Annotated in this window: 55 protein-coding genes and 1 riboswitch (1 of these 56 running past the window's edge); of the genes, 39 read left to right on the forward strand and 16 right to left on the reverse strand. The window is 72.7% G+C overall.

Annotated features, from left to right (window positions below; genetic code table 11):
• Positions 1 to 78: 78 nt before the first annotated feature.
• The 3 genes from AB0J42_RS00800 to AB0J42_RS00810 form a co-directional block, all read right to left on the reverse strand.
• Entirely contained in the window at positions 79 to 996 is a 918-nt protein-coding gene (locus AB0J42_RS00800; protein WP_364286792.1) for a CAP domain-containing protein, read from the reverse strand.
• Between the two features lie 373 nt (positions 997 to 1,369).
• Positions 1,370 to 2,332, reverse strand: a complete 963-nt coding sequence (locus tag AB0J42_RS00805; protein ID WP_364286795.1) for a peptidoglycan DD-metalloendopeptidase family protein — start codon at positions 2,330 to 2,332, stop codon at positions 1,370 to 1,372.
• Positions 2,333 to 2,447: 115 nt separating this feature from the next.
• Positions 2,448 to 2,798: a hypothetical protein gene (locus tag AB0J42_RS00810; protein WP_364286798.1), complete on the reverse strand. Its 351-nt coding sequence runs from the start codon at positions 2,796 to 2,798 to the stop codon at positions 2,448 to 2,450.
• A gap of 89 nt (positions 2,799 to 2,887) precedes the next feature.
• Between AB0J42_RS00810 and AB0J42_RS00815 the strand changes: the two genes are divergently transcribed.
• The gene (locus tag AB0J42_RS00815) at positions 2,888 to 4,228 is read left to right on the forward strand and encodes a hypothetical protein (RefSeq protein ID WP_364286801.1); all 1,341 of its coding nucleotides are present in this window, start codon (positions 2,888 to 2,890) and stop codon (positions 4,226 to 4,228) included.
• On the opposite strand, the gene AB0J42_RS00820 is transcribed toward AB0J42_RS00815, so the two are convergent.
• Positions 4,207 to 5,772: a hypothetical protein gene (locus tag AB0J42_RS00820; protein WP_364286804.1), complete on the reverse strand. Its 1,566-nt coding sequence runs from the start codon at positions 5,770 to 5,772 to the stop codon at positions 4,207 to 4,209. The genes AB0J42_RS00815 and AB0J42_RS00820 overlap by 22 nt on opposite strands.
• Before the next feature lie 114 nt (positions 5,773 to 5,886).
• Between AB0J42_RS00820 and AB0J42_RS00825 the strand changes: the two genes are divergently transcribed.
• The 7 genes from AB0J42_RS00825 (at position 5,887) to AB0J42_RS00855 (ending at position 15,770) form a co-directional block, all read left to right on the forward strand.
• A complete protein-coding gene (locus AB0J42_RS00825) occupies positions 5,887 to 8,322 on the forward strand; it encodes a PEP/pyruvate-binding domain-containing protein (RefSeq protein ID WP_364286807.1) in 2,436 nt (811 codons plus the stop codon).
• A 122-nt stretch (positions 8,323 to 8,444) separates the two neighbouring features.
• Complete coding sequence (locus AB0J42_RS00830) at positions 8,445 to 11,744, forward strand: DUF4132 domain-containing protein (protein WP_364286810.1); 3,300 nt, start codon at positions 8,445 to 8,447, stop codon at positions 11,742 to 11,744.
• The gene (locus AB0J42_RS00835) at positions 11,741 to 12,199 is read left to right on the forward strand and encodes a hypothetical protein (RefSeq protein WP_364286813.1); all 459 of its coding nucleotides are present in this window, start codon (positions 11,741 to 11,743) and stop codon (positions 12,197 to 12,199) included. The genes AB0J42_RS00830 and AB0J42_RS00835 overlap by 4 nt, the downstream gene beginning before the upstream one ends.
• Entirely contained in the window at positions 12,127 to 14,400 is a 2,274-nt protein-coding gene (locus AB0J42_RS00840) for a nitrate- and nitrite sensing domain-containing protein (RefSeq protein WP_364286816.1), read from the forward strand. The genes AB0J42_RS00835 and AB0J42_RS00840 overlap by 73 nt, the downstream gene beginning before the upstream one ends.
• Positions 14,400 to 14,804, forward strand: coding sequence for a roadblock/LC7 domain-containing protein (locus tag AB0J42_RS00845; protein ID WP_364288162.1), 405 nt, complete (start codon positions 14,400 to 14,402; stop codon positions 14,802 to 14,804). The genes AB0J42_RS00840 and AB0J42_RS00845 overlap by 1 nt, the downstream gene beginning before the upstream one ends.
• Positions 14,801 to 15,196 carry a DUF742 domain-containing protein gene (locus AB0J42_RS00850; protein WP_364286819.1) on the forward strand — a complete coding sequence of 132 codons (396 nt, stop codon included), beginning with the start codon at positions 14,801 to 14,803 and terminating at the stop codon, positions 15,194 to 15,196. The genes AB0J42_RS00845 and AB0J42_RS00850 overlap by 4 nt, the downstream gene beginning before the upstream one ends.
• Positions 15,177 to 15,770, forward strand: coding sequence for an ATP/GTP-binding protein (locus tag AB0J42_RS00855; protein WP_364286822.1), 594 nt, complete (start codon positions 15,177 to 15,179; stop codon positions 15,768 to 15,770). Before AB0J42_RS00850 ends, AB0J42_RS00855 begins: the two co-directional genes overlap by 20 nt.
• A 4-nt stretch (positions 15,771 to 15,774) precedes the next feature.
• Here AB0J42_RS00855 and AB0J42_RS00860 read toward each other — a convergent pair whose 3' ends face one another.
• Positions 15,775 to 16,746 (reverse strand): DUF1838 family protein, encoded by a 972-nt coding sequence (locus tag AB0J42_RS00860; protein ID WP_364286825.1) that lies wholly within the window; start codon positions 16,744 to 16,746, stop codon positions 15,775 to 15,777.
• A 113-nt stretch (positions 16,747 to 16,859) separates the two neighbouring features.
• Here AB0J42_RS00860 and AB0J42_RS00865 point away from each other — a divergent pair, with 113 nt between their 5' ends.
• Positions 16,860 to 17,750, forward strand: coding sequence for a family 16 glycosylhydrolase (locus tag AB0J42_RS00865; RefSeq protein ID WP_364286828.1), 891 nt, complete (start codon positions 16,860 to 16,862; stop codon positions 17,748 to 17,750).
• A gap of 26 nt (positions 17,751 to 17,776) precedes the next feature.
• On the opposite strand, the gene AB0J42_RS00870 is transcribed toward AB0J42_RS00865, so the two are convergent.
• Positions 17,777 to 18,361, reverse strand: a complete 585-nt coding sequence (locus AB0J42_RS00870; RefSeq protein WP_364286831.1) for a TetR/AcrR family transcriptional regulator — start codon at positions 18,359 to 18,361, stop codon at positions 17,777 to 17,779.
• 178 nt (positions 18,362 to 18,539) lie between these two features.
• On the opposite strand from AB0J42_RS00870, the gene AB0J42_RS00875 reads away from it, so the two are divergent.
• The 7 genes from AB0J42_RS00875 (at position 18,540) to AB0J42_RS00905 (ending at position 26,928) form a co-directional block, all read left to right on the forward strand.
• On the forward strand, positions 18,540 to 20,138 hold the full coding sequence (locus tag AB0J42_RS00875; RefSeq protein ID WP_364286834.1) for an MFS transporter: 1,599 nt from the start codon (positions 18,540 to 18,542) through the stop codon (positions 20,136 to 20,138).
• Positions 20,139 to 20,254: 116 nt separating this feature from the next.
• A complete protein-coding gene (locus AB0J42_RS00880; protein WP_364286837.1) occupies positions 20,255 to 21,232 on the forward strand; it encodes a phosphotriesterase in 978 nt (325 codons plus the stop codon).
• 24 nt (positions 21,233 to 21,256) lie between these two features.
• Complete coding sequence (locus AB0J42_RS00885; protein WP_364286840.1) at positions 21,257 to 22,210, forward strand: phosphotriesterase; 954 nt, start codon at positions 21,257 to 21,259, stop codon at positions 22,208 to 22,210.
• A gap of 14 nt (positions 22,211 to 22,224) precedes the next feature.
• Positions 22,225 to 23,343 carry an FAD-dependent monooxygenase gene (locus AB0J42_RS00890; RefSeq protein ID WP_364286843.1) on the forward strand — a complete coding sequence of 373 codons (1,119 nt, stop codon included), beginning with the start codon at positions 22,225 to 22,227 and terminating at the stop codon, positions 23,341 to 23,343.
• A gap of 18 nt (positions 23,344 to 23,361) precedes the next feature.
• A complete protein-coding gene (locus tag AB0J42_RS00895; RefSeq protein WP_364286846.1) occupies positions 23,362 to 24,276 on the forward strand; it encodes an alpha/beta hydrolase in 915 nt (304 codons plus the stop codon).
• Complete coding sequence (locus tag AB0J42_RS00900) at positions 24,273 to 25,220, forward strand: MBL fold metallo-hydrolase (protein ID WP_364286849.1); 948 nt, start codon at positions 24,273 to 24,275, stop codon at positions 25,218 to 25,220. Before AB0J42_RS00895 ends, AB0J42_RS00900 begins: the two co-directional genes overlap by 4 nt.
• On the forward strand, positions 25,213 to 26,928 hold the full coding sequence (locus AB0J42_RS00905) for a CocE/NonD family hydrolase (RefSeq protein WP_364286852.1): 1,716 nt from the start codon (positions 25,213 to 25,215) through the stop codon (positions 26,926 to 26,928). Before AB0J42_RS00900 ends, AB0J42_RS00905 begins: the two co-directional genes overlap by 8 nt.
• On the opposite strand, the gene AB0J42_RS00910 is transcribed toward AB0J42_RS00905, so the two are convergent.
• Entirely contained in the window at positions 26,925 to 27,695 is a 771-nt protein-coding gene (locus AB0J42_RS00910; protein ID WP_364286855.1) for an IclR family transcriptional regulator, read from the reverse strand. The two genes, AB0J42_RS00905 and AB0J42_RS00910, sit on opposite strands and share 4 nt — an antisense overlap.
• 68 nt (positions 27,696 to 27,763) lie before the next feature.
• Here AB0J42_RS00910 and AB0J42_RS00915 point away from each other — a divergent pair, with 68 nt between their 5' ends.
• The 4 genes from AB0J42_RS00915 to AB0J42_RS00930 all read left to right on the forward strand — a co-directional run bounded on the left by AB0J42_RS00915 (position 27,764) and on the right by AB0J42_RS00930 (position 31,873).
• Positions 27,764 to 28,915, forward strand: coding sequence for a cupin domain-containing protein (locus AB0J42_RS00915; RefSeq protein ID WP_364286858.1), 1,152 nt, complete (start codon positions 27,764 to 27,766; stop codon positions 28,913 to 28,915).
• A complete protein-coding gene (locus AB0J42_RS00920; protein ID WP_364286860.1) occupies positions 28,912 to 29,751 on the forward strand; it encodes a fumarylacetoacetate hydrolase family protein in 840 nt (279 codons plus the stop codon). The genes AB0J42_RS00915 and AB0J42_RS00920 overlap by 4 nt, the downstream gene beginning before the upstream one ends.
• Positions 29,751 to 30,455, forward strand: coding sequence for a maleylpyruvate isomerase family mycothiol-dependent enzyme (locus AB0J42_RS00925; RefSeq protein WP_364286863.1), 705 nt, complete (start codon positions 29,751 to 29,753; stop codon positions 30,453 to 30,455). Before AB0J42_RS00920 ends, AB0J42_RS00925 begins: the two co-directional genes overlap by 1 nt.
• 149 nt (positions 30,456 to 30,604) lie before the next feature.
• Positions 30,605 to 31,873 carry an FAD-dependent monooxygenase gene (locus AB0J42_RS00930; RefSeq protein ID WP_364286866.1) on the forward strand — a complete coding sequence of 423 codons (1,269 nt, stop codon included), beginning with the start codon at positions 30,605 to 30,607 and terminating at the stop codon, positions 31,871 to 31,873.
• Here AB0J42_RS00930 and AB0J42_RS00935 read toward each other — a convergent pair.
• The gene (locus tag AB0J42_RS00935; RefSeq protein WP_364286869.1) at positions 31,870 to 32,355 is read right to left on the reverse strand and encodes a carboxymuconolactone decarboxylase family protein; all 486 of its coding nucleotides are present in this window, start codon (positions 32,353 to 32,355) and stop codon (positions 31,870 to 31,872) included. The two genes, AB0J42_RS00930 and AB0J42_RS00935, sit on opposite strands and share 4 nt — an antisense overlap.
• A gap of 227 nt (positions 32,356 to 32,582) precedes the next feature.
• Positions 32,583 to 32,727, forward strand: a riboswitch (cyclic di-AMP (ydaO/yuaA leader).
• Positions 32,728 to 32,738: 11 nt separating this feature from the next.
• On the opposite strand from AB0J42_RS00935, the gene AB0J42_RS00940 reads away from it, so the two are divergent.
• Positions 32,739 to 33,632: a D-alanyl-D-alanine carboxypeptidase family protein gene (locus AB0J42_RS00940; protein ID WP_364286872.1), complete on the forward strand. Its 894-nt coding sequence runs from the start codon at positions 32,739 to 32,741 to the stop codon at positions 33,630 to 33,632.
• A 50-nt stretch (positions 33,633 to 33,682) separates the two neighbouring features.
• Here AB0J42_RS00940 and AB0J42_RS00945 read toward each other — a convergent pair whose 3' ends face one another.
• The gene (locus tag AB0J42_RS00945; protein ID WP_364286875.1) at positions 33,683 to 34,975 is read right to left on the reverse strand and encodes an MFS transporter; all 1,293 of its coding nucleotides are present in this window, start codon (positions 34,973 to 34,975) and stop codon (positions 33,683 to 33,685) included.
• Between the two features lie 35 nt (positions 34,976 to 35,010).
• On the opposite strand from AB0J42_RS00945, the gene AB0J42_RS00950 reads away from it, so the two are divergent.
• Complete coding sequence (locus tag AB0J42_RS00950) at positions 35,011 to 35,892, forward strand: LysR substrate-binding domain-containing protein (RefSeq protein ID WP_364286878.1); 882 nt, start codon at positions 35,011 to 35,013, stop codon at positions 35,890 to 35,892.
• 18 nt (positions 35,893 to 35,910) lie between these two features.
• Here the strand turns inward: AB0J42_RS00950 and AB0J42_RS00955 are convergent, their stop codons facing one another.
• Positions 35,911 to 36,477, reverse strand: coding sequence for a TetR family transcriptional regulator (locus AB0J42_RS00955; protein ID WP_364286881.1), 567 nt, complete (start codon positions 36,475 to 36,477; stop codon positions 35,911 to 35,913).
• 55 nt (positions 36,478 to 36,532) lie between these two features.
• Here AB0J42_RS00955 and AB0J42_RS00960 point away from each other — a divergent pair, with 55 nt between their 5' ends.
• The 4 genes from AB0J42_RS00960 (at position 36,533) to AB0J42_RS00975 (ending at position 40,203) form a co-directional block, all read left to right on the forward strand.
• Positions 36,533 to 37,678: an FAD-dependent monooxygenase gene (locus AB0J42_RS00960; protein WP_364286884.1), complete on the forward strand. Its 1,146-nt coding sequence runs from the start codon at positions 36,533 to 36,535 to the stop codon at positions 37,676 to 37,678.
• A 93-nt stretch (positions 37,679 to 37,771) separates the two neighbouring features.
• Positions 37,772 to 38,668, forward strand: coding sequence for a CHRD domain-containing protein (locus tag AB0J42_RS00965; RefSeq protein WP_364286887.1), 897 nt, complete (start codon positions 37,772 to 37,774; stop codon positions 38,666 to 38,668).
• A 197-nt stretch (positions 38,669 to 38,865) separates the two neighbouring features.
• Positions 38,866 to 39,996 (forward strand): DUF5685 family protein, encoded by a 1,131-nt coding sequence (locus AB0J42_RS00970; RefSeq protein WP_364286890.1) that lies wholly within the window; start codon positions 38,866 to 38,868, stop codon positions 39,994 to 39,996.
• A gap of 42 nt (positions 39,997 to 40,038) precedes the next feature.
• Entirely contained in the window at positions 40,039 to 40,203 is a 165-nt protein-coding gene (locus AB0J42_RS00975; RefSeq protein WP_364286893.1) for an NAD(P)H-binding protein, read from the forward strand.
• 193 nt (positions 40,204 to 40,396) lie between these two features.
• On the opposite strand, the gene AB0J42_RS00980 is transcribed toward AB0J42_RS00975, so the two are convergent.
• Positions 40,397 to 41,152, reverse strand: a complete 756-nt coding sequence (locus AB0J42_RS00980) for a hypothetical protein (protein WP_364286896.1) — start codon at positions 41,150 to 41,152, stop codon at positions 40,397 to 40,399.
• Between AB0J42_RS00980 and AB0J42_RS00985 the strand changes: the two genes are divergently transcribed.
• The 3 genes from AB0J42_RS00985 (at position 41,151) to AB0J42_RS00995 (ending at position 41,907) form a co-directional block, all read left to right on the forward strand.
• The gene (locus tag AB0J42_RS00985) at positions 41,151 to 41,387 is read left to right on the forward strand and encodes a hypothetical protein (RefSeq protein WP_364286899.1); all 237 of its coding nucleotides are present in this window, start codon (positions 41,151 to 41,153) and stop codon (positions 41,385 to 41,387) included. The genes AB0J42_RS00980 and AB0J42_RS00985 overlap by 2 nt on opposite strands.
• A gap of 138 nt (positions 41,388 to 41,525) precedes the next feature.
• Positions 41,526 to 41,717: a hypothetical protein gene (locus tag AB0J42_RS00990; protein ID WP_364286902.1), complete on the forward strand. Its 192-nt coding sequence runs from the start codon at positions 41,526 to 41,528 to the stop codon at positions 41,715 to 41,717.
• A gap of 13 nt (positions 41,718 to 41,730) precedes the next feature.
• Positions 41,731 to 41,907, forward strand: a complete 177-nt coding sequence (locus tag AB0J42_RS00995; protein ID WP_364286905.1) for a hypothetical protein — start codon at positions 41,731 to 41,733, stop codon at positions 41,905 to 41,907.
• A gap of 145 nt (positions 41,908 to 42,052) precedes the next feature.
• Here the strand turns inward: AB0J42_RS00995 and AB0J42_RS01000 are convergent, their stop codons facing one another.
• Complete coding sequence (locus AB0J42_RS01000; RefSeq protein ID WP_364286908.1) at positions 42,053 to 44,458, reverse strand: glycoside hydrolase family 3 N-terminal domain-containing protein; 2,406 nt, start codon at positions 44,456 to 44,458, stop codon at positions 42,053 to 42,055.
• Between the two features lie 196 nt (positions 44,459 to 44,654).
• Here AB0J42_RS01000 and AB0J42_RS01005 point away from each other — a divergent pair, with 196 nt between their 5' ends.
• From AB0J42_RS01005 to AB0J42_RS01015, 3 genes are all read left to right on the forward strand, one after another.
• Entirely contained in the window at positions 44,655 to 45,071 is a 417-nt protein-coding gene (locus AB0J42_RS01005; protein ID WP_364286911.1) for a peptidase inhibitor family I36 protein, read from the forward strand.
• Positions 45,072 to 45,329: 258 nt separating this feature from the next.
• A complete protein-coding gene (locus AB0J42_RS01010) occupies positions 45,330 to 45,989 on the forward strand; it encodes an HAD hydrolase-like protein (protein ID WP_364286914.1) in 660 nt (219 codons plus the stop codon).
• Positions 45,990 to 46,205: 216 nt separating this feature from the next.
• Entirely contained in the window at positions 46,206 to 48,317 is a 2,112-nt protein-coding gene (locus AB0J42_RS01015; RefSeq protein WP_364286917.1) for a hypothetical protein, read from the forward strand.
• A 52-nt stretch (positions 48,318 to 48,369) separates the two neighbouring features.
• Here the strand turns inward: AB0J42_RS01015 and AB0J42_RS01020 are convergent, their stop codons facing one another.
• Genes AB0J42_RS01020 through AB0J42_RS01030 form a run of 3 tightly spaced genes read right to left on the reverse strand, consistent with a single transcriptional unit; the run spans position 48,370 to position 50,441 of the window.
• Positions 48,370 to 48,918 (reverse strand): hypothetical protein, encoded by a 549-nt coding sequence (locus tag AB0J42_RS01020; protein ID WP_364286920.1) that lies wholly within the window; start codon positions 48,916 to 48,918, stop codon positions 48,370 to 48,372.
• 24 nt (positions 48,919 to 48,942) lie between these two features.
• Positions 48,943 to 49,737 (reverse strand): ABC transporter permease, encoded by a 795-nt coding sequence (locus AB0J42_RS01025; RefSeq protein ID WP_364286923.1) that lies wholly within the window; start codon positions 49,735 to 49,737, stop codon positions 48,943 to 48,945.
• Entirely contained in the window at positions 49,734 to 50,441 is a 708-nt protein-coding gene (locus tag AB0J42_RS01030; protein ID WP_364286926.1) for an ATP-binding cassette domain-containing protein, read from the reverse strand. Before AB0J42_RS01030 ends, AB0J42_RS01025 begins: the two co-directional genes overlap by 4 nt.
• A gap of 86 nt (positions 50,442 to 50,527) precedes the next feature.
• On the opposite strand from AB0J42_RS01030, the gene AB0J42_RS01035 reads away from it, so the two are divergent.
• From AB0J42_RS01035 to AB0J42_RS01060, 6 genes are all read left to right on the forward strand, one after another.
• A complete protein-coding gene (locus AB0J42_RS01035; protein WP_364286929.1) occupies positions 50,528 to 50,917 on the forward strand; it encodes a GntR family transcriptional regulator in 390 nt (129 codons plus the stop codon).
• The gene (locus AB0J42_RS01040; protein WP_364286932.1) at positions 50,914 to 52,023 is read left to right on the forward strand and encodes a hypothetical protein; all 1,110 of its coding nucleotides are present in this window, start codon (positions 50,914 to 50,916) and stop codon (positions 52,021 to 52,023) included. The genes AB0J42_RS01035 and AB0J42_RS01040 overlap by 4 nt, the downstream gene beginning before the upstream one ends.
• A 120-nt stretch (positions 52,024 to 52,143) precedes the next feature.
• Positions 52,144 to 52,644, forward strand: a complete 501-nt coding sequence (locus AB0J42_RS01045) for a hypothetical protein (protein WP_364286935.1) — start codon at positions 52,144 to 52,146, stop codon at positions 52,642 to 52,644.
• A 10-nt stretch (positions 52,645 to 52,654) separates the two neighbouring features.
• Positions 52,655 to 53,101, forward strand: a complete 447-nt coding sequence (locus AB0J42_RS01050) for a YetF domain-containing protein (protein ID WP_364286938.1) — start codon at positions 52,655 to 52,657, stop codon at positions 53,099 to 53,101.
• A 142-nt stretch (positions 53,102 to 53,243) separates the two neighbouring features.
• On the forward strand, positions 53,244 to 53,528 hold the full coding sequence (locus tag AB0J42_RS01055; protein WP_364286941.1) for a DUF3040 domain-containing protein: 285 nt from the start codon (positions 53,244 to 53,246) through the stop codon (positions 53,526 to 53,528).
• Between the two features lie 63 nt (positions 53,529 to 53,591).
• Entirely contained in the window at positions 53,592 to 53,948 is a 357-nt protein-coding gene (locus AB0J42_RS01060; RefSeq protein WP_364286944.1) for a hypothetical protein, read from the forward strand.
• On the opposite strand, the gene AB0J42_RS01065 is transcribed toward AB0J42_RS01060, so the two are convergent.
• Positions 53,945 to 54,826 carry a hypothetical protein gene (locus AB0J42_RS01065; RefSeq protein ID WP_364286947.1) on the reverse strand — a complete coding sequence of 294 codons (882 nt, stop codon included), beginning with the start codon at positions 54,824 to 54,826 and terminating at the stop codon, positions 53,945 to 53,947. The two genes, AB0J42_RS01060 and AB0J42_RS01065, sit on opposite strands and share 4 nt — an antisense overlap.
• A gap of 63 nt (positions 54,827 to 54,889) precedes the next feature.
• On the opposite strand from AB0J42_RS01065, the gene AB0J42_RS01070 reads away from it, so the two are divergent.
• A protein-coding gene (locus AB0J42_RS01070) for an NAD(P)/FAD-dependent oxidoreductase (RefSeq protein ID WP_364286950.1) crosses the window boundary here: on the forward strand, positions 54,890 to 55,127 show its start. It continues 1,112 nt past the right edge of the window; only the first 238 of its 1,350 coding nucleotides appear in the window; the start codon lies at positions 54,890 to 54,892; the stop codon falls past the right edge of the window.

Genomic DNA, 55,127 nt, shown 5'->3' on the forward strand with positions numbered 1-55,127 from the left:
GCCCGGGTTCCACGCCAGACCACGCTGAAGTCATGGCCGGGACAGTAGATCAGCCGACCGACAAAACCGGCGTACGGATCAGCCGGCGCCGAAGTTCTGGGTCCAGTAGATCCGGCCCTGCGCGTCCTTGGCGGCGCCTACTCCGATGTGGGTGTACGTGCAGTCCATGATGTTCCGGCGGTGGCCGTCGCTGTTCATCCAGCCCTGGACCACCTCGGCCGCCGTGCGCTGCCCCATGGCGATGTTCTCGGCCATGGCCGAGCCGGAGAAGCCGGCGGCACGGATGCGGTCGGCCATGTCGCGGCCGTCGAGGGAGTCGTGGTCGAAGTAGTCGTTCTCCGCCATGTCGGCCGAGTGTCCGTACGCGGCCTTCCGGAGCCGGGCGTCGTGCTTGAGCGGGCCGCAGCCGCCCTCGGCCCGCTCGGCGTTGGTCAGCCGGACGACCTCGTTCTCCAGCGCCGTGCCGACGGAGGCGGCGGTGGTCTTGCGGGGAGTGGGTGAAATCTTCTGGGTGGGGGTCGAGGTCGCGGAGGGGGTGGGCGTGGGAGTCGGGGTGGGGGTGGGGGTCGGCGTCGGGGTGGGGCAGGTCAGCCGGACCGCCTTGGACTTGGCGGTGCCGCCCCGGTAGTCGGTGGCGAAGGCGTAGTACGTACCCGGCTTGCAGGGGAGCTTCAGGGTGACGCGGCCCTCCCTGGTGGCGCCGCTCTTGATGACCGGGTCGTCGCCGGGGACGGCGCGCAGGATCCGCAGGCGCAGCAGCGCGGGCTTCGCGCAGCCGCGGCGGACGGCGGTGGCCTGGATGACGCCCCCGCTGATCGCGGGGCGGGCGACGCTCACGCGGCACTCGTCCGATTCGGCGGGGGTCGCCTCGGCCAGGGTGTGGACCGGGGCGGCGCCGCCCGCCGGCACGGGCATCCCGGGCGCCGCTCCGTTCATGGAGGGGGCGCAGGCGGCGAGACCGGCGGCCACGGCGAGTACCCCGAGGGGTCGACGCATGGGGGTTTCCTCCAGGGGAGGGAGACGCTGGTGGTCCCAGCATTCTGGCGTCCCGTGAACTGACTTGTCACCACAATTCGGACATTTCGCCTGTGATGAAGGCCCCAGTCAGCGGATTCGGCCTGCTCAGAAGCCGCAAAACCGCGCCCCGAGGAGACGGCCACGACTGCGGCGAATGCGGTTCACGGGCGGGAACCGGGCAACCGCGCCCCCAGGAGACCTGCGGGCAGGCGTGCCGCGAGTGCGGTTCACGGGCGGGAGCCGGAAAACCGCGCCTGCGGGCAGGCGACCACGACTGCGGCGGGTGCGGTCTCGGGGCGGGGGATCCGGCGGCGCTGAGGCCGGTGATGGCACCGGCCTCAGCGGGTCTCGGTCAGCCGAGCGGGATGACCGGTTCGTCCGAGAAGCTGGTGTAGTAGCAGCCGGTGGTGGGCAGGCTGGTCGCCGCCGGCGGGGTGACGCCGTCGTAGAGGGCCAGCAGGAAGTTCTGCGGGCAGCGCCGGGTGCTGCCGGTGCGGATGCCGAAGTGCAGGTGCGGGCCGGTCGAGTTGCCGGTGTTGCCGGTCAGCCCGATCTGCTGCCCGGCGGAGACCGAGGCGCCGTTGGAGACCGACCACGACGAGAAGTGGCAGTAGGTGTAGATGGCCCCGTCGGTGCCGGTCAGGTTGATGCCGCGGCCGCAGGAGCTGTCGTTGATGACGGTCACCGTGCCCGCGCGCACGGCGTACGCGGGGGTGCCGGTGCCGACCGGGAGGTCGATGGCGGGATAGTCGTGGTGCGGGTCGTCGTACTCGCTGCGCGGCAGCGCGTTCTTCGGCAGGGGCAGGGAGAACGCGGGCGCTCCGACCGAGGTGGTGATGCGGACCGCGTCGGCGACGACGTAGCCCGGCTGGCTGGTCCAGCGGCTGACGCCGACGACGGCGTAGTCGCCGGCGGCCAGGGTGAACGTGCCGAGGCTGACCCAGCGGCCGCCGTTGGCGCGCTGGTCGACGATCACGCTGCGGACGCCGCTGGTGGTCGCCACCATGAAGGGGGTGGCGCTGTTGTAGCCGGAGTCCGCTGGATACCAGACTTCGACCAGGTAGGGCCCGGTCTCGGCGATCGACGCCGTGAACCAGGCGGGGTCACTCGTGACGGTGTCGGGGGTGGCGAACCGGTAGTCCGCGCCGTAGCGCTGCGAGGACCAGGCCGAGGTCCCCCAGTCGGCGCTCGCGATGAACCGTCCGGCGGTGGCGTTGTCGACGGTGGTGGTCGCGGCGGCCGCTGGGCCCGCGGGGCCGAGCAGGACCAGAGAGACCGCCACGACGGAGGCTAACCAGCGAGTGATGATCTTCATCGGCTGTTCCCTTGGGGGGTAGAGGGAAAGAGCGGGTGAAGATATTCAACCAATCGACGAACGGTAACGAAAGATATCTACACCGGTCAAATGCCGCGCCCCAGGTCAGCGATGGTCAGCAGGCGCCGACGCACTCCTGCTCGCCGAGCTCCTTCCCGTCGAAGACGAGGGTCAGCTTGCCGCGGACCACGCCCTGGGCGGCGTCGAAAGAGGTCACGCTCCCCTTCACGGACGCCTTCTTGCCGTCCGGCGTCTCCCCCGAGCAGTCGACCTCGTGATCATCCCCGGATGCCTTGGCCGCGCAGTCGAGCTCCCCCGCCAGCTCGACGCCGGCGGCCTGCTCGATGGCGAGCTGCCCCAGCACGCTCAGCGCCCCCTCGACGGCCCCCTCCTCGGCGGCCTCCTGAATACCGGAGCAGCCGGTCAGCACCATCGCGGCGGCCACCCCCGCAAGAGCTAATCTCATGTCCGCACTTTCCATGATCGACGAATCGGTAGGGGGCCATGTAACCACGGCCGGGGCCCGCCACACGCCGAAATCACTATCCTCTGGGTGTGCACGAAGATGATCTTCGGACATGCCTGAGGGTGCTCGCCGAACTGGCCGATGCTCCTGAGGACGATCCCGATCTCGTACGGGTCCAGCACGCGGTCAGCGCCTTCACCAAGCGGACACGCCAGAACGAGCGGGCCAGGAGACTACGGCGGCGCGCCCAGGAGGACGCCGCAGCACTGGCCGCCGCCCCCGCTCCAGCAGGAGGGGCCGCCACCCGGACACGCGCCCCGGAGAGCCCGCCCGCGCAAGCGGGAGGGGCCGTGGTCCGGGCGGGCGTTCCCGTACCTCGTGCCGACCGGTTGACCAGGTGTTACGTCTGCAAGGCGCACTTCCGGGAGGCCGGAGAGCACTACGAACGGCTCTGCCCGCCGTGCGGCGAGGAGAACTGGCGGCGGCGCGCGGCCCGCGCCGACCTCACCGGCAGGCGGGCCGTCGTCACCGGCGGCCGGGTCAAGGCCGGGTTCGAGCTGGTGCTGAAGCTGCTGCGGGACGGGGCTGCGGTGACCGCGATGACCCGCTTCCCGCAGGACGCGCGCCGCCGCTTCGCCGCCGTGCCGGACTACGGCGCGTGGTGCGACCGGCTCACCGTCACCGGCATGGACCTGCGCGACATCCCCGCCCTGGTGCGGTGGTGCGACGAGCAGGTGGCCGCGGGCGAGCCGCTGGACATCCTGGTGAACCTGGCCGCCCAGACCGTCCGCCCGCCCGCCTCCGCCTACGAGGCGCTGCTCGCGGGCGAGCGCCGGGCAGAGCTGAAGGCAGGGCTGACGGCGGGGCTGACGGCGGGGCTGACGGCGGGGCGGGTGTCGCTGCCGGAGGGCACGGTGGACGTCGCGGGCCTGCTCCCCGACCCGTCGCCGGTCAACTCCTGGACCCGGCTGGTGCACGAGGTCGGCCCGGTGGAGCTATTGGAGGTGCAGCTCATCAACGTGACCGCGCCGTTCCTGCTGCTCGGCAGGTTGCGGCCGCTGCTGGCGCGCTCGCCGCACCCGCGCCGGTACGTGGTGAACGTGTCGGCCGCCGAGGGCCAGTTCGCCCGGGTGTACAAGGGGCCCGAGCACCCGCACACCAACATGGCCAAGGCCGCGCTCAACATGCTGACCCTCACCAGCGCCGCCGAGCTGGCCGCCGCCGGGGTCTATCTCACGAGCGTGGACCCGGGCTGGTTCTCCGACCAGCAGCCGGACCCGGACCGGCGGCGCAGGGCCGCCGCCGGGTTCCGGCCGCCGCTGGACGCGGTGGACGCCGCCGCACGGGTGTACGACCCGATCGTGCGCGGCGAGGCGGGTGATCCGCCGTACGGGTGCCTGCTGAAGGACTACCGCGTCGCGCCCTGGTGAGCGAGCTCGCCCGCGGTGGCGAGCAGTTCGGGCAGGGTGCCGACGTAGCCCTCCTCGAGCAGCCGCAGCGCCGCGGTCCACGCCTCGGGCCGCCCGCCGAGGTGCCGGTGGACCAGCTCGGCCAGGCGGCGCAGCACCCGCAGGTCGGGCATGACGCCGTTCCGGGGCGCGAGCACGGCGTCGGGTGAGACCAGGGACAGCACCTCGTCGGCGGTCAGCTCGCCGCGTTCCCGCAGCGCGGACGCCACGCGGCGGCCGTAGATCGTCTGGGCGTCCCAGTGGGCCCGCTCGCCGGGGATTCTCAGGCCGCGGCGCGGGCCGGAGCCGGTCTCGCCGGTGACGAACGGGCGCAGCGGCACGTCGCCGTCCCGGCCGAGCATCGTGCGCACCGCCGCAGTGCCGCGCAGGCCCGGCAGCCACAGCGACTCCGCGTACCGGTCGAGCGCCTCGGGCGGCAGGGCGGCGGCGATCTCCTCGACGGTGAGGGTGCCCGCCACCTGGCCGTTCCCCGCGACCTTCACCAGCGCGCCCGCCCCGACGACCGTCAGGTGGTCGAGGACCAGGGCGAACAGCGCGGGCGACGGGCTGGGAACGAGCGGCGCGAGCTCGGGATGGTCGGCGACGGCGAGGAGCAGCAGGTCGTCGGGGACGTCCGTGCGCTGGGCGATCAGCCGGGCCGCCTGGTAGGGCAGCGGGCCCTCTCGGCGGCGCCGTTCCGGCTCGGCGTCCAGGAGAGCCTGCCAGTCCACGCGGGGGATCGACGGGTGGCGCCCGTGGACGACCGTGCGGACCGGCCCTCCGTCGCCGGACGGGGCGCAGGCGGCGGCGTCGGCCAGCTCGGAGGCCGTGCGCAGCCACTCCGGGCGCCGGACCCGTTCGCTCAGCTCACGCAGCCGGGCCGCGCCCGCCTCACTGGTCAGGGCAGCTCGCACGTACGCGCTCACGCTCGGCTCCGACCGGCCGGGACCCCAGCGGAACTCGGGCAGCGCGCCGCGTTCGACCAGCTCGGCCAGCTCGCCGGTGCGTCCGGCGTCGAGCAGGGTCCGGCATGCCCGTACCGCGCCGTGCGGGTCCGCGCCCCTGCCGAGGCTCCGCAGCGCCCGGGCCGCGGTGCCGGGGTCGGCGGCGTGCAGCAGGGACTGGTGCCGCTGGGTGACCGCCTTGTCCAGCACGTCCGGGGGAAGGGGCAGCGGGGTGACGCCGTCGCGGCGGGAGGTCTGGTGGGCGAGCTGCCTGCGCAGGTTGCGCGGCATCTCCTCGGAGAGGAACAGCTCCCCGTTGACCTGGGGGTCGTCCAGGTCGAGCAACTGGCCGAGGAGAGACGCCACGGGGTCGAGGAGCTGGGCCGCGGGCGGGAGGCGTTTCTCGCCGGGGCGGCGCAGCATGGCGTCGGCGACGGGCCGGTTGAGCGTGCCGTAGCTGACGGCGGCGTCCCGGGTGAGCGGGTCCGCGACGAGTGCGTCCGCCTCGTCGGGGGCGGCGAAGCGCAGCAGCCCGGCCGCGCACCTGTGGATGTCGGCTGCTCTGACGATCGTGGCCTTCACGGTCCGACACCGTAGGGGCTGTGATCATCAAGCGCCACCGTGGTGTGGTCGATCGGGCGGTGTTAGCGTCGCGTGCGGAGCGCCAGGTAGCAGGCCGGCCTGAAGGGTGGCGCGATGAAACTGATCTCGTTGTACGAGGTCGATGCCTCCATGATCGAGCTGGTGGGCGGCAAGGCCGCCGGGCTCGGCGAGATGATCAAGGCGGGTGAGCGCGTCCCCGGCGGCTTCTGCGTGACGGTGGAGGCGTACCGGTCGGGGGAGCTGCCGGAGCGGGAGCTGATCGAGGCCTACGAGCGGCTGGGCGGCGGGCGGGTGGCGGTGCGTTCCAGCGCCACCGCGGAGGACCTGCCGGAGGCCAGCTTCGCCGGTCAGCAGGACACGTATCTCAACGTGGAGGGGGCCGCGGAGCTGGCCGCCGCGGTCCGCCGCTGCTGGGACTCCCTGTTCACCGAGCGGGCCGTCGCCTACCGCGCCGCCGCCGGGGTCGGGGACACGGCGATGGCCGTGGTGGTGCAGCGCATGGTGGATCCGGTCGTGGCCGGGGTGATGTTCACCGCCAACCCGGTCACCGGCTGCCGTGCCGAGACGGTCGTGGACGCCGCTCCTGGACTGGGCACCGCGATCGTGGACGGCACCGTCGTACCGGATCATCATGTGCTGCGCGACGGGACGCCGGCCGCGCCGGACCCCGGCGGGTGCCTGGACGGCGAGCAGCTCGAAGAGCTGCGGGCGGCGGGGGCGCGGCTGGAGGAGCACTTCGGCGCGCCGCAGGACGTCGAGTGGGCGATCGACGGCGAGGGGACACTGTGGCTGCTGCAGTCGCGGCCGATCACCACGCTCTTCCCGGCGCCGCCCGAGACCGGTGACACGCGGCTCTACCTGGAGCTCGGTCACATGCAGGGCATGCTGCGCCCGTGCACGCCGATGGGGTTCTCGCTGTTGAAGACCTGTGCGGGCCTCTGGTTCGAGGCGGCGGGGGCCAGGGTCGACCGGCGCGACCCGATGCCGCGGCTGGTCATGATCGGCGGGCGGCTGTTCTTCGACGTGACCGACTTCCTGCGCAGCAAGGCGGTGCGCAGGCGGCTGGGTGACGCGCTGGAGGTCTACGGGCCGAGGGTGCAGGGCGCGGTGCTGGCCATGCTGGACGATCCGCGGTTCGCGCCCCGGCCCGGGCTGCCGTTCCGCACGGGGAGCCTGCTCAGGGGCGCGGTCCGGATGCTGCCCGGCGGCGTCGCCGGGCTGGTGTCGAGCCTGGCCCGCCCGGCGCCGGCCCGCGCCCGCGCGTACCGCGGCGTCGCGGAGATCAGACGGCTGATCACTCCCCCGGGCGAGTCCGCCACGGCCGCCGAACGGCTGCGCTGGGTGATCGAGGACTCCCACCGGCCGATCATGAGCGTCGACATGCACGGGATCCTCTGGCCGCTGACGGCGGGCATGCTCGCCGGGACGCTCCCGGCCGCGCTGCTCAAGGGGGTGGCGTCGGACGCGGAGCTCGACACCGTGCTGGGCGGCATGCCGCACAACGTGACCACCGAGATGGACCTCGAACTCTGGGGGCTGGCCGTGCGCGCCCGCGAGCACCGCGAGCTGTTCCTCGGCACACCCCCGGAGGACCTGGCCGCCCGGTACCTCGCCGGCGACCTCCCGGACATCGGGATGGCGGAGTTCCTGCGTGAGTACGGCGTGCGCGCCGCGGCCGAGATCGACGTCGGCATGCCGCGCTGGGACGAGGACCCGGCGCCGCTGTTCGCGACGATCGCCAACTACCTCCGCGTCGAGGACCCCAGTCAGGCGCCCGACGTCCGGTTCGAGGAGGCGGCGGCGCGGGCCGAGCGGATGATCGGGACGCTGTCGCGGCGGGCGCGGCGCAGGCGGCCGGTGCGCGGCCGGCTGGCGGTGTTCCTGATGCGCCGCTCACGGGAGCTCACCGGGCTGCGGGAGCTCGGGAAGTTCGCCTGGCTGCCCGTGCTCCGGGCGGCCCGGCGGCAGCTCCTCCTGGCCGGCGCGGACCTGGCCGGGCGCGGCCTGCTGGAGGAGCCCGGCGACATCATGTTCCTGAGCCTCGGCGAGGCGCGCGCCGCCGCCCGCGACGGCGCCGATCAGCGGGCACTGGTCGCCCGGCGGCGCGCGGAGTACGACCGTGAGCTGCGGCGGCGCACCGTGCCCGGCGCCCTGCTGTCCGACGGGACCGACGTGGAGGCGCTCGCCCCCGCGCCAAGGGCCGAGGACGGGGTGCTGACCGGCATGTCCGGGGCCGCGGGCCGGGCGACGGGCCGGGCCCGGGTGATCCACGACCCGGCGGGCGCGCACGTCGAGCCGGGCGAGATCCTGGTCGCGCCGACCACCGATCCGGGCTGGACGCCGCTGTTCCTGACCGCGGCCGGCCTGGTCACCGAGACCGGTTCGCCGGTGGCGCACGGCCCGACCGTCGCCCGCGAGTACGGGATACCGGCCGTCATCTGCGTCCGCCACGCCACCAGCGAGATCGAGACCGGGCAGCTCATCACGATCGACGGCGCGGCCGGCACGGTCCGCGTGGAGCCGGAGTGACCGCCGGCCGGTTTGTCGGTGCCGCTCGCCATACTCGCCGCTGACGATCACGAGGACGAGGTCTCGGGGGCGGCGCCGTCGCCTGCGCGGGCTCTCCCACGACGACAGCGTGGAGGTATGTGATGAGCGCAGGCCCGACGCCGGCCGAGGAGGACCGGCTGACGATGCCGGCCGCCTGGCTGCACGCCCTGTACCCGAGGCGGGGCGGGACGCCGGTCGCGGTGAAGCCCCCGGACGAGAGCGCGCCCCGGGAGCTCGCCGCTCGGCTGGACGCGCACCGAGCCCCGATCCGTGACTCGCTGGCGGAGTGCCCGGACCCGGAGCTCGCCTCCGCCGGCCAGGCGTACCTGGCCGGGACCGCCACGCCGCTGGGCGCCGCGGCCGTCGCCACGGCGGCGGCCTCGTCCGTGCCGTGGTCCCACCGCGCGGGGTTGCTGCCCCTGTTCGCCGAAGCCTGGCTGGCCGGGCACGGACTGCTGTTCGCGGCGGCGGCCGTGACCGAGGCGGCCTCGCTGGGGACCGGCGACGGATACCCCCAGCCGCCGATCCAGCGGCTGGCCGACGACGCGACCCCCGGCTACTGGTACGACGGCGGCAGGGTGGAGCTGGCCGCGCGGGTCCGCGCCGTCCTGGCCACCGCACCGGACGCCGAGTACGCCGAGGTGGTGGCGGCGCTGGCGAAGAGCCGCGAGAGCGGGCTGCGCCAGCGGGTGATGACGTCGTTCCTCGCGCCGACCGAGACCGGGTGGGTCGCGGCCGACTGCGCCGAGGTGAGCCGCGTCAACCCGCATCTCTCCACCGACCTGATCGCCGCGATCGGCACGGCGGAGCAGGCGGCGCTGCTCTCCGGCCACGCCTCGGCCCACTACGTCGTGACGCGCTCCCTCGCCCTGCCCGCCACGCTCGTCGACGGCATCGGGGTGGCCGCGGTGCCGATGCTGGCCGGATGGGCCGACGAGGCGTACGACGCGGACGGGCAGCGGCGGCTGCTGGGGGTGCTCGCCGAGCTGCCCACTGACGAGGCGATGCGGGCGATCCTCGACCGGATCGAGGGCAGGTACGCCCAGCCGGCTTTCCTGCGCGCGGCGGCCCGCTTCCCGCGCCGGGCGATGCGGCTGCTGGCCGCCTCGACCGGCAAGACCGTGGAGCCGCTGCTCCGCGCGCACGTGCTGGCCCACCCCGAGCTGGTCGACGAGGTGCTGGCGAGCGTGGACGACGCCGCCGCCGGACGGATCCGCAGGATCACCTCGGCCGCGGCGGCCGTCGTCGCCGCTCCGCCCGAGGCCCTGCCCGAGGTGCTGGTCAGCCCGCCCTGGGCCCGTTCTCGTCAGGCCCGCGAGCCGGTCGTGGTGAGTGGCCTGGTGTGCCGTGACGAGCCGGCCGCGGAGTGGCGGCCGGGCGAGCGGGAGCGCCTCCTCCCCGACCAGCGGGAGCGCGACTCCTGGGCTGAGGACCTGCGCTGGAGCTGGGAGAACATCGCCGACAGCGTCACCGGCCGGCGGCAGGCCGCGTGGAACGCCGAGGTCGCCCTGTTCATCGCGGGCCCCGAGGAGCTGGCCGCGCCCTTGATCGGGAGATGGCGCCCGGCCGAGCGTTGGTCGGCCGCGCATTGGTGCCCGGCCGACCTCTGGGGGGCCGACGAGTGGATGCCGAAGGTGACCGCCAGGTTCGGGACGGCGGCGCTGCCCCCGGCGCTGGAGATGGCCCGGCACAGCCCCGCCACGTGCGCTCCCGTGCTGCTCCCGTTCAGCGCTCCGGAGGTCGCCGTGCTGATGGCCGACTGGCTGTCCCGGCTGAAGTCGGTGCGCGCCACGGCGCTGGACTGGCTCAGGCGCCACCCCGCCGCGGCCGCCAGGGCGCTGATACCGGCGGCTCTGGGCAAGCCCGGCAAGGCCCGGCGGCAGGCGGAGCAGGCGCTGACGACGCTGGCGGCGGCCGGTGAGCACGACACCGTGCTGGCGGCGGCCGCGGGATACGGCCCCGCCGCCGAGGCCGCGATCAGCGAGCTGGTCTCCGACGGCCCGCTCGGCGCGCTGCCCGCCAGGATGCCAACGCTGCCCGGGTGGGCGGATCCCGCGACCCTGCCGCCCGTGCGGCTGACCGGCGGCGCGGGTGCGCTGCCGCACGAGGCGGTCCGCCACGTGCTGACGATGCTGGCGATCTCCAGGCCCGATGCCCCGTACGCCGGGCTCGCCGTCGTCAAGGAGGTCTGCGACGCCGGCGACCTCGCCGAGTTCGGCTGGGCGCTGTTCCAGCGCTGGCAGGCGGCCGGCTACCCGGCCAAGCAGAGCTGGGTGATGGACGCGCAGGCACTGGTCGGCGACGACGAGACCGTCCGCCGGCTGACGCCGCTGATCAGGGCCTGGCCCGGCGAGGCCGCGCACGCCCGGGCGGTCGCGGGGGTGGAGCTGCTGGCCGGCATCGGCTCCGAGGTCGCGCTGATGCACCTGCACGGCATCGCCGAGAAGGTCAAGTTCAGCGGGCTGAGGAACCGGGCCAGGCAGAAGATCGACGAGGTCGCGGCCCGGCTCGGCCTGACGCCGCAGGAGCTGGCCGACCGGCTGGTGCCGGACTTCGGGCTGTCCGCCGACGGCAGCCTGACCCTCGACTACGGCCGCAGGAGCTTCGTGGTCGGCTTCGACGAGCAGCTCAAGCCGTACGTGGTCGACGCGGCGGGCAAGCGGCTCAAGAACCTGCCCAAGCCGGGAGTGAAGGACGACCCGGAGCTGGCGCCGGCCGCCCACCGGCGGTTCGCCGGCCTGAAGAAGGACGTGCGGGCGGTGGCCGCCGACAGCATCAACCGGCTGGAGCAGGCGATGGCGACCCGCCGCCGGTGGAGCGGCGAGGACTTCCGGCGGCTGTTCGTCGGCCACCCGCTGCTCTGGCACATCGCCCGGCGGCTGGTGTGGGGGGCCTACGACTCCTCGGGACGGCTCACGTACACGCTGCGGGTGGCCGAGGACCGCAGCTTCGCCGACGCCTCCGACGACCCGCTGACGCTGCCCGGCGAGGCCGTCGTCGGGGTGGCGCACCCGCTGGAGCTGGGCGGCGAGCTGGCCGCCTGGGCCGAGGTGTTCGCCGACTACGAGATCCTGCAGCCGTTCCCGCAGCTCGGCCGGGAGACGTTCACTCCGGACCCGGCGCTGCTCGACGAGATCTTCACCGCCAAGGTCCCCTCGCGCGCGGTGCTCGGCCTGGAACGGCGCGGCTGGCGCCGGGGCGACCCGCAGGACGCCGGCTGGCAGGGCTGGATCGAGAAGGACGTCCCCGGCGGGACCGTCACGGTCGGGCTCGACCCGGGCCTGATCGTCGGCGACCCCGACTTCGCCGAGGAGCAGACCCTGACGGGAGTCGCGCTCGACGGTCTCGACCCGATCACCGTCTCGGAGATCCTGCGCGACCTGCGGGAGATCACCCGATGAGCGAGCACGTCCAGCGGCCCCCTGCCGAGATCCGCTACGCCGGCGAGCTGGCCCGGCTGCGGGAGAACGACACCGGCGACCGGCCGCCCGGCTGGGCGCTGAGCCTGCTCGCCGCCCGCCGCTTCATCCTCGGCGACGACGAGCCGGGCATCGGCCGCAAGTTCGTGGGCGACCCGTCGCTGATCGACCGCTCCCGGGCGGGCTCACCCGGCCTGAATCGTACGATTGACCACTTGCATGCACTAACCGTCAGAGAACTCCGCCACGTGCGCCTGACACGGCGAAGCCGGGACTTTCGGCACAACTTCCGGATGGCTACGATCGTGCGTCAATCGCCGAGACGGCGATCTTCGTCAGGGATCGGCGAGGAGAGGGTCCGCAGGTGGTCGAGACAGGCAGGGCCGGGCGGCGAGAGACCCGGGCCCCGGACGAGGCGGAGTTATCAGAGCGGCTGACCGGTGCCCGGCGGCTGAAGTTACGCACCGTGCTGCTCATCGTGGTGTTCGTGCCGAGCCTGACGTTCGCCCCGCTGCTGGCTTCCGGCATGCACCAGCTCTACGGGCAGTGGCGTACGGAGATCGCCCAGATGGACCTGGCCACCACGGTCGCCGGCGGTCCCACGGCCGAGCTGTTCTTCGCGCTCAACCAGGAGCGGCGGCTCACGGCCGAGGTGCTGGGCGATCCGCAGAGCGCCGCCCGCGGCCAGCTCACCGAGCAGCGCGCGGTGACCGACCAGGCCGTGGCCGCCTTCCGCCCGCTGACGGGCCTGGACGTGCCGGACGCGCAGGAGGGGTTCGGCGAGGCCCTCGCCGGGGTCGGCACCGGTCTCGGCCGGCTCGACGAGCAGCGCCGGGCGGTCGACTCCGGCCGGGCCGGCCCGCAGCGCACGTTCGACTACTACAGCGAGCTCCTGGAGTCGTCGCTCGCGGTGCTGACCGTGCTGGCCAGGACCGACGAGGGCCAGGTGAACCGGGAGGCGCAGACCCTGGTCGACCTGTTCTGGGTCGTCTACCTGATCGGCCGCGAGGACGCCATCCTGGCCCGCGGCTGGGAGACCGGGCGCCTGACCAGGAACGAGCACGGGCTCGTCACCGACGCGATCGGCGCCCGGGACCACCTCGTGCACTCCCGGGTGGTGCCCGCGCTCAAGGGCGACGAGACCCCGTACAAGAAGATCACGGAGGGCGAGGGCTGGGAGGCCATGAGCGCCCTCGAAGGACAGCTCAGCGCCGGCGCGCTCGGCGACGACGGCGTGGAGTGGCGCTCCTCGGTGGAGGCGGTCACGGGAGAGCTGCGGCAGCTGCTCGACCTGCGCTTCCAGAACGTGACCAAGATCGGGTACGACCACGCCAGGATGGTCTTCACCGTCTTCGTCAGCATCTCCAGCGTGGGCCTGCTCGCGCTGGGGCTGGTGATCTTCACGAGCTGGCGGCTCACCGCCATCCTCCGGCGCCGCATCGCGCACCTGCGCCACGAAGCCCAGGGGCTCCAGGAACGGCTCTCCGACGTGGTCGCCCGCCTGGAACGCGGCGAGGACGTCGACGTGGACGCGGAGGTGCGGCTGCTCAAACCCACCCCCGACGAGCTCGGCGAGCTCGGGCAGGCGCTCAACCAGGCGAGCCGGAGCGCCGTCCGCACCGCCGTGCGCCAGGCCGAGCAGCACCGCGGCTTCCAGCGCATGCTCCAGCGGATCGCCCGCCGCACCCAGATCCTCATCGGCCTGCAGCTGAAGAAGCTGGACGAGCTGGAGCGCAGGCACGAGGACCCGGAGGTGCTGGAAGGCCTGTTCGACCTCGACCACCTCACCGCCCGGCTGCGCCGCTACGAGGAGAACCTGGTGATCCTCGGCGGCGGGCAGCCGCAGCGGCGCTGGCGCAGGCCCGTGCAGCTGCTCGACGTGCTCCGGGCCGCGCAGGGCGAGGTCCAGGACTACCGCCGGATCTCGATCGACGTCGACGGCGAGTTCTGGATCGCGGAGCGGGCGGTGGGGCCGCTGGCCCACGTGCTGGCCGAGCTGATGGAGAACGCCACCGCCTTCTCCAAGCCGGAGACCCCGGTCGAGGTGCGGGCGGCGGCGGTCAGCCGGGGCGTCGCCGTGGAGGTCGAGGACCGCGGCCTGGGCATGGAGCCCGAGGAGTACGCCGCCGCCAACGAACTGCTGCGGTCGCCGCCGCGGCTCGACGTGATGACCCACGCCGACGACGTGCGGCTCGGCCTGTACGTGGTCGCCCGGCTCTCCGCCGGTCTGGGCTTGAAGGTGGAGCTGCGGGCGTCGGCCTTCGGCGGCACCCGGGTCATCGTGCTGGTCCCGGAGTCGCTGGTGGTGGACCGGCCCCGCCCGGCAGCGACCCCCGATGCGCGGCCCCGTCAGGAACCCGCTGCGCGGCCTCGTCAGGAAGGCGAGCTGCCGGCGCGTACCCCCGCGACGGCGGACGCCTCCCCCTCGTCCGGACAGCGCCCGCTGCCGCGGCGGGTGCGCCAGGCGAGCCTCGCCCCGGAGCTCAGGCTCCCCGCGGGCGACGAACGGACCGAGTTCGCCGTACGTGACCGGCCCGCCCGGTCCGGTGCCACGATCGGCGCCTTCCAGCGGCAGTCCCGCAGACGCAGGGCCGGGGACGACGCCGAGCCCAGTTCCCCTACGACGGAAGATCGATGATGACGCAGCGCACCACCGCCACCAACGCCGACCTGGACTGGCTCCTGGACGGGCTCGTCAACCGGGTCGCGGGCACCCGGCACGCCATCGTGCTGTCCGACGACGGCCTGGTGATCAGCCGGTCCCGGGACATCGAACGCGCCGACGCCGAACGCCTGGCCGCCATCGCCACCGGCCAGCAGAGCCTGGCCCGCGGAGTCGGGCAGCTCTTCAGCGGCGGGCCCGTACACCAGGTGCTCATCGAGATGGCCGACCTGTGGCTGTTCATCACGGCGGCGGGCCGCGGGACCCACCTGGCCGTGGTCGCGTCCCAGGAGGTCGACGCCGAGCTGATGAGCCTCGCCATGGACACCCTGATCCAGCAGGTCGGCCAGAAGCTGGGCACCGGGGAGAGACACGGATGAGGCACTGGACGGAGGGCTTCGACGACGATGACGCCGAGGAGTCCCTCGTCCGCCCCTACACGATCACCGGCGGGCGGACCGCACCCGAGCGGGACGACCTGGCGCTGATCACCCTGGTGGCGACGGTCCGCGAGACCTTCCCCGAGGACGCGCGCGGGCGGCGCATGCAGCCGGAGCACCGCGCCGTCGTCCGGCTGTGCAGGCGTCCGCAGGCGGTGGCGGAGATCGCCGCCGCGCTCGACCTGCCGGTGTCCGTCACCAAGATCCTCATCGGCGATCTGATCGAGTCGGGCCAGGTGCGGGCCCGGCCACCACTGGCCTTCGCCCAGGCGGGCGGCTTACCCGAGACGGCAATCCTCGAGGCGGTGCGGGATGGGTTACGCGGACTCTGAGCACGACGCTCCACTGGCGGTGAAGATCCTGATCGCCGGCGGCCTGGGCGTCGGCAAGACGACCTTGGTCGGCGCGGTGAGCGAGGTCGCCCCGCTGCGCACCGAGGAGTACCTGACCCACGCCAGCGTCGGCGTGGACGACCTGGAAGGCGTGAGCGGCAAGACCACCACCACCGTGGCGCTCGACTTCGGCCGCATCACCATCAACCGCGGGCTGGTGCTGTACCTGTTCGGCACGCCCGGGCAGGAACGCTTCTGGTTCATGTGGAACGACCTCGTCAACGGGGCGATGGGCGCGGTCGTCCTGGTCGACACCCGGCGGCTGGAGGTGAGCTTCGCCTCGATCGACTTCTTCGAGAGCCGCGGCATCCCCTTCGTCGTCGGGGTCAACTGCTTCCACGGGGTACGGGACCGCGCCCCGGAGGAGATCCGCGCCGCGCTCGCCCTCGGCCCGCAGGTGCCGCTGGTGCTCTGCGACGCCCGCGACCGGGCGGCGGGACGCGATGTGCTACTGGCGCTCATGGACCACCTGCTGGCCGTCCGGTCCGGCTCCACACCGCATCCCGTGCCGTGATCGTTCAGCGGCCGTTGGCGGCGCACCAGCTTTCCCAGGTGGTGGCGCCCTCGCCGAGCTGCTTGTTGTAGAAGGACGTCCAGGAGTTCTCGCTCGGCCCGGGAGCGCTGGGGGCCGCCTTGTACAGCGGATGGTTCCTCTCGACCTCGGCCCGCAGCCAGGGCTCGACGTCGGCGTAGGAGTTCAGCGACCAGCTGCGGGCGTGGTAGGTGAGCTGGCCGCGCACGTCGGTCTCCGCCAGGCACATGAACGGCGCCCACGGGCTGGTCCGCGACCAGCTGATCTTCGTCTTCATCGCCCCGGACGGCACGCCCGGCCTCGTGCGGGCCACCACCTCGCGCTCGTCCACCGAGAAGTCGAACATCTCCTGCGCCGCGTACACCCCGCCGACCAGCCCGAACCGCTCCCCGAGCGTGCTGCCGAAGTCGGTCCGCACGGGAATGTCGCTGGTCCACACGGTCTCTTCGTGCAGCCGCTGCAGCGGCGGGCCCGCGAAGGACGGCGTGATCGGGAACGGCCCGAAGTTCACCGTGTCGTTGTTGATCGGGACCACCGGGTACGTCTTGCCGTCCACGGGGTTCTGCCACTCACGTACGACCCGCTTGGGGTCCATCGGGTCCGTGTAGAAGACGATCTCCCGGGAGAGCTGGTAGAGCTGGTTCGTGCCGGGCACCCGGTAGAGCCGCCGGATGTTGTAACCCTCGACGTTGAAGAGCTTCTGCCCGTGCGGCAGCGCCGCGCCCAGGCTGTTGCCCTCGACGTTCGCGTACACCGAGCCGGAGATCCGGAACACCATGTCCTTGCCGTCCGGCCGCCCGAACGTCTGCAGGGAGAGCTTGCCGCTCTTGTCGGCGACCGTCCGGTAGACGGGCCCGGGATGGGTGGGGTCGGCGGCACTGGCTGCCGCGCCCGGGCTGCCGGTGCCGATGACCAGGGCGATGAGGGCTAAGAGCGCCGCACTACTTCTCTTGATCACGTCGTACCTTTCCTGCGGAGAAGCCGGTGAACAGCGCCACACTTGATCATGCCCAGCTAAGGATGTCCAGCTACTCCGGAATTTCCTGACAAATCCTGCAATACTGCGTCGCCATGATCATCAACTCGAACGGCGGCACGCCGGGGATCAGTCGGCGCAGGCTGCTGGGGTCGGCGGCGGCCGTGGGCGGGCTGTCGCTGGGGCTCTCGTCCGTACCGGGCGCGGCGCATGCCGCCACCTGGGAGAACATCATCGAGAAGTCCTGCTTCGACAGCTCCGCGGACTTCGCCCGGTACTGGAACTACAACTACCCGTGGGAGGGCGAGCCCGACGCCCATAACGGCGCCGCGCGGATGCACCCCAGTCAGGTCTCCATCGACCAGGGTGTGCTGACGTTGACGGCAGACCGGCTGTCGGCGCCGGACGGGCGGAGCACGCACGAGCCGCACGCGCCGCTCTGGTACCGATCGGGCGCCATCCACGCCAGGCAGCAGATCGTCGTGGACGACCGGTTCCCCGAGTACGACATCGAGGGCGAGTTCCGGACCGACACCGGGTTCGGCGTCTGGCCGGCGTTCTGGACCACCGGCGTGTGGCCGGTTTGGCCGCCGGAGACCGACATCCTGGAGTACGTGGGCGACTCGGTCAACCTGTTCAACACCTGGTACCGGGATCCCGGCACCGGTTCCGCGACGTACGAGCGGACCACGGTCGAGGTGGAGAACCCCGGCGAGTGGCACACGTACCGCGTCTGGATGGTCAAGGACGGCGACGACGTGCTGCTCGACTACTACTTCGGCAGGCCGGGCGGCAAGGTGTGGCAGGCGACCCATCGGGGGATCGGCTGGGCGGGCATCCCGATGTGGCTCATCGTCAACCTGCAGATGGGCTCCTGGGCCTCCGGCGTCGAGGAGGGCAAGCGCGGCTGGGAGGAGCAGCCGGGGCCGGTGACCGCACAGTTCCAGGCACGTAACGTGTGGGCGGGCCGCACCCGTACCCGGTGATCGCCGCCGTGTGACCCTCGCGGGGGTCAGCGGCGGCCGATGGAGCCGTGCCAGGTTTCGGCGAGGACGTCCAGCATGTCGTCGCGGTCGACGCCCCAGGTGCCGGGTTTCCAGTTGCGGGCGACGTGGTCGAGCTCGGTCATGGCGAGGACGCCGCGCATGTGGCGGGTGCTCGGGGGGAAGCGGTCGGCGCGGTCGAGGCCCTCCTCGATGTCGTTGATGGCCTCGTTGAGCCATTCGTCGAGGAGGGCGCGGATGTCGGGGTCGACGGCGGCGGCCTCGAAGGCGGTGGTGGTGTAGGGGCGGATGGTGTCCCACTGCTGGGAGATGTCGGCCAGCCACGCGCGGATCCGCTCGTACGAGCCGTCCTCGACGACGGCGACCAGGTCGCGGCCCGTCGAGCCGCGCTCGGCGGAGGGGAGCCGGCCGAGCGCGGCGTTGAGCCGCTCGGAGATGAGGGCCTTCATGAGGTCGACCTTGGACGGGAAGTACGCGTAGAAGGTCACCCGCGTCGTGCCGGCCGCCGACGCGATGTCGTCGATCGTCGTCGTCGTGTAGCCCTTGGCTACGAACAGGTCCAGGCCGGCATCGAGCAGGAGCTTTCGCGTCATCTCCTTCTGTGCCGCACGAAGCGTCGCCATGGAGCCAGCTTAGGGCACCGCGACCACTCTGACTGTTCTGGATACATGCAGGTCGAACAGTTGACGCCGTGTTAAGTCATATGACATCTTGCACACCATCTAGGTGACCGCCCTCACACGCGGCCCGTTCGACAAGGAAGAATCCGCAATGACGCAGACCTCTGCGCGCAAGCAGGGCTACACCGCCACGGTGGTCGCCGGCTGCTTCGCCGTCCTCCTCGCGCAGGTGGCCTACTCGCTGCCCGGTGCGCTCAACGGCACGTTCCAGCAGGAGTTCCAGACCTCCGGCGCCCAGCTGACCTGGGTCACCGCCGCGTTCGCCATCCCGATGGTCGTCTTCGAGCTGACCACCGGCGTGATCGGCGACCTGTTCGGCCGCAAGCGACTGCTCCAGGCGGGCGCCCTGCTGACGGTGGCCGGGTCGATCACCAGTTACCTCGCTGGAACGGTCCAGCTGCTCTGGGCAGGGCAGTTCGTCTCGGGCCTGGGCGCGGCGATCCTCTATCCGATCTCGCTGGCCATGCTCGCCGCGGTGAGCCCGTCGCAGGAGGCCCGCTCCAAGGCCATCGCTGTCTGGGCCGGCTCGCTCTCGATCGGCGCGGCGATCTCCCCGCTGATGGGCGGGTGGCTGGCCTCGCAGGGCGACTGGCGGCTGTCGTACCTGGTGGTGGTCGCGGCCTCGGTCGTCTCGATCGCCGTCACCCAGTTCGCCACGGACTCCTCGGCGCCGGAGGGGCGCAAGCTGGACATCCCCGGCCAGGTCACCCTCGCCGTCGGCCTGATCGCCATCCTGTTCGCCGCCACCCAGGGCTCGGAGGCCGGTTTCGCCCGCCCGGAGATCATCGGCGCTTTCCTGCTCGGCCTGGTGCTCCTGGCCGCGTTCGTCGTCATCGAACTGCGCACCGACGTGCCGCTGCTCCAGCTCGACGTCTTCGCCAACCGCTCGTACTCGGTCGTGGCGATCGCCACGGTGATCGGCATGTTCGCGTTCCTCGCGACCTGCTTCTCGATGAGCATCTGGCTCGGCGCGATCCAGCACCAGAGCGCGCTGAAGATCGGGGTGCTGTTCCTGTTCATCCAGGCGCCGGCGTTCGTGCTGGTGAAGCTCGTCTCGCACCTGATCCGGAACGTCTCGCCGCGCTGGGTCCTCACCGTCGGTTTCTCGCTGATCGCCGTCAGCGGCGTCTGGTGCTCCACCTTCGACGTCCACGACATGGACTGGACGCGGTTCATCGCGCCGATGCTGGCCCTCGGCGTCGGTTTCGCGCTCACCGTCGGCTCGATCACGGCCGTCGCGATCAACACCGTGCCACTGCGGATGGCGGGCATGGCGAGCGCCACCACCAACCTGCTGCGCGACTTCGGCTTCGCCCTGGGCCCGGTGCTCATCGCCGCGTTCGCGGTCAGCCGCGCCAACGGCGACCTGCTCGCGGGGGCCGGGAAGGCGATCGGCGAGTCCGGGCTGGAGGCGCCGTACAGCGAGATCGCCGGGGGGATCGCCCACCAGGGCGGCGCGATGGCGATCAACTCGATGCCGGTGGTGCCGGGCGCCGGTCCGGACATGGCGCCGGTGCCGATGCCGGAGAGCCTGAAGCTGCTCGCGTTCGAGTCGCTGGGCGCCGCCTACGGCCAGGCCTTCCTGGTGGCGGGCGTCTGCGCCGCCGTCGCCGCGGCCCTGACGCTCTTCGGGCTCTTCGGAGCTCAGCACACCGCCACCGAGGAGTCCCTCGAAGGCTCCGCCGCGTGAGCGCTTTACGAACCAAAAGCTATTCTTACCTGCAATGAAGTCACTTGACGACGCGTAAAGCCAACTGGCACGATGCACGTCAAGCAGGGTGACCCCAGTCACCGGAAGGAGTGACCGTGAAGGGTTCCCACGAGAGCGTCGCCAACACCGTCCTCGGCCCCGTCCCCGCAAGCGAGCTGGGCGTCGTCGCGGTTCACGAGGCGCTGCTGTCCGTGGTCCCGGGGGCCGAGCACGCGTACGACATCACGATCGACCGCGCCGAGATCTTCGAGACCCTCGCCGCGAAGCTGGCCGGCTTCAAGGCCCGGGGCGGCGGCACGATCGTCGACAGCACCGGCATGTTCCACGGCCGCGACGTGCGGCTCTACGAGACGCTGTCGCGCACCACCGGCGTGCACATCGTCGCCTCCACCGGCCAGGGCCCCGAGGAGCTGCTCGGCGGCTACTTCCTGACGCCGCAGACCAACCCCCCGACGCCGTGGCCGGCCGAGAAGTTCGCGGACCTGTTCGCCGAGGAGGTCACCGAGGGCATGGTGGTCCCCCGCGTCGAACGCCGGGGCGCCGCCGGTCTCGTGGCCACCGCCGCGACCCGTACCGGCATGACCGCGACCGACGAGAGCCTGCTGCGCGGCGCCGCCCGCGCCGCCGCCGCCACCGGGGTCCCGGTCTCCGTCCGGTACGGGAGCGACGCCGTACAAGAGCTCCAGGTCGTCCTCGACGAGGGGCTGCCCGCGGACCGCGTGGTCGTCGGCGGGCTCGACCGCAGGGACGCCGTCGCGGCCGGGGCGCCGCTCGCCGTCGCCGCCCTCGGCGCCTACGCCGCCCTCGACCACGCCGGCACCGAGGACGGCGGGCACATCACCGACGCCGAGCGCGCCGACCTGGTCGCCGAGCTGATCGAGGCCGGTCACCACGGCCGGATCCTGCTCTCCAGCAGCGCGACCGGCGTCGCCAAGGGCCACCCCGCCGTCGAGGTGCCCTACGGCCACGTGCTGACCTCGTTCGTCCCTCTGCTGAAGGAGCGGGGGCTCGGCGACGAGGACGTCCGGCGGATCCTCGTGGACAACCCGCGCGACCTGCTGTCGGTGCGCTGAGCACCCGAGACGAAGGTGAATGTTGTGTCGAGAGTGAACACCGTCCTGGGGCCGGTCCCCGCCGAGGAGCTGGGCGTCGTGGCCGTGCACGAGCACATCGGGTACGGCATGCCGGGCTCGGAGCTGGACACGAAGTGGTGGAAGAGCCCCGAGGAGCGGTACGAGGAGACGGTCCCGAAGCTGCGCCGGTTCCGCGAGTACGGGGGCGGCACGTTCGTGGACGCGACCGGCATCTGCAACGGCCGGGACGTCGACTACTTCCGGTCGCTGTCGGCGAAGACCGGCGTGCACATCGTGGCGAGCACCGGCTTCGTCGGCGGCGACACCGCGCTGCCGTTCTTCGCCCGGGCGAGCGTGGAGTACCTGACCGCGCACTTCACGCACGAGATCACGGCAGGCATCGGCGACACCGGCGGCCGGGCCGGCATCATCAAGGTCGGCGTGAGCCGCGGCGGCCGCATGACGGAGCTGGACAAGCGCATCTACCGCGCCGCCGCCCGCGCGGCCCTGGCGACCGGCGTGCCCGTCATGACCCACCTCGCGATCGACGCCGAGACGGCGATCGCGATCTTCCGCGAGGAGAGCCTCCCCCTCGACCGCGTCATGTTCGGGCACGTGGACGACGGCGTGAACGCCGCCAACACCCGTGACACGTGGATCGCCGAGCAGGGCGGCCGGGTCGGGTTCGACACCTTCGGCTACGAGACCGAGCTGGAGGACCCGCCCTTCTGGGCCCGCCCGCGTCAGGAACGGCTGGACCACTTCCTCCGCTTCATCGGCCAGGGCCACCTGGGCCGGGTGCTGGCCTCGGCCGACGCCAACTGCAGCCCTCTGGGCTGGCCGGGGGTGAAGGGCCACACCGTCAACTACATCTTCGAGGACCTCATCCCCGACCTGCGCGCCGCCGGGCTGGACGAGGCCGCGATCACCACCATCTTCGTCGACAACCCCGCCGCCTTCCTGGCGATCCAGAACTGACAAGGACCAGCACCATGCAGCCCTCCGACCTGAAGAACCTGAACATCGCCGTCGTCGGCGCGGGGTACGCCGGAGCCGCCGCCGCCAAGGCCCTGAGCCTGCTCGGCGCCCAGGTCAACGTGTACGAGCAGGCGAGCCGGATCCGCGAGGTGGGCGCCGGGATCGGCCTGCGGCCGTCCACGATGGACCGGTTCCGCCAGTGGGGCATCTTCGACGCGATCGCGAAGGTGAGCTCGCCGAGCGACTACTTCGAGATCCTCACCGCCACCGCCGAGCCGATCATGAAAGAGGCGTGGCCGGAGATCGACACCTTCGGCGAGAAGACCCGCCTGATCCACCGCTGCGACTTCATCGAGGCGCTGCTGGGCGTGCTCCCGGAGGGCATGGTGCACCTCGGCCACAAGCTGGAGACGGTCGAGGACGAGGGCGACCGGGCGCGGCTGACCTTCGCCAACGGCCGGTCGGTCACCGCCGATCTGGTGGTCGGCGCCGACGGCATCAAGTCGGTGGTGCGCGGGCAGCTGTTCGGCGGCAACCAGCCGGTGTTCGCCGGTGAGCACGCCTACCGCGCGGTGATCTCCGCGGACGACGCCCAGGGGCTCGCGGTCGACGACAACCTGCGGATGTACATCGGCCGGGGCACCAAGGTCTACTTCCTGCCGCTGCGCCACCGCAACCAGGTCTCCTTCGACATCACCGCGCTCTGCCCGGACAGCACCTGGGCGCCGCGGGTCACCAAGGACGACCTGCTGAAGTGCGTCGAGGGCTTCGACGAGCGGATCGTGGACATCACCCGCGGCCTCGACATGGAGACCGTCAACTGCCGGGCGGTCTACGACATCGACCCGGTGGACACCTGGCACTCGGACTCGGTCGTCCTCGTCGGCGACGCCGCCCACTCGATGCTGCACCACCAGGGCCAGGGCGCGAACTCGGCGATCCTGGACGCCGGCGCGCTCGCCGACGCGCTCAAGGAGTCCGGCTCCGTCAAGGAGGCGCTGGCGAGCTACCAGGCCACCCGCAAGCCGGTGACCGACGAGCTGCAGCGGATCTCCCGCCAGGGCTGGACGGAGGACGAGATCAGCGAGGTCTTCCCCGGCCAGAAGCCCGCCTCCCAGAAGCCCTCGTCCTAGCACACCAGGAGGCCTGACATGCCACTGCACCCTGAGATCGCCCGTGTCCTCGCCGAACTGCCCGCGCCGCCTCCCGGCCCGCTGGACCCGGCGGCGATGCGCGCCGCCGAGGAGGCCCAGGTCCCGCCCGTGGCCGACCGGCTGCCGCTGCACGCCGTCGAGGACCTCACCGCCGGGCAGGTCCCGGTACGGGTCTACACACCGCACGAGGCCGCCTCGTACGGGCTGCTGATCTACTTCCACGGCGGCGCGTTCTTCCTCGGCAGCCTGGAGACGCACGACCACATCGCTCGGTCGCTGGCCAAGGAGACCGGCCTCAAGGTCGTCTCCGTCGGCTACCGGCGGGCGCCCGAGCACGCCTTCCCGGCGGGCCTCCAGGACTGCTACGCGGTGGTGCGCTGGGCCGCCGAGAACGGCGAGACGCTGGGCTGGGACGGCACGACGCTGGCCGTCGCCGGCGACAGCTCGGGCGGCACCTTCGCCGCGGCCGTCTCCGCGATGGCCTGCGACGACGGCTTCGGCCGCATCACGCACCAGGTCCTCTACTACCCGTCGCTCGATCTCGACTTCGACACCGGCCGCTACGCCTCGCTGCGCGAGAACGCGGTCGGCTACGGGCTGGAGACGGCGGCGCTGAAGCCGTTCAACGCCTTCTACCTCGACAGCGGCGCCGATCCCGCCGACCCGCTGGTCTCGCCGATCAAGCGGGCCGACCTCTCCGGGCTGCCGCGCGCGCTGATCGTGACCGCCGAGCTCGACCCGCTGCGCGACGAGGGCGAGCTGTACGGGCGGCGCCTGCGGGAGGCGGGCGTGGACGCCGTCGTGAGCCGATACCCGGGCGCGGGCCACGGGTTCGTGCAGCACTTCTCCTGGATTCCAGAGTACCACCGGGTCTTCGGGGAGACCGCCGCCTTCCTGAAGGGCGCCTCATGACGGACGTCCTCCCGCTCGTCTCGCCGTGGGGCAGGTTCGGCCTGTACAGCTTCTTCATCGACGCCCCCGAACCGGCCGTGGTCGACACGGGGATCGCCACCTCGCCCGCCGAGGGCATGGCCCCCGCGCTCGAAGCCGCCGGGCGGCGCGTCGAGGACGTGCGCTGGATCCTGCTGACCCACGGCCACATCGACCACGTCGGCGGCGCGCACGCCCTGTGGGAGCTGACCGGCCGGCGGGCGCGGGTGGTCATCCACGAGGCCGACGCGCCGATGCTGCGGTCGCGGCGGGCGCACGTGGCGGAGTACCTGAACGGGCGAGGACGGTACCTGCGCGACCCGGACGGCGAGGCGAGGACGGCGGCCGCCGCCGAGGCGGTCATCTCCGGCGAGATGGAGCCGGACGTGCTGGTCAAGGGCGGCGAGACGCTCTCGCTCGGGGGCGGCGTCACGGTCTCCGTCCACGCCACCCCAGGTCACACGCCCGGGTCGGTGGCCTACGAGATCGACGGGCAGGGCGCGGTGTTCACCGGCGACGCCGTCCAGGTCCACGGGGCCGCCAACGGCTTCCCCGGCTACACGGACCCGGCCGCGTACCGCGCCAGCCTGCTCCGCCTGCGGGACGAGATCCGGCCGCGCCGCCTCTACCTCGGTCATCCGTACCGGCGGGCGGACGGCACCCCGTACGGCGTCGAGCTCGACGCCGGGCAGGCCCGCGAGGCGCTCCAGCAGAGCCTGGACATCGAGGCCCGGGTCGGCGAGGCGGCGCGGGCCTGCCTGCGGGACGGCCTGCGGGACGGCCTGCGGGAGACGGACTCGCCGTACTCGCCGTTCGCCGGCGCAGCCGAGCGGCTCGGCTACACCGGCGACCCGGCGCTGGAGCCGTCGCCGTTCTTCACGTCGATGCACGCCTATCGCACGCACTCAGGGGGCTCTCATGGCTGATATCCAGACGATCCGGGCAGGCGAGCAGACCATCGCCGTCCGCAAGGACCTGCGGGTGCCGATGCGCGACGGGGTCACCCTCGCCGTGGACGCCTACCACGGTGTGGAGGACAAGCCGCGCCCGGCCCTGGTCGCGATGAGCGCCTACGGCAAGGAGCTGCAGGCGCTCGCCCTCACCACGCCGCCGCAGCGCCGGCCCAGCCCGATGTGGGACGGCTGCATCGAGGCCGGGGACATCGCGCGCGTCGTCCAGGAGGACTACGTCCACGTCATCGGCGACATGCGCGGCACCGGCGACTCCGGCGGGGTGATGATCGGCAACTACAACGCCGGGGGCGTCCCCCAGGGCCAGGACCTGTACGACCTGATCGAGTGGGTCGCCGCGCAGCCGTGGTGCGACGGGAACGTCGGCATGATCGGCATCTCGTACTTCGGGTCGATGCAGGTGTACGCGGCGGCCGAGCGCCCGCCGCACCTGAAGGCGATCTTCGTCAGCGGCGGCCACTTCGACTTCTACGAGACCACGTACCACGGCGGAGTCATGTGGTTCATGCCGCGGGCCGCGCGCGAGGGGCGGGGCGGCGACTCCGGCATCGCGCACACCAACGTCAGGTCGCGCATGCAGGAGGTCTACTCCCCCGAGGAGCTGGCGAAGCTCGTCGAGGAGCGGCTGCGCGACCCGGACGTGGCCGCCTGGCCGAACCTGGTGCACGTGCTCAAGTACCCGAAGAACCGCGAGTTCTGGTTCGACATCGTGATGAACCCGCTCGACGGCGAGTGGTACGAGGAGCGCAACCCCATCCGGCTGGCCGAGAACATCGACATCCCCGTCTACCTGCAGATCGACCAGGGACGCGGGTGGACCGTGGACGGCCACATCGAGCTGTTCGACGTGCTGAAGGGCCCCAAGAAGCTCGACATCGGCTCGTACCCGCCGATGCAGTCGCGCCCCTGGATCGAGGAGCACGACAAGATGTTCCGCTGGTACGAGTACTGGCTCAAGGGCGTCGACAACGGGATCATGGACGAGCCGGCCGTGAGCGTCTTCGTGGAGGGCTCGCGCGAGGTGGTCACGGCGGCGCAGTGGCCGCCGAAGGAGATCGACTACCGGCCGCTCTACCTGCGCCCGCGTCACCGGCTCTCCCCCGAGCCCGAGCTGATGGGCGCCGAGCACGCCGCCCCGGACGGCTTCTACCAGGCGCCGCTGACGGTGACCGACAAGGTGGAGATCGTCAGCTGGAGCACCCCGCCGTTCGAGGAGCCTGCGGAGCTGATCGGCACCGGCGCGGCGCACCTGTTCGTCGCGATCGACCAGGACGACACGAACCTCATCATGCGGCTCTGGGACGCCGCCCCGGACGGCCGCCGCCAGTTGCTCACCACCGGCTTCCTCAAGGCCTCCCACCGCGAGCTGGACGAGCGCACGACCGAGGGCGACCCGTACCACCCGCACACCCGCGCGGTGCCGGTCGAGCCCGGCGAGATCGAGGAGTACGTGCTGCGCCTCTATCCTTTCGCGGCCACGCTCAACTCCGGGCACCGGCTGGTGGCCGAGCTGTCCAACGCCGAGCCCCTGGCCGACGCGCACAACGCGCTGCTGCCGCCGGACGCCTTCCATCTCCCGGTGGGCCGCCCGGTCACCCACAAGATCTACCGCGACGCCGCCCACCCGTCCCGCCTGGTGCTGCCCTTCACCAAGCGCGCCTAGCGCGCCAGGTCGGACTCGACGGCCCCGGCCGCCCGGGTGAGGGTGCTGACCAGGGACGGCAGGCGGTGGCGGTCGTAACGCCCGCTGGGCATCGACACCGACAGCCCGGCGAGGGCCGTCCCGTCGGCGTCCCGCAGCGGGACGCCGATCGCGACCACGCCGCGCTCCGAGCGGCCCTGGTTGACGACGAAGCCGTTGCGCCGCACCCGGGCCAGCTCGGCCCGGAGCTGTTCCAGGTCGGGGCGGTCCTCCGGGCGGCCGGCGTACCGCTCGGCCGGGTAGACCGCCTCCAGCTCCTCGTCGGTCAGCTCGGCGAGCAGGAGCAGGCCCGCGGTGGTGCGGTGGGCGGGGAACACCATGCCCTCGCGGGAGCTCACCCGCAGGTTCTGGAAGCACTCGGCGCTGGCGATGAACCGGACCTGGTCGCCGGTCCGCACCGCCAGGTTGACGGACTCGTCCAGCACGCCCACCAGCCGGTGCATGTGCGGCAGCGCAGCCGCCCGCAGCCGGGAGGCGGCCGACGGCGAGTGGGCGGCGAGCTCCAGGACCGGCCCCGCCCGGTAGACGCGCCGGTCGTCCTGGACCGCGAAGTCGCGGTAGACGAGCATCGCGAGGAGGCGGTGGGCGGTGGAGCGGGCCACGCCCAGCCGCTCGGCTACCTGGGAGACGGTCAGCTCGCCTTCGAGCTGGAGCATGGTGGCGATCCGCAGGGCGTGATCGACGCTGTTGATCAGGTAGGCCGGCGGGTTCTTCAGCGGCTTGTCCATGACCCGTTCCCGTTCTGCACAGCAGAATTATCAGTTCTGCACAGCGTGACAGTGGACATACTAACCGTATGAGCACTCCTGTGACCACGCCGAAGTCCCCGGTGCGGCTCCGCGCCGTCGACGCGCCGGACCAGCCCGACGTCACGCCCGCGCTCGAAGACCTCTACCGCGGTTTCGAGCAGGAGCTGCTGGTGCCGCTCTGGACGGAGATCGGCGACCTGATGCCCGCCCACCCCCGGTCGCGCGCGCTGCCGCACCTGTGGCGCTGGGAGCACCTGCGCAGGCTCGCCGCGCAGGCCGGCGACCTCGTCCCGGTCGGCCGCGGCGGGGAGCGGCGCGCGATCGCGCTGGCCAACCCGGGCCTGGGCGGCCGTCCCTTCGCGACCCCGACGCTCTGGGCCGCGATCCAGTACCTGATGCCCGGCGAGGACGCCCCGGAACACCGCCACACCCAGCACGCCTTCCGCTTCGTCGTCGAGGGCGAGGGCGTGTGGACGGTCGTGAACGGCGACGCCGTCCCGATGCGCCGCGGCGACTTCCTGCCCCAGGCCGGCTGGAACTGGCACGCGCACCACAACGCCACCGCCGAGCCGATGGCCTGGATCGACGGCCTCGACATCCCGTTCCAGTACGCCTCCGAGGCGCAGTTCTTCGAGTTCGGCCGCGACGAGATCAGCGACGCCGAGCGGATCACGCCCGAGCGCTCCCGTTCCGAACGGCTCTGGGCCCACCCGGGGCTGCGCCCGCTGTCGGCCGGCCGGCTCGCCCCCGGCACCCCGCTGCTGGCCTACAAGTGGGAGTTCACCGACCGGGCCCTGGCCGACCAGCTCGCCCTGGAGGCCGACGGCCACGGCGGCACCGTCGAGCCCGGCCACGCCGCCGTCCGCTACACCAACCCCGCCACCGGCGGCGACGTCCTGCCCACCATACGGGTGGAGATGCACCGCGTCGCCCGCGGCGCCGAGACCGCCCCGGTCCGAGAGACCGGCTCCTCCGTCTACCAGGTCTTCGACGGCTCCGGCACGGTCACCGTCGGCGACCGCACCTGGTCGGTGACCCGCGGCGACCTCTTCACCGTCCCGTCCTGGGAGCCGTTCTCCGCCCGCTCCGAGGCCGGTTCGTCCGACTCCGACTCCGGCGCGCTCGACCTGTTCCGGTTCAGCGACGCGCCGATCTTCGAATCGCTCCAGCTCCACCGCACCGAAGGGACCACCCGATGAAGCTCGCCACCCTCCGCGTCGACGGCACGACCAGGGCCGTACGCCTCGACGGGGACCGGCTGGCCGACCTCGGCGCCGCCGACCTCGGCGAACTGCTCGCCCAGGACGACTGGGCCGCCCGGGCCGCCGCGGACTCCGCCACGACCTATCCCGTGGCGGGCGCGGACTTCGCGCCGGTCGTCCCGCGCCCCTCCAAGGTGGTCTGCGTGGGGCTCAACTACAAGAACCACATCCAGGAGATGGGGCGCGACCTGCCCGAGTACCCCACGCTCTTCGCGAAGTTCGCCGACAGCCTCATCGGCGCCCGTGACGACATCGCCCGGCCCGAGGAAACCGCCGCGTTCGACTGGGAGGTTGAGCTCGCCCTGGTCGTCGGCGCCCGGGTCCGCCGCGCCAAGGGCGCCGAGGCCGAGGCCGCGATCGCCGGGTTCACCGTGCTCAACGACGTCACCTGCCGCGACTGGCAGTTCCGCACCCGCGAGTGGCTGCAGGGCAAGATGTGGGACTCCTCCACCCCGGTCGGCCCGTACCTCGTCACCCCCGACGAGCTGCCCGGCGGGGTCCGCCCCGAGCTGGAGGTCAAACTCACCGTCGACGGCGAGGTCATGCAGCAGGACACCACCGCCGACCTGCTCTTCGACCCGGTCGCGCTGGTCGAGTACGTCTCGACGGTGGTACGGCTCAACCCGGGCGACATCATCGCCACCGGCACCCCCGGCGGCGTCGGCCACGCCCGCGACCCCAAGCGCTACCTGACCGGCGGCGAGCGGGTCGTCGCCGAGGTCCAGGGCATCGGCCGCTTGGAGAACACCGTGGTCAAGGAGGGCTCGGCCTGATGCGCCGTACCTTCGAGGACGCGCTGAGCTGGAGCGCGACCGGCACCGAGCTGTTCCTCGGCACCGTCGCCGGGTGGGGCGAGGAGGAGTACCTCGCCCCCTCCGGGCTCCCCGGCTGGACCCGCAAGCACCTGGTGGCGCACGTGGCGGCCAACGCCGACGCGCTGCGCAACCTGGTCCGCTGGGCCGCGACCGGCGAGGAGACCCCGATGTACGCCTCAAGTGAGCAGCGGAACGCCGACATCGAGGCCGGCTCTTCGAAGCCCGCCGCCGAACTCGCCGCTTGGCTGCGCGCGTCGGCCGACCGGCTCGCCGAGGAGGCCGCCGCCCTGGACTCCGGGCAGTGGCAAGCCCAGGTGGTCACCGCCCAGGGCCGCACGGTCCCGGCGACCGAGATCCCGTGGATGCGCTCGCGCGAGGTCCTGGTGCACGCCGTCGACCTGGCCGCCGGCGTCTCCTTCGCCGACCTGCCGGCCGGGTTCCTGACCGCGCTCGCCGACGACATCGCCGCCCGGCGCGCCGCCCTCCCCGGCCCCGCCGTCACCCTCACCTCCGCCGGCGACCGCTGGGAGCTCCCCGGTACGGGCGACGCCGCCGCCGTGGCCGGGCCGCTCCCGGAGATCGCCGCGTACCTGGCAGGTCGCCCCCACGCCCTGACCACGACCGACGGCTCACCCGCACCGGCCCTGCCCGCGTGGCTGTGAGCCACCACCCGCACACCCTGACCACGACCGACAGCTCACCCGCGCCCGCCCTGCCGGCGCGGCTGTGAGCCACCACCCACACGCCCTGACCACGACCGGCAGCTCGCCCGTACCGGCCCTGCCGGCGTGAAGCCACTGAGGAGAGCGATGTGACCACCTCCGCGAAGCCGGACGTCCTGATCGTCGGCGGCGGCATCGGCGGCCTGAGCGCCGCCTTCGCCCTGGCCCGCGAGGGCCTGCGGGTCCGCGTGCTGGAGCAGGCCGGCGCGTTCGGCGAGGTCGGCGCCGGTCTCCAGATCGCGCCGAACTGCACTCGCATCCTGGACGACTACGGCCTGCTCGACGAGGCCAAGAGCCTCGGCGTGCTGCCCAGGAGCATGGTGATGCGCGACGCCCTCGACGGCGACGAACTCACCCGGCTCGACCTGGCCGACCTGGAACGCAGGTACGGCTTCCCGTACATGGTCATCCACCGCAGCGACCTGCACGGCATCTTCCTGCGCGCCTGCCGCCGGGCGGGCGTCGACCTGGTCACCGACGCCCGCGCCACCGGCTACGAGAACACCGCGTCCGGCGCCCGGGTGCTGCTGGCCGGCGGCCGCGCCGAGGAGGCGCGGATCGTCATCGCCGCCGACGGCCTGCACTCGGTCGCGCGCCGCCTGCTCGCCGACGACGAGCCGGTGAGCTCCTCCTACGTCGCCTACCGCGCCGCCATCCCGATCGAGCGGGTCGGGCGGGAGGTCGACCTCAGCGAGGTCTCGGTCCACATCGGCCCGCGCTGCCATTTCGTCCAGTACGGGCTGCGCGGCGGCGAGATGCTCAACCAGGTCGCGGTCTTCCAGTCGCCCAAGGCGCTCGCGGGTGAGGCCGACTGGGGCACGCCGGACGAGCTCGACGGCGCCTTCGCCGCGGCCTGCGAGGAGGTCCGGCAGGGCATCCCGCTGATGTGGCGCGACCGCTGGTGGCGGATGTTCGACCGCGACCCCATCATGACGTGGGTGCACGGCAACATCGCGCTGCTCGGCGACGCCGCCCACCCGCCGCTGCAGTACATGGCGCAGGGCGCGATCATGGCCATCGAGGACGGCTGGGTGCTCGCCCGGCACGTCGCCGCCCGCCGCGCCGCGGACGGCACGGTCGACTGGCCGGGCGCGCTCGCCGCGTACGAGGCGGTCCGTCCCGAGCACTGCCGGCGCGTCCTGCTCACCGCCCGCGACTGGGGCGAGCTGTGGCACCTGGACGGACTCCCCCGTCTCCAGCGCAACGCGATCCTGCGGGCCCGCGACGTCCACGACTACTCCTTCATCGACTGGATCTACGGGCCGACGGCGCTCACCCCCGAGGAGGAGCCGCCGATGTTCACGCCCATCCCGCTCGACTCCGTACAGACGGACCTGTCCGCGGCGGGGGCCGGCTAGTTCGCCAGGCCGGAGAACACGCCGGGCTCGTAGGAGCCTCCAGGGTTGCGCACGATCACGTTGAGCCGGTTGTTCGCGTTGATCATGGCGATCAGGGAGACGAGCGCCACCAGCTGGTCCTCGTCGTAGTGCCGGCGCGCCTGCTCCCACGTCTCGTCGGACACGCCGGTGTGGGCGTCGGCGAGCCGGGTGCCCTCCTCGGTGAGGGCCAGCGCGGCCCGCTCGGCCTCGGTGAACACGGTCGACTCCCGCCAGGCCGCGACCAGGTGGAGCCGGGCCTGGGTCTCCCCCGCGGCCGTGGCGTCCTTGGTGTGGTAGTCGATGCAGAATCCGCATCCGTTGATCTGGCTGGCGCGCAGCATCACCAGGTCCTGGGTGGTCTGGGGCAACGGGGATTGGTGGATGGCCAGGACCACGCTGTGCATCCGTTTGGCGATCTTCGCGCCGAGCGCGCTGGCCCTCAGGTCGAGACGGGGTTGCATATCGGTGTCCTCACTAGGTGACGGCGCGTGCCGCGCGGCAGAACCGGCGCGGCACCCCTGACGTGCAGAACTTCCCCGGGGAGCCGATCCTTGTGCCGGTACGGCACGATCACGAACCTTTCGTGACGGATCCGAGACAGCCCCTTGACCGATTTGTGGCCTTTGGGTAGTTTTGGAGCTTGCAGTGGTGGTTTGACCGCTGCCGTTCATTGCCCGGACCGCGCCCTCTCGCGCGGCCGCCTAATCCGCCATCTTCGCGGAGCCGGGGACCCACTCTCTCTTTCCACCGGGGTGAATCGGCGCACGCACGCCGTAGGGCACTTCCACGCCCGAACCCGTCAGCTAACCCGGCAGGCGGCATGGAAGCTAGGAGCAACTCCTTCATGCGTCTCACTCACCGGCTCAGCCATGCCCTGCTCGGATTCGCCGTCGCCGCGGGCGCCGCGACCGCCGGCGCCGGCGCCGCCCAGGCCGCCGACTCCGCGCCCGCGGCCGCCGTCCAGCAGCACAAGCCCGCCGTCAAGGCCCCGGCCGTCCTCGGCGAGGCCGCGTACCTGGTGGACGCCGACACCGGCCAGGTGCACCTGAGCAAGGAGGCCGACCTGCGCAGGCCGGTCGCCAGCCTCACCAAGGCGATGACCGCGTACACCGTACTCAAGCAGGCCAAGCCCACGGACAAGCTCACGATCAGCGACGAGGACGTCCGATACGCGGCCCAGGGCGGCGCGGCGGTCGCGCACCTGCGCGCCGGCGACACCCTCACCGTCGAGGACGTGCTCCACGCCCTGATGCTCCCCTCGGGCGCCGACGCCGCCCACGCGCTCGCCCGCACCTACGGCCCCGGCGTCCCCGCCTTCGTCGCCAAGATGAACGCCACCGCCGCCGAACTCGGCATGACCGGCACCCAGTACGTCAACGCCGACGGCATGCCCTACGGGGGCGGCGGCCACTCCACCGCCCGCGACCAGGCCACCCTCGCCAAGGCGGTCCTGGACAACGAGGCACTCAAGGAGATCACCTCCACCCGCTTCTACACGCTCAAGGCCACCCCCGAGCACGGCCCGTACTCCTGGAAGAACACCAACCGCCTCCTCGCCAACCCCGGCGCCGTCGGCGTCAAGACCGGCTTCACCCGAGCGGCCGGCTACACCCTCTCCTTCGCCGGCGAACGCGACGGCAACCGCGTGATCGGCGTCATCCTCGGCGAGACGGACTCCGGCCGCCGTTTCCAGACCGCCCAGGCCCTCCTGGACTGGGCGACCGCCCGCACCCGCTAGAGGCTCCCGCAGCCCGCGTACCGGCGTGAGCAAGACCGGCGAGCCCCGCCTCACGCCCGCTGGGGCGCGGCCACCGTGACCGGCGGTTCGCGCAGCACGCGTACGGGCGACAGAAAGACCGGGAGGAAGGCGATCGCCAGGAAGACGCCCCCGGTCCAGAGCGCGGCGCGGGCGCCGGCCACCTCGCCGATCACCCCCGCCGCGGCGGCGCCGACCGCGAGCGCGCCCGTCAGGACGAAGCGGAAGGTCGCGTTCATCCGCCCGAGCAGGTCATCCGGCGTCATCCGCTGCCTGATGGTCACCCCGAGGACGTTGTCCATGCCGGTCTTGAACATCGCCAGCAGCCAGCCGCCCCCGGCCACCCACAGCCAGGGGCCGTGACCGGCGAGCGGCACCAGCAGCCCCGCGGGCGCCAGGCAGAGCCCGGCCCATCCCAGAGTCGGCCCGTACCCGATCCGGCGGGACACCGGCCCGGCGCAGCGAGCCCCCAGCAGCAGCCCGGCTCCGCCCGCCGCCCAGAACAGGCCGAGCGCACCCGCCGGAAGCCCGAGCTCCCGGACGAACAGCACCGGCAGCATGGTGTTGGCCATCGAGGACCCGAGATTGATAAGGGTCCCGGTGAACGCGAGCGCCCGCAGCTCGCGGCTGTCGAAGACATGACGGACCCCCTGCTTGATCTGCGCGGACAGCCGCACAGACGTCCCGTCCACCGCCTGCGCGGCCGGAGTGGCGGGCAGAGCCAGGAGCCGGAGCGCCGACGCGAGATGCCCGACCGCCGCGCAGGCCAGCGCCACAGGCGCGGTGAGCAGCTGGACGAGCCCGCCACCCGCGCCGCGCCCTGCCACGTTCCCGGCGGCGATCAGGCTCACGATGACCGAGTTCGCCTGGACCAGCCCGTCCCGGCCCACCAGGCGCGGCAGCGTGCTCTGGGCGCCGACGTCAGCGAAGACCGTGGCACATCCGTTCAGCAGGGCGACCACGTACAGCTGGCCGAGCGTGAGCGAGCCCGCCCACCAGGCCAGCGGCACGGAGGCGGACAGCGCGAACCGCGCCAGGTCCGCGCCGATCAGCACCCGCCGGTGGCGCATCCGATCCACCCACGCGCCGGCTGGCAGGCCGATGAGGAGAAAGGCGACGGTGCTCAACGTGGCCAGCACGCCGACCTCACCGGGACCGGCGTCCAAGGCGGACACGGCCACGAGCGGGACGGCGACGTAGCCGATGTTGACGCCCAGCTGGCTCAGGGTGGTCGCGGTGAACAGTGTGCGGAAGCCCGGGTTACGCCAGGCCGAGTCATGGTGCATGGCGCCGTTCAGGCTGCCCCATCCCACTTGGTAGGACAAGTGAAAGATTCTGGCTCTGCGTTAAGCTTTTCTTCATGCTCGACGTGCGGCGCATGCAGATCCTCCGCGCGGTCGTCGCCGGCGGCTCGGTGACCGCCGCGGCGGCCAACCTCGGCTACACCCCGTCCGCCATCAGCCAGCAGGTGGCCGCCCTGGAAAAGGAGGCCGGCCTGCCACTCCTGGAACGCGCCGGCCGGGGCGTGCGCCCCACAGCGGCCGGTCGCCTGCTCGCCGACCACGCCGCCGTGATCAGCCGGCAACTCGCCGAAGCCGAGACCGAGCTGGCCGATCTCCGCGCCGGCCGCACCGGACGGCTGACCATCTGCTACTTCGCCTCAGCCGGCGCCCCACTCCTGGCCCCGGCCCTCGCCGTCTTCCGGGCCCGGCACCCGGGAGTACGCATCGACCTGCGCATCACCGATGACCCGCTCTCGGATGTCGCCCACGACCGCGCCGACCTGGCCCTCGTCGTCACCCCCCACAGCCGCCACCCCGGCGTCCGCCTCGTCCACCTCCTCGACGACCCCTACCGCGCCGTCCTGCCCCGCGGCCATCGGCTGGCCGCGCAGCGAGTCCTCGACCTGTCGGACCTCGCCGACGAGCCCTGGATCCGCGGCGAACGCCCCGGCCCCTGCCTCACCCCGATCCTCGACGGCTGCGCCGCGGCGGGCTTCAGTCCCGGCTTCGTGGTGGAGAGCGACGACTACCCGACGACGCAGGGCTTCGTCGCCGCCGGCCTCGGCGTGAGCCTGCTCCCCCGCCTGGGCCTGACCGGCCGCCACCCGGACGTCGTCGTCCGCAGAGTACGCAGCCCCGAGCCGGCCAGAGCGATCCACGCGGCCGTGAGAGAGACCTCGGCAGCTCAGCCCGTCCTCGACCGACTGCTCACCGCTCTTCAGGAGACAGCCCGGAGGTAGGGCCGTAGCGTCCAGGTTTCAGCCCCGATCGGCGCAGCCGTGGAGCATGCCCTCGACCAGGTTCTGGACGAGTTCCCTGGTGACGGTCTCCGGGGGCTCGGTGACCAGGGTGAACAGGGCGCCGGAGTAGAGCGCGATGAGGGCGGCGATCTTGTCGCGGGAGGTGGTGAGGCCGAGTTGGTCGTGCTGGCCGGCGGTGATCTGGAGGGCGCCGCCTTCCAGGCGGGCGAGCACCGCGGCCAGCGCCGGCCGGCGGGAGGCCTCCAGGCGGAGCTCGAAGATCGCGAGGTAGCGGCGGCGCAGGGTGGTGGCCGCCGTGAGCAGTGATTCGGTCAGGAGTTCGGCCAGCGTGGCGGGCTGTTGGACGGCGTGGCCGGTGTCGGCGTGGTGCAGTTCGGCGACGCGTTCGGCGACCGCGATCAGGAGGGCTTCCCGGCTGCGGAAGTAGTTGGACGCCGTGCCCGGCGGGAGCTGCGCCGCCTTCTCGACCGCGCGGTGGGTGAGCCCGTGCACGCCGGAGGACGCCAGCAGGTCGATGGCGGCGTCGGTGAGGGCGCGGCGGCGGGCCGGGTTCGAGGGCGGCATGGGGCCATGTTACCAATGAGCGTAGTAGTACGATCGTAGTGAATGGGAGGTCCTGATGAGGATCGCGGTGGTCGGCGGCGGGCTCGGCGGGGTGGCGGCGGCCGTGGGGCTGCATCGGGCGGGTCATGAGGTGACGCTCCTGGAGCGGGGCGCCGAGCTCCGGGAGGCGGGCACCGGGATCGTGATCATGCCGAACGGGCTCCGCGCCCTCGACGCGCTGGGGCTGGCCGGAGGCGTGCGTGAACAGGGCGTTCACGCCTTAAGGGCCGGGCTGCGCGACCGGCGCGGGCGGCCGCTGCTCGTGACTGAGGCGGCCGGGGCGCAGCAGGAGGTCGGGTCGGTGGCCATCGTCGAGCGCGCCGAACTGCACCGGGCGATCCGCGCGCCGCTGCCCGCCGGGCTGGTGCGGACCGCCACCCCGGTCGAGCGCCTCGACGTCGGGCCCGGCCGCGTGACCGTCGTCAGCGGGGGCCGTCCCGTCCTGGAGGCGGACGCGGTGATCGCGGCCGACGGCATCGGCAGCAGGCTGCGCGCCCAGCTCTTCCCCGCCCATCCCGGGGTGCGCCGGACCGGGCGGCTGGACCTGCGCGGCATGCTGCCCCGCCCGGCCGGCGTCGGCCCGGAACTGCTCGCCTGCCAGCTGCTCGACCGGCGCACCGGGGCGATGTTCGGCCTGTTCCCCGTGGGTGAGGACCGCCTGTACTGGTTCACCGACAGCGTCCTGCGCGGCGCTCCGCCCAGTCCCGAGCAGGGACGCCGGGAGATGCTGTCGCTGATGGCCGACTGGCACCCGCTGGTCCCGGAGCTGATCGAGGCCACCCCGCCCGGCGACGTCCACGTGGACGCGATCGGCCGCCTGGCCCGGCCGCTGCCCTCGTTCGTGGCGGGCCGGGTCGCGCTGCTCGGCGACGCCGCGCACGCCATGCCGCCCGACCTCGGCCAGGGCGCCAGCCAGGCCTTCGAGGACGCCGCCGCGGTGACCCGCCACCTGACCGGCGCCGGACCGGCGGACGTCGCGCGAAGGCTGCTGCGGTATGACGCCGAGCGCAGGCCCGCCGCCAACCGGATCATGCTGGCGGCCTCGCGCCAGTCGCGGCTGACCTCGCAGACCGGCGTCACCGCGTGGCTCCGCGACGCGCTGCTGCGCGCCGTCCCCTCGCGGCTGGCCACCCGCCGGCTCGCCGCCCTCTGGCACGTCTGAGCCGTCAACCCGTAATTTTCCACATTCCCCCGGTTGAACTGGGCGGTGCAGGCAGCCGTACCACGCCACAGGACACAGCGAAGGGGTCAACTCATGAACCAGCGCACCCTCGTGGCTCCCGGCCTGGCCGCCGCCGCGCTGATCGCCACCGCGCTCAGCCCGGTCTCCGCCGAGGCCGTCACCCCCGTCTACCTGGCAGCGACGCTCAAAGGCGCCAACGAGGTGCCCGTCAAGGGAGCGAAGACCGGCGACCGCGACGGCAGCGCCCTGGCGATCTTCCGGATCCACGGGCAACGCGTCGACTACGCCGTCAGGTGGCACGGGCTGGCCGCGCCCAGCGGGTTCCACATCCACCGGGGGCAGCCGGGTGAGAACGGCCCCGTCACGGTGCCGTTCTTCGGCAAGGCGCTGCCCAAGACGCTCCACGCCGTCAAGGGCACCGTCCGGGTCAAGGATCTCGGGCTGCTCCGCCGTATCGTCACCAACCCCGGCAACTGGTACGCCAACCTGCACAACAAGCAGTTCCCCGGCGGCGCCGTGCGGGCGCAGCTCCACCGGATCCACCCGGTGGAGCTGGAGTCCGTGCTGTCGTACGGGTTCGGCCGGACGCTGACGACCCGGGCGGACGGCCGCCAGGAGGTGCCCGCCCCCGGCACGAAGGCCGGCGACCGCGACGGGCGGGCCGGGTGGCTGGTGCAGCCGCAGGGCAAGCGGGTCTGGTTCGCCACCGCGTGGAAGCGGATCGGGGCACCGGTCGCCGCGCACATCCACCGCGCCCCGAGAGGCGAGAACGGCCCCGTGGTCGTGCCGTTCTTCGCCGCCGGCAAGGGCCTGCCGGCCGGCATCAACGGCGTCGCCGGCAGCACGCCGGCGCCCGCCGCGGTCGGCCGCCGCATCTGGAAGAACCCGAAGAACTGGTACGTGAACCTGCACAACAAGCAGTTCCCCGGCGGCGCCATCCGCGGCCAGCTCTACCGGGGCGACTGGTAACGGCCAGGGCGTGACGGAGGACTGGGCTGCCCGGTAGCGCGAGGGCGGGATGCCGCAAGGTAGGTGACGGATGGCGGGCGACCTTCCGGACCGTCTCGGGCCGTCTTCCTCCACGGCGAGCGCGGCGGTGGCCAAGTCTCGGCTCCTTGATCGACCGGGTGCTACCGTGGGCACGCCATAGACGCATAAGGGGCCTTATGTTCGGCATCGTCCGCCCATGTCAGCACGTGATGTGCGAGCGGCTCTACGCGGACTGGATGGGCCACCTGTGCGGGCTCTGCCTGGCTCTCCGCGACGAGCACGGGCACCTCTCCCGCCTGGTGACGAACTACGACGGCCTGCTCGTGTCCGTCCTCACCGAGGCCCAGTCCGCCGTTCCCGCGCAGCGCCGCCGGGCGGGCCCGTGCGCGCTCCGCGGCTTCAAGGGCGCCGACGTGGTGGAGTCGGCGGGGGTCCGGCTGGCGGCCTCGGTGTCGCTGCTCCTGGCGGCGGGCAAGGTACGGGACCACGTGGCCGACGGCGACGGCGTGTACGCCCGCCGTCCGGTGGCGGCCGGGGCCGGGAGGCTGGCGAGCCGGTGGTCCTCGGACGGCATGGCCACGGCGGGCGCGCTGGGGTTCGACGCCGCCCCGCTGGCCGCGGCGGCGGGCCGCCAGGCGCTCCTGGAACGCACGTCGGCCCGGCCGTTACGCGAGCTGACGGGGCCCGCCGAGGACGCCGTGGCCGCGGCCTTCGCGCACACCGCGGTGCTCACGGGACGGCCGCACAACCGGGAGGCGCTGGAGGCGGCCGGGCGCGGGTTCGGCCGGCTGGCTCACCTGATCGACGCGGTGGAGGACCTGGCGGACGACCGCGCGTCCGGCGCGTACAACCCGCTGGACGCCACCGGCACCGGCCTGGACGAGGCGCGCCGTCACTGCGACGCCGCGCACGCCGAGGTGCGCGCGGCGGTGGACGAGCTGGACCTGCCGCGCCCCGAGCTGGCGCGCGCCCTGCTGGTACGGGAGAGCGCCAGAGCCGTCTCGCGGGCGTTCGCCACCGCTGAGGGTCAAGGCGCCGAGCACCCGGCCGGCCCGGCCCCCGGGGACCCCGATGCGCCGCCAAGGCCGCCGAAGCGGGATCCCGGCGGGCTGCTCTCCCTGGCCTGCGCCTCGCTGGTCTGCTGCACGTGCGGCCTGTACCGGCCGCCGTGGGACGAGGAACACGAGAAGTCCCTCTGCCGGCGCTGCGATCCGTCGGACTGCGACGGCTGGTTCGACTGCTGCGACTGCTGTTCCTGCTGCTCGCAGGAGAACGGCTGCTGCTGCGACTGCTCCTGCGACTGCTGAGCAGGGCGCGCTCCCGGTCTGCAGCCTGTCCTGGACGCCCCCTTGATATGCATACTGCTCCAGTGCATATCGCAATCGGCCTACGCGGACCTGGCCCGGGCCGAGGGCATGCTGAAGATCTCCGGCCTCGACTGGACCGTAATCCGTGCCACCATGCTCACGAACGAGCCCGGCAATGGCGTGGCGAAGGACTGGGCGGCCCGGTAGCGCGAGGGCGGGATGCCGCACGGTAGGTGACGGGTGGCGGGCGACCTGCCGGACCGTCTGGGGCCGTCTTCCTCCACGACGAGTGTGCGGGTGAGGGCGCTGGTGGCCGCCGCCGCGCTCTCCGCCCTCCTGCGGATTGGCGGTTCTTGGTACGAGACGAGCAAGCCGCAAGCCGGGAGAGCCTGAGGCGGCGTCAGGCCGGGTCGGGGTGCTCGGCGACGGCGGGGAGCAGTTTGCCGAACGGTACGGTGCGCAGGGCCCGCAGGCGTTCGGCGGCGAGCGGGTGCCTGTGTTCGGCGGCGAGCTTGTAGTAGATCTTGGCGATGTGGTGCTTGCGCGGGTCGGGCTCGTAGCGCAGGCCGTAGCCGTAGGCCAGGTCAGCGGCCAGTTCGATCGGGAGCCGGTGACGGGCGAAGGCCTCGGCGCCGGGGTGGTGCCGCCGGACCGCGATGTGGGCCCAGTAGCGCGCCTCGGCGGCCTCGCCTTTCAGCGTATGGATGATCGCGAGCCGGTAGGCGGGTTCGGAGTCGCCCTCGGCAGCCCGGCGGACGAGGTACGCGATGGTTCTGGAGGTGCGCCGCTCGGCCTCGTCGGCGGGTGTGCGGTAGAGGTCGTGCGTGCCGGTGGCGGGCGGCTGCTCGTTCCGGGCGGCGCGCCAGCGGGCCTGCCACTGCGCCACGGTGCCGAGGGCGTCCACCGGCAGGCCGGTCTGCTGGGCGTGACGATGGCAGACCATCACGAAGGAGGCGACCAGCCCCCAGTCGGGGAGGCGTTCCCGTTTGCCGTTGAGGATGTCGCTGAGCGTGCTGGCAGGCAGCTCCTTGGGGCAGCCCGCCGCGCGCGACAACACGTTCATCCGGGAGTAGCTCGGCTGGCCGGCCGCTTCCCGCAGCTCGATGAGCTGGGCTATGAAGGCGGCATGGAGCTCGCCCTTAGGAGTTTCAGTCATGGTCCTTGAAAGAGTCGTACGGATCATGTTTGCCGCCATATTTCCAGAAAAAATCTCGCAGTCTGGACAGTTCGCTGAATTTCCTCTCAACCGGTATCAGCGGCCACTTGACTTGATCTCCAGCGCAGCCGCACCAGAAGCGGCGCCGGGATCCGCCGCTGGTCAGATGAACGACAGTAACCCCGAAACGGGCTGCGTTCCGGATAAATCCGAAAAAATCCGGACGATGCCGTAAGACCACGGACGTTTAGCTCCGGAGCCATTTCCTTTTCGATCTCGTCCGGCTCTGTCCGAGCATGTTTGCGCCGCTGGACGGAGGCTTTCCCGAGCAGCAATGGTGGGCCCGTCCACCGCCGCTCTCCGGGGAGGCCCCATGCCGCATCTCACCGCTCGCCCGCCGAGCGTCTCCTACCGCGCGGACGCCCCCTGCCCGGAGGACGAGCACCTGCTGATCACCCTCGTGACGACCTGGGTGCTCGCGACCGGCCGCACGCCGCCCGCCAAGCGCCCCGAGGACCTCACCCCCGACGAGCTCATCGACTTCTGGGCCGACGACCACACCTGAGGAAAGAGGAACGATGTTCACCACCGGCCAGCTGCTCACCCTCACCCTGACGATCATGATCGCCGCCATCACCTGCGCGCTGCTGCTGGCCACCGGCGCGGAGTGGCCGGGCGCCCTGCTCGGCGGCGGCGGCGCGGGCGGGGCGACGCTGATGGCCCTGCCCAAACTGCTGAACAGACCCGACCCGTGACCCGAACCTCTTGACACTGCGTACTGCCTCAGTACCCACGCCATGATCGGCCGGATGCCGGGCGTCTGCGGCGCCCGGGCCTGACCGCCTTTCCGGACGCGCGCCCGTACGAGGAACGCGCGGGCCGGACAGGACCGCAGCGTCATCAGACGCAGGCGAACTCCGACGGCAGGGACGAGTCCCCGCCGGGCCGGCTGCCCTGGAAGCCGAACGACGTGCTGCCGCCCGGCGGCAGCGTGGCGTTGTGGGGGGCGGGGCGGACGGTGACCGTGCCCCCGTCGATCGTGACGTCGCCGTTCCAGTGGCCGGAGATCTGGTGGCCGGGCGGCAGGGTGAAGGTCACGGTCCAGCCGTCCAGCGGGGTGCTGCCGGGGTTGGCGACCTCGGCCTGGATCACGTACCCGTTGTTCCACTGGCTCTGGGTGGCGGGCGTGACGGTGCAGCCGCCCGTGCTGCCGCCGGGGGTGGTCACGGTGACGGTGGCCGACCGCGGGGAACGGTTCCCGGCCGCGTCCCTGGCGTAGACGGCGAAGGTGTACGAGGTGTCGGGCGACAGGCCGGTGACCGTGGCGGGCGGGGCGGGCGTGGTGGCCACGGTCGTCTCGCCGGAGCCCTGGATCCGGACCACGTCGTACGCGGTCACGCCCACGTCGTCGGAGGACGCGGTCCAGGTCAGGGTCGCCGAGGTGGAGGTGACCGCCGAGGCCGACGGGTCGCCGGGGGCGGTGGGCGGCTCGGTGTCGTCGCCGGTCGGTTCGTACGTGAGCCCGAACCCGTACGGGAACAGCGGCGCCTTGCCGTCACCGTCGTTGATCGGCTGCTGCGAGAAGCTCCGCATCCACGTCATCGGCAGCTTGCCGGTCGGCTCGACGGCGCCGAACAGCACGTCGGCGACGCCCTGCCCCTCGGTGCCCGGCAGCCAGGCGGCGACCAGCGCGTCCCAGCCGGGAAGCTGGTCGGCGATGTCCATCGGGCGGCCGGAGACCAGCACCACGACCAGGGGGATGCCGGCGGCGCGCAGCCGGTCGAGGGTGGCGCGGTCGGTGGCGTCGAGGCCGAGGCCGCCGGGCCGGTCGCCCTCGCCCTCGGCGTACGGGGTCTCGCCGACGACGGCCACCGCGACGTCGTACGAGCCGTCCACGCCGGAGCCGTCGCGGCTGTACCGGACGGTGGCGCCGGTGTCCCGGATGCCCTGGAGGATGGTGGTGCCGGGGGTGATGTTCCCGGAGGCGCCCTGCCAGGTGATGGTCCAGCCGCCGCTCTGGTTGCCGATGTCGTCGGCGTTCGCGCCCGCGACGAAGATCCGGGCGTCCGGCCGGAGCGGCAGCACGTTCCCGTCGTTCTTCAGCAGGACCTGCGAGCGGGCCACGGCCTCGCGGGCCAGCGCCCGGTGCGCGGCGCCGCCTATGGAGGCCGCGTACGAGCGGTCCGCGAGCGGCTGCTCGAACAGGCCCCGCTCGACCTTCTTGGTGAGGATGCGGCGGACCGCGTCGTCGATCCGCGCCTGCGCCACCCGGCCGGCCTGGACCTCGGCGCGCAGCAGGTCGATGAAGCTCCGCCACTCGGTGGGGACCATCACCATGTCGATCCCGGCGTTGATCGCCGAGCGGACGTCCTGCGCGGACAGTCCGGGCGCGCCGTCGATCTGGTCGACGCCGTTCCAGTCGGACACCACCAGGCCGGTGAAGCCCAGCTCCTCCTTGAGCACGGTGGTGATCAGGTACTGGTGGCCGTGGACCTTGACCCCGTTCCAGCTGCTGAAGGAGATCATCACCGAGTCCACGCCGCGGTCCACCGCGGCCTCGAAGGGCGGCAGGTGGACGGCGCGCAGCTCGGCCTCGGACAGTTGCGTGTCGCCCTGGTCCCGGCCGCCTGTCGTGCCGCCGTCGCCGAGGTAGTGCTTGGCGGTGGCCAGCACGGACGGGGTGCCGTCCTGCAATCCGGTGACGAACGAGGCCATCGCCGCGGGCAGTTCGGGCGTCTCGCCGAAGGACTCGTACGTCCTGCCCCAGCGGTCGTCGCGGGCCACGCAGACGCACGGGGCGAAGTTCCAGTTCGTGCCGGTCCCGGCCATCTCCTCGGCCACGGCCCGGCCGATCCGCTGGACCAGGGCGGGGTCGCGGGTGGCGCCGAGCCCGATGTTGTGCGGGAAGATCGTCGCGCCGTACACGTTGTTGTGCCCGTGGACGGCGTCGACCCCGTACAGGATCGGAATGCCGAGCGGCGTGGCTAGCGCCGCGTTCTGGTAGCTGTCGTACATGTCCGCCCAGCCGGCGGGCGTGTTGGGCGTCGGCGCGGACCCGCCGCCCGACAGCACCGACCCGAGCCGGTAGGCGGTGACGTCGGCGGGGCTGACGGAGCCGCGTTCGGCCTGGGTCATCTGGCCGATCTTCTCGTCGAGCGACATGCGGGCCATCAGGTCGGCCACGCGGTCGGCGACGGGCAGGGCGGCGTTCTGGTACGGGTCGGCAGCGGCGGCGGAGGCGGGGGCCACCAGGATCGAGGCGGCGAGCACCGTCACGGAGGCCCAGCGGGTCCACGGTTTGCGCATGGAATCTGCTCCAGAAGAGGGTTTGGGAGCGCTCCCACAGCACAATAAACCGACTCCCGCTCCACGGCCACAGCCTCTCCACCCCTAGATTGCGCAATCAGGGCCGATGGGGTGAAACTTTCACACTTCCCTAACAAGATCACACCATGTAGGGTCAAGCCAGTTGCCGAAAGAAAGTTTCACCCACGGAGGATCGATGGGCAAGAAGCTTCACCTACTGGCGGTACCGATCGCGGCCGTCGCCGTGGCCGCACTCACCACCCTCCCGGCGCAGGCCGCCGAGGGCTACGACCGGTGCCTGCCGGGGAACTACTGCATGTTCTCCGGCCTCGACGGCACAGGCGACATCATCCAGATCGACACCAGCACCCCCGACCTGGCCGCGCTCGGCATGGCCAAGCGCGCCAACTCCGACTGGAACCGCACCGACCAGCCCGCCTACCTCTTCTCCGGGGCGGACTACACGGGCTGCACGGCCCTGTCCCGGGCCGGTTCCAAGGGCAACTTCTTCATCACCTACCGCGAGTTCTTCGAGTCCGTCCGCCTCGGCGGCCCCGGCGGCTGGTCCTGCGGCAAGCCCCCCGGCGAGGACGCCCCCACCTCCGTCAAGTGACCGAAGGCGACCCCCGGCGGCCCGCCCCGCCCGCCGGGGGCCTCGCTCAGCGGATGAAACGGTCCACGCTGAAGACGGCCCCGACGCCGGTCACACTAGGGTGATGGTCTCCGGCGACCTCGGCCGGGGCTCCTGAGGCGGCTCGCCCGTACTGGGAGCATGTCTCGACGCCATCAGGAGAGCCCTGGGCGACGAGCCGGCCGACCTGCCCCCCGTCGCCGTCCCCGCCCGCTTCCTCGCCTTCAAGGAGGTCACGCGATGACGTGCGCCGTGCTCTTCGACCTCGACGGGACGCTCATCGACTCCCGCCCCGCGATCCTGGACTGCTACCGGGCGGCCCTCGCCCCCATCCCCGGGGGCTGGGAGTCCCTGCTCGAACTCGGCCTCGGCCGGGTGATGCGCTGGCGGATGCGGGAGGTCATGGCGGAGGTGGCGGGCGAGCGCGCCGCCGAGTGCCGGGCCCGGTACGAGAGCCACTATCTCGAAGAGGGACACCGGAAGGTCACCCTCTACCCGGGCGCGGTCGACATGCTCGACGGGCTGCGCCGCCAGGGGGTGCGGCTGGGCATCGTGACGAACAAGGCCCGGGTGCGTACCGAGCACGACCTGCGCACCGTGCACGGCGCGCGTGACCTGCTGCCGCTGTTCGACGTGGTGGTCACCACCGAGGACACCCCCGAGCGCAAGCCGTCGCCCGAGCCGGTCCTGCTCGGGCTGCGCCGCGGTGGATGGGCGGCCGCCGACTGCGCCTACGTGGGCGACGGCCCGCACGACGCCGAGTCGGCCCTGGCGGCCGGGACCGGGTTCGTGGGCGCGGGCTGGGGCTACTACCCGGAGGAGCTCTCCTCGTATCGGCCCGCGCTGACCGTCGCCTCCGCCCCGGGCGACCTCACCGGGCTCCTGTCCGCCCGAGCCTGAGCATGCGTGGAGTCGTTCCCCGGTGGGCCGCCGGTGGCCTGGCGTTGAACCCGCGCGCCGGGCCACCGGCGGGGCGATCCGGACCACACCCCCTCTGACCAGGGGCGGAGCGGTCCGAAACGCCGGTGGCCCGACAAGATACCCGACTTTCCGCGTGCTCCGGACAGCCTCGAAAACCGCAGGCAAGTCGATCACGTGATCGATAAGGTTCCCGCCGTGAGCGATTTAGAGAGCCTGGTCATCGCCCGCCGGCTGCGCGTCCCCCTCGACGATCCCCCCGCCACCGCGCCCGGCTGGGGAGAGGTCGCCGCCCGCCAGCTCGACGCCGCCCTGCTGAGCGCCGGCTTCACCTGCTCCCCCGCTCTGCTCGGGCGGCTGTCGGAGCTGCCCGGCGCGACCGTGCTGGATCTGGGCGTACGGGTGCTCGAAGCGGTCAGGACCCTGGTCGGCGACCACGTCGAGCACAACCCCTACTTCGTCGACTTCCCCGCGAACGTGCCCGGCACGCTGGAGTTCTGGGCGGGCCTGCTCCAAAACACGCTGCTCGCGCCGGTGGCCGCCGAGCGCGACTGGCCGGAGATCACCGACCTGCTGGACTTCCCCGCGTACGGCCGCCACCAGCACACCTACGCCGACCTGCTGGCCGCGCACGCCGAACTGGTCCCGCTGGCCGCCGACCGGGTGACGGTGCTGGAGCCGGGCGGCAGCCTGGAGGCGGAGACCCGCGCGCTGTTCCATGCGATGGCCGGCTCCGAGGCCCCGCTCGCCGAGGAGGACCTGGCGGCGCTGCGCCTGCTGGCCGCGCACTGCCCCGACGAGCCGGAGCGCGTCCCGATGCGCGAGAACCGCGCGGTCCTCAACGAGGCCCGCCTGGCGGCCGGACGGCCGCCGCTGGTGGACACGGTGACCGACGTGCTCCGGCTGGCCTGCGCCTGTTCCGGCGGGGACGTCACGCTGTCGGCTCCCACCCGGTTCCGGTCCTTCCGCCGCGCCGAGCGCCGCGCGCTGCTGCGCGCCCTGGACACGGTGGCCACCCCCGCCGCGCTCGGCGACGTGCCCCGGCATCGGGAGCGCTGGAAGCGGCTCGGCGAGCGGCTGCACCCGCACGAGTACCCGCGGTTCCCGCGCGCCGCGCAGGTCTTCGAGGTGGCCAGAGGTACGCGCGAGGCCGCGAGCCTCGATGCCCGGGTCGAGGCCGCCCTGTCGCGAGGCCGGGTCCCCGACGCCGTCGCGCTGCTGGCGAACGCGCCCGGCATGCTGCTGCGCCGCCTCGACCACCTGCTGCGCGCCGGCCCGTCGGCCCGGGAGGTGCTGGACGTGGCGGCGAAGACTGCGGCGGGCGCGTCCGGCCGGGTGCTGCTGTCGCTCCGCGAGCACCTGGGGAACCGCCTGGCCCCCGCGCCGGGCCGCGTCTTCGCCAACCGGCACGGCCGGGCCTGGGCCGCCCCCGACACCCGCCCGCCGCTGGACCGGGCGGTGCTGTCGGAGGCGCTGGCCGTCCTGGACGAGGAGATCACCCGCCGCCTCCCGGACCTCGGCGAGGTGGTCGTCGATCCCGACATGCTCGGCGTCGCGCTGCCGCTGTCGGGCAAGGCCGTCGCGCCCGGGCTCGGCATGCTGCCCCGCGGCTCGCTCTCGCCGGTGGACGGCGAGCTGCTCCGGTTCTTCGTGTACTGGCGCCAGGCCGCGCGCCGCACCGACTACGACCTGTCCGCGCTCATGCTGGACGACTCGTACGGAGCCCCCGCGCACGTGTCGTGGACCAACTACCGCACCAGCTTCGCGCGGTACTCCGGCGACCTCGTGGCCGCGCCGGACGGCGCGTCGGAGTTCATCGACATCCGGCTCGCCGACGCGACCCGGTCGATCATCATCCCTCAGGTCCACATCTACGCGGGGGAGGCGTTCGACGAGGCCGCGGAGGCGTTCTTCGGCTACATGACCCGCGACGCCGAGCAGCGGGGCCGCCCGTTCGAGCCACGTACCGTACGGATGAAGTCCGATTTGCGCGGCTCGGGCCGGGTCGCGCTTCCCCTGGCCTTCCTGCGCGACGGCGACGGGGCCTGGCGGGTGAAGTGGCTGCACCTCTATCTGCGGGGGCATCCGGGCTTCAACCAGGTGGAGGGGAACCGGGTCACCGCCTCGCTGCTGGTGCGCTCGATCGTGGAGCGCGAGTATCTGACGGTCGGCTACCTGGCCGACCGGCTGCGGGCCAAAGGCTCGGCGGCGGGGCGCACCACCCGCCTCACGCTCGCCGCGCCGGCGGAGGTGCCGGAGGGGACGCGGGTGGTGACGCCCGCGACCCTGCACGAGCTGATCCCCGCCTGATACGGTGAAGATCGCGAGGCTATGGAAGGGCTTCCTTCTCTCTCTCGGTGATCTAGCCTTTCCGCTCTCCTCGCATCCGGCGCCACCACATCACCAGCACCACCGCCCAGGCCAGGGCCGCCAGGAGACACGCCCCGGCGGCGAGCCGGTAGCCGTTCGCGGCGTCGCGCGCCACCTCGACCCGGGCGGCGGCGCTGGAGATCGTCCGCCCGTCGATCACGGCCCCCACCGCGTCGATCCGGTACTCGACCTCGGGGAAGCGTTCCGCCCGGTCGAGCGTACGGTCCACGTCCACCGCCTCCAGCCGCACCCGCGACCCTTCCGCCACCCCGCCCGGGGGACGCGGAGTCAGCCGGAAGGCGACGTTGTCCGGATACTCCGCCAGCGCGACCGTGGCCACCGTCACGTACCGGACCTTCCTCGCCGTGCGGTCCGGCCGTTTGACGGTGTCGAACTTCGCGACCGTCCCCTCCACCACGCTCACGTCCCGGAGGTCGAGGCCGGGTTCCCGCCGCGACGCCTGGCCGTCGAGGAACAGCGCCGTCACCAGGAGGGCCAGCAGGGGAACGAGCCTCTTCCACCACCGGGACATCACGCTCACCGCCTCCTCAACAGGGGGCTTCAGTCAGGCGATGTCCCTCCGCAGCGGCGCCGCCACCGCGATCGCGGCCGCGACCAGGGCGTAGCCGACCAGCACTGCGCCGCCCGCCGCGGCCGGGAGGAGAGCGGTGGCGGAGCTGCCGGTCTGGGTGGCGACGGCCTCGGAGAGATAGGTGAAGCTCGTCAGCGCCGCGGTGGCGCCTCCCGGCAGGAAGGGGTAGAGCCCGTTGACGCCCGGGACGAGCATCAGCGCGGTCTCGATCATGTAGAAGTACGCGCCGACGACCAGGAGAGCGGTCACCTGGTTGCGCAGGAGAGCGCCGACCGCCACCCCGAGCAGCGTGTAGACCGCCATCGTCAGGGCGATGCGGCCGAGCAGGGCCGCGACGGCGCCGGCGGGCAGGCCGAGGGTGACGCCCTTGAGCGCCGCCGCCCCGAAGATCGAGCCGCCCGCCACGGTCACTGCCAGCAGGCCGTAGGCGAGCCCGGCGGCGGTGTAGGCCGCCAGCTTGGCGACGAGCCAGGTCCAGCGGCGGGGGGCGAAGAGCGCCGTGGTGGTGACGGTCCGGTGCCGGTACTCGCCGGCCACGGCGGTGGTGCCGAACAGCGCGGGGACGAACACGGTGAAGCCGAGCAGCCCGAGCAGGACGCGGGTGCCCTGCTCGGTGTCCAGGCCGGGCATCGGCGGGTTGAAGTTCTCCGGGCCGACGAGCGCGGCCAGGCCGATGAGCAGGCCGCTGCCCACGGCCGCCAGCAGGCCCCACAGCCAGAGCCTGGAACTCTTCAACCGCAGCCACTCCGCTGCCACCAGTGCGGTCATGGGGAACCTCCCGTGAGGTGCAGGAACGCCTCTTCGAGTGTGGGGCGCTCGGGGGTGATCAGCTCGGCCACCGGCCGGGTGAGGACCAGCCGGCCGTCGCGGATCACCACGACGTGGTCGACCAGGTTTTCGACCTCGGTGAGCACGTGGCTGGACACCAGGACGGTGCGGCCCTCGGCGGCCAGGCCGCGCAGGAATCCGCGCAGCCACGCGATGCCCTCGGGGTCGAGGCCGTTGCTCGGCTCGTCGAGCAGCAGCACGCGGGGGTCGCCGAGCAGCGCGGTGGCCAGGTTGAGCCGCTGGCGCATGCCGGTGGACAGGGCGCGCGTGGCACGGCCGCCGAACGCCGACACCCCGGTCAGGTCGGCGACCTCCGCCGCCCGGGCCCTGCCGTATCCGCCCATCCGGGCGTAGAGGCGCAGGTGGTCGCGGGCGGTGCAGGCCGGGTGGAAGCCCGCGCCGTCCAGCACGGCGCCGACGGTCGCCGACGGCCTCTTCAGGTCTGAGTAGCGCCTGCCCGCGTAGGTGACGGTGCCGGAGCCGGGCGCGATCAGGTCGAGCATCATCCGCATGGTCGTGGTCTTGCCGGCGCCGTTGGGCCCGAGAAAGCCCGTCACGGCGCCGGGCACGACGTCGAAGCTGAGGTCGCTGACGGCGGTGACCTGCCCGAAGGTCTTCGTCAGGCCGCGTACCTCGATCTTCACGGCCGCACCGCCGCGGCGTTCACGTTCATCATCTGTGCCTCCTGAGCTATCTGTTATATGAGTTGTATATCAGATAGCATGTGCGTGTGCATCTGACGCTCGACCTCGACAGCGAGGTCCCGATCTATCAGCAGATCCGCGACCGGATCGTGGAGGCCATCGCCCGCGGGCAGGCCAAGGAAGGCGACCCCCTGCCCTCCACGCGGCAGCTCGCCGCCGACTTCGGGATCAACTTCCACACCGTGAACAAGGCCTACGACCTGCTGCGACGGCAAGGCGTGATCCGGATCAACCGCAAGAGCGGCGCGGTCGTACGGCGAGACGCGGGCAGCGGCCCGCCCGAGGCACCCTTCATCGACGACTGGGAGGAACGCATGCGTGTGCTGCTGGCGGAAGCCACCGTTCACGGCATGGACCGTGAGGACGTGCTGCGCAGGTGCGCGGCCGTACTGGACGGCTTCGGAGCGCAGGCATGATCACACACCTCGCCGGCGCGCTCGTCTCCGCCGCCCTGATCACCTGCCTCATGCTGGTGCTGCCCGCGCGGGGCAGGCCGACCCTGCCGTTCGGCGTACGGGTGCCCGCCGCGCACGCCGGCGACCCGGTCGTCGTCGCCCAGCGGCGCCGCTACGCCCGGCTGGTGGCCGCGGCAGGCGCGCTCACGGTCCCCCTGGGCACCGCGGCCGGGCTCGCCGTCGCGGTGCCGGCCCTGCTCGCCGCGGACCTGCTGCTCTACTACCTCGCCCACCGCGCGATCAGCGCCGCCAAGTCGGCCGGCGCCTGGTCGGCCCCGCGGCAGGGCGTCACCGTCGACACCACCTTCCGCACCGATCCGGTCCGGGTGCCGTGGGCGTGGGGGCTGCCCGCGCTGGCGGTGCTGATGCTCACCGCGGGCGTCGGCTGGTCGCGCTACGGCCGGCTGCCCGCCACGCTCCCCCGCCACCTGGGGGCCGCCGTCGACCCGGCCGAGCGCGTGCCGACGACCCCGCTGAACGCCTTCGAACCGGTGCTGTACCAGGTCGCGGTCCTGGTGGTCGTGGCCGCGACGGTCGTGGTCGTGCTGCGCGCCCGTGCCGACCTCGACGCCGCCCGTCCCCGGGGGTCGGCCCGCCGCTACCGCCTCTACCTGCGCGGTGTCGCCGTGCTGTCGCTGCTCTCCGCCGCCTGCGTGAACCTGAGCCTGTTCATCGGGTCGCTCCAGCTGTGGGACGTGGTCACGCCGGGCACGGGCTGGCAGGTGACCGCGTACGTGCCGATCGTCGCGCTCCTGGGCGGCTGGCTCGGCTGGCAGCTCAAGGCGGGCCAGGCCGGGCACCGGCTGCCCGCCCTGCCCGGCGAGGAGGACGAGGACTCCGGGGTCGAACAGCGTGACGACGACCGTCACTGGTTCCTCGCCGGCACCGTCTACGCCAACCGCCGCGACCCCGCCCTCCTGGTGCACGCCCGCGCCTGGACCGGCGCCTGGACCCTCAACCTCGGGCACCCGATCGCCTGGCTCCTGCTCGCCGCCCTCCTCGCCCTCGCCCTGCTCGCCCTGTCCGGCGTCGTCGACCTCCCCACGCACAACCCCTTCCCGGGGTGACGGTTTCCCCCAAGTGGCGGCTTCCCGGCACCCGTGGAGAGCGTCACCGATGGTCTCCTCAACGTCGGGTTTGGGGGCGGACAGGGGCGGGCAGCCCTTGCTCGTGCGAGAGCGGATCACATGGCTGACCTGCAGCTGAGCGAGCAGGAGCGGCGCTTTCAGGAGCCCCGCCGCCAGCGGCGGTCGGCGAACGGGCAGCGGCTGGGCTGGGCCGCGTTCGCGCTGATCCTGGCCGCCGCGCTCGCCGGGCTGGCCGGGCCCGGGCCGCTCAGCTGGGCCAGTGCGTCCGGGGAGCTGGTGGAGGTCGGCTATGAGCGGTTCGCGCGCCGTCTGGGTGACACGAGCCTGGAGGTGACCGTACGGTCCGACCCCGCGACGCCGGGCACCGCCAGGCTGTGGATCTCCGGCGGCTATCTGAGGGAGCTGGAGATCCGGCAGATCACCCCGGAGCCCGGCTCGTGGACCGCCGACGGCGCCGGGGTCGTGCTCGAGTTCCCCGTCACCGGAGAGCGGGCCGAGATCGACATTCAGATCAGCCCCGACCACTTCGGCACGCTGCACGGCGCCGTCGGCGTCCCCGGCCGGGCCCCCGCCACGTTCTGGCAGTTCATCTATCCGTAGGAGCGACGGCATGGACGCGGTGCTGCGGGCGGCGGCGATCTACGTGGCCCTGCTGGTCATCTTCCGCATCAGCGGCAAGCGCACGCTCGCCCAGGTGACCACGTTCGACTTCGCGCTGCTGCTGATCATCTCCGAGGCCACCCAGCAGGCGCTGCTGGGCGAGGACTTCTCGATCACGGTGGCGCTGCTGGTGATCGTCACCCTGGTGGCGCTGGACCGGCTGGCCGACTTCCTCGGCTGGCGGTTCCCGCGGGTCGGCACCGCGCTCGACGGCACGCCGGTGGTGCTGATCGAGCGGGGCCGGATGCTGGAGGACCGGATGCGGCTGCACCATCTCGACGCGGAGCAGGTGCTCCAGGAGGCCCGTTCCAGCCAGGGGGTGCGCAGCCTGGACGAGATCGACTACGCGATCCTGGAGCGGTCGGGCGTGATCAGCGTGATTCTGAAGAAGCCCTGACCTTTCTGCACGTCGGGAGCGCGTTGCATACTGCAAGGGAGACGTGAGGGCGGCACCTTGGAGGCGACATGCCGCAGCCGATGCCCGACACCTCTGCTCACCCGGTCACGGCGAGAGAGCGGCCTGAGGCCGGGTGATCGCCATGGGTCTTTCACGCGAGGAACGCCAGGCGCTCGACGAGATCGAGGAGCGGCTGGCCTTCGACGACCCCGACCTCGACGCCTTCCTGTCCGCGCCCAGGCCCGGACACAGCAAGGAGATGCCGGCCGCGTTCTGGTGGACGCTGGCCATCGTGGCGTACATGGTGTTCCTGATCGGCGTGGTGCTGACCGTGACCACGCCGCAGGACTCCTGCCGTCCGGGCGGCCCGTGCGAGCACCCGCCGACCCGCACCTCCCAGGTCGTCCACGGCTCCTGGCAGAGGTGATCCGCCGCTCGCCGGGACCCGTACAAGAGGTGATGCGCCGCTCTCCTGGGATAGGAGGAGGCCATGAACCGGAAGGACCCCGAGGACGAGTTCTTCGCTCCCGTGCTGCGCGAGCCGCCGCCTCCGGAGGAGGTCAGCCGTTCGGGCGTGGTGAGCGACACCGGCGTGCCGGGCGTCCACGGCGGCGGTGAGGGCGCCTGGGCCGAGCATCCGCCGCCCTCGTCGGCGCTCGGCTGGCGCCTGCTCGGCGCGGCGCTGGCGCTGGTCGCCGGGATCGTGTTCACCGTGGTCGCGCTGCTGGCCGGGATGGTGTGGCCGGCGCTCGTCCCCGCCGCCGTGGCGCTGGTCGCGGGTGCGTACCTGGTCTGGGTGGGCGTGCGGCGGGCCCGTTCGGGGGGCGGGCCGCCCGCGTTCGGCTAGGGCTTTCCGGGCCGGTACGAGGACGCGCGGAACAGGAACGACGCCCACGAGCGGTAGGGCCGCCAGTGGTCGGCCAGCTTCCGGTAGGCGGCGGCCGGGGCGTCCTCGGGCAGGCCGTACACCTCGCGCAGGATGGCGAAGAGCCGGGGCTCGTCGCCGGGGAAGGCGTCGGGGGCGCCCGCGCCGCGGATCAGGATCAGCCCCGCGGAGAACGGGCCGACGCCGGGCAGGGCGCGCAGCTCGGCCAGGGCCTTGTCCGGCGGGAGGGCGCGCAGGTGCTCGGCGGTCAGCACGCCGTCGAGCGCGGCGGCGGCCAGGCCGCGGATCCACTCCTCCTTCTGCGCGGGCAGGCCGAGGCCGCCGGCTTCCAGGAGCGTGATGGGCGGCGGGAAGACCGCGTGGTCCCGGCCGTCGACGGTCACGGTCGCACCGTACTTCTCGGCGATGCGCCGCTTGATGCGCGCGGCGATGAGCATCGACGAGCGCTGCACGATCACCGCCCAGCAGGCCGCCTCCCACGGGGTCCAGAAGCAGACCGGGCGCAGGCCGGGGCTCTCGCGCTGCAGGTCGCCGAGGACGGGGTCGGCGGCGCCGAGCGCGGCGAAGCCGGAGCCGTCCACGTCGAGGGAGAGGATGCGCGCCACCTCGCCCCGGATGGCCGGGCCCGCGGGCCGGGTGGTGGTCACGGCGACCCCGCCGGGCGCGGCGGTCACCGAGACGCCGATGGGCAGCCAGTCGGACTCCGGGCAGAACCCGAACCGCAGCGCCCGCCCGTCGGAGTGGAGCCCGCTGGTGACGGGCCACTCGTCGACGAAGCGCAGCGCGGCGCCGAAGTCGAACGGACCGGCGGCGGTGATCGTGAATCCGAACGAGGCCATGCGCCGTATCGTAGAGTTCCCCCGCCGAGGTTTGCCCCGCCTTGTCCACGGAAGGGGCTACGGGTGACACGCATAGCGATCGTGGGCACCGGCTTCGGCGGGTACACCTGCGCAAGACATCTGGAGCGCCGGCTCAGGCCGGGCGAGGCGGAGATCGTGCTGATCACGCCGAAGGACTACACGCTGTACCTTCCGCTGCTGCCGCAGGTGGCGGCCGGGGTGCTGCAGCCGCGTTCGATCGTGACCCCGCTCCACGCGCGGCTGCGGCGCAGCATGCTGCTGCCGGGCGTGGCGCTCGACG

The organism is Nonomuraea sp. NPDC049649, from assembly GCF_040675175.1.
Classification (GTDB): domain Bacteria; phylum Actinomycetota; class Actinomycetes; order Streptosporangiales; family Streptosporangiaceae; genus Nonomuraea.

Coding starts and splice junctions, on each gene's coding strand:
- AB0J42_RS00800 (WP_364286792.1), bottom strand. CDS start 996: ATGCGTCGACCCCTCGGGGTACTCGCCGTGGCCGCCGGTCTCGCCGCC.
- AB0J42_RS00805 (WP_364286795.1), bottom strand. CDS start 2,332: ATGAAGATCATCACTCGCTGGTTAGCCTCCGTCGTGGCGGTCTCTCTG.
- AB0J42_RS00810 (WP_364286798.1), bottom strand. CDS start 2,798: ATGAGATTAGCTCTTGCGGGGGTGGCCGCCGCGATGGTGCTGACCGGC.
- AB0J42_RS00825 (WP_364286807.1), top strand. CDS start 5,887: ATGAAACTGATCTCGTTGTACGAGGTCGATGCCTCCATGATCGAGCTG.
- AB0J42_RS00830 (WP_364286810.1), top strand. CDS start 8,445: ATGAGCGCAGGCCCGACGCCGGCCGAGGAGGACCGGCTGACGATGCCG.
- AB0J42_RS00835 (WP_364286813.1), top strand. CDS start 11,741: ATGAGCGAGCACGTCCAGCGGCCCCCTGCCGAGATCCGCTACGCCGGC.
- AB0J42_RS00845 (WP_364288162.1), top strand. CDS start 14,400: ATGACGCAGCGCACCACCGCCACCAACGCCGACCTGGACTGGCTCCTG.
- AB0J42_RS00850 (WP_364286819.1), top strand. CDS start 14,801: ATGAGGCACTGGACGGAGGGCTTCGACGACGATGACGCCGAGGAGTCC.
- AB0J42_RS00855 (WP_364286822.1), top strand. CDS start 15,177: ATGGGTTACGCGGACTCTGAGCACGACGCTCCACTGGCGGTGAAGATC.
- AB0J42_RS00865 (WP_364286828.1), top strand. CDS start 16,860: ATGATCATCAACTCGAACGGCGGCACGCCGGGGATCAGTCGGCGCAGG.
- AB0J42_RS00870 (WP_364286831.1), bottom strand. CDS start 18,361: ATGACGCGAAAGCTCCTGCTCGATGCCGGCCTGGACCTGTTCGTAGCC.
- AB0J42_RS00875 (WP_364286834.1), top strand. CDS start 18,540: ATGACGCAGACCTCTGCGCGCAAGCAGGGCTACACCGCCACGGTGGTC.
- AB0J42_RS00890 (WP_364286843.1), top strand. CDS start 22,225: ATGCAGCCCTCCGACCTGAAGAACCTGAACATCGCCGTCGTCGGCGCG.
- AB0J42_RS00895 (WP_364286846.1), top strand. CDS start 23,362: ATGCCACTGCACCCTGAGATCGCCCGTGTCCTCGCCGAACTGCCCGCG.
- AB0J42_RS00900 (WP_364286849.1), top strand. CDS start 24,273: ATGACGGACGTCCTCCCGCTCGTCTCGCCGTGGGGCAGGTTCGGCCTG.
- AB0J42_RS00905 (WP_364286852.1), top strand. CDS start 25,213: ATGGCTGATATCCAGACGATCCGGGCAGGCGAGCAGACCATCGCCGTC.
- AB0J42_RS00910 (WP_364286855.1), bottom strand. CDS start 27,695: ATGGACAAGCCGCTGAAGAACCCGCCGGCCTACCTGATCAACAGCGTC.
- AB0J42_RS00915 (WP_364286858.1), top strand. CDS start 27,764: ATGAGCACTCCTGTGACCACGCCGAAGTCCCCGGTGCGGCTCCGCGCC.
- AB0J42_RS00920 (WP_364286860.1), top strand. CDS start 28,912: ATGAAGCTCGCCACCCTCCGCGTCGACGGCACGACCAGGGCCGTACGC.
- AB0J42_RS00925 (WP_364286863.1), top strand. CDS start 29,751: ATGCGCCGTACCTTCGAGGACGCGCTGAGCTGGAGCGCGACCGGCACC.
- AB0J42_RS00935 (WP_364286869.1), bottom strand. CDS start 32,355: ATGCAACCCCGTCTCGACCTGAGGGCCAGCGCGCTCGGCGCGAAGATC.
- AB0J42_RS00940 (WP_364286872.1), top strand. CDS start 32,739: ATGCGTCTCACTCACCGGCTCAGCCATGCCCTGCTCGGATTCGCCGTC.
- AB0J42_RS00950 (WP_364286878.1), top strand. CDS start 35,011: ATGCTCGACGTGCGGCGCATGCAGATCCTCCGCGCGGTCGTCGCCGGC.
- AB0J42_RS00955 (WP_364286881.1), bottom strand. CDS start 36,477: ATGCCGCCCTCGAACCCGGCCCGCCGCCGCGCCCTCACCGACGCCGCC.
- AB0J42_RS00960 (WP_364286884.1), top strand. CDS start 36,533: ATGAGGATCGCGGTGGTCGGCGGCGGGCTCGGCGGGGTGGCGGCGGCC.
- AB0J42_RS00965 (WP_364286887.1), top strand. CDS start 37,772: ATGAACCAGCGCACCCTCGTGGCTCCCGGCCTGGCCGCCGCCGCGCTG.
- AB0J42_RS00970 (WP_364286890.1), top strand. CDS start 38,866: ATGTTCGGCATCGTCCGCCCATGTCAGCACGTGATGTGCGAGCGGCTC.
- AB0J42_RS00985 (WP_364286899.1), top strand. CDS start 41,151: ATGGTCCTTGAAAGAGTCGTACGGATCATGTTTGCCGCCATATTTCCA.
- AB0J42_RS00980 (WP_364286896.1), bottom strand. CDS start 41,152: ATGACTGAAACTCCTAAGGGCGAGCTCCATGCCGCCTTCATAGCCCAG.
- AB0J42_RS00990 (WP_364286902.1), top strand. CDS start 41,526: ATGCCGCATCTCACCGCTCGCCCGCCGAGCGTCTCCTACCGCGCGGAC.
- AB0J42_RS00995 (WP_364286905.1), top strand. CDS start 41,731: ATGTTCACCACCGGCCAGCTGCTCACCCTCACCCTGACGATCATGATC.
- AB0J42_RS01000 (WP_364286908.1), bottom strand. CDS start 44,458: ATGCGCAAACCGTGGACCCGCTGGGCCTCCGTGACGGTGCTCGCCGCC.
- AB0J42_RS01005 (WP_364286911.1), top strand. CDS start 44,655: ATGGGCAAGAAGCTTCACCTACTGGCGGTACCGATCGCGGCCGTCGCC.
- AB0J42_RS01010 (WP_364286914.1), top strand. CDS start 45,330: ATGACGTGCGCCGTGCTCTTCGACCTCGACGGGACGCTCATCGACTCC.
- AB0J42_RS01025 (WP_364286923.1), bottom strand. CDS start 49,737: ATGACCGCACTGGTGGCAGCGGAGTGGCTGCGGTTGAAGAGTTCCAGG.
- AB0J42_RS01040 (WP_364286932.1), top strand. CDS start 50,914: ATGATCACACACCTCGCCGGCGCGCTCGTCTCCGCCGCCCTGATCACC.
- AB0J42_RS01045 (WP_364286935.1), top strand. CDS start 52,144: ATGGCTGACCTGCAGCTGAGCGAGCAGGAGCGGCGCTTTCAGGAGCCC.
- AB0J42_RS01050 (WP_364286938.1), top strand. CDS start 52,655: ATGGACGCGGTGCTGCGGGCGGCGGCGATCTACGTGGCCCTGCTGGTC.
- AB0J42_RS01055 (WP_364286941.1), top strand. CDS start 53,244: ATGGGTCTTTCACGCGAGGAACGCCAGGCGCTCGACGAGATCGAGGAG.
- AB0J42_RS01060 (WP_364286944.1), top strand. CDS start 53,592: ATGAACCGGAAGGACCCCGAGGACGAGTTCTTCGCTCCCGTGCTGCGC.
- AB0J42_RS01065 (WP_364286947.1), bottom strand. CDS start 54,826: ATGGCCTCGTTCGGATTCACGATCACCGCCGCCGGTCCGTTCGACTTC.